The following is a 57,671-nucleotide window of genomic DNA, read 5'->3' on the forward strand; positions in this document are numbered from 1 at the left end:
GGTGCCGGTCTCCACCACGTCGGCGATGATCTGGGCGACGCCCAGCTCGATGGCGGTCTCGACCGCGCCGTCGAGGTGGACGACGGAGGCCTTGACGCCCGCCCCGTCGAGGTGGTTGGCGACGATGCCCTCGTAGGAGGTGGCGATCGTCATGCCGTCGAAGTCCTGCGGGCCCGCCGCGGTGCCGGGCTTGGTGGCGTAGCGGAAGGTGGAGCGGGCGAAGCCGAGCTGGAGGATCTCCTCGGAGTCGGCCCCGGAGTCCAGCAGCAGGTCGCGGCCGGTGATGCCGATGTCGAGCTTGCCGGAGCTGACGTAGATCGCGATGTCGCGGGGGCGGAGGTAGAAGAACTCGACCTCGTTCGCCGGGTCGACCAGGACCAGTTCCTTCGACTCCTTGCGCTGCTGGTAGCCGGCCTCATGGAGCATCGCCATCGCAGGCCCGGAGAGTGAACCCTTGTTGGGAACGGCGATGCGCAGCATGAGGTCGGCTTCCTTCGTGCGGAGGGAGTGTGCGGGCGGTTTCGCGGTGGTGTCGCCCGGGCCGGGCCCGGGCTGCGGCGTCGGGGTCGGCTCAGAGATGGGCGTAGACGTCGTCGAGCGAGATCCCGCGGGCGACCATCATCACCTGGACGTGGTACAGCAGCTGGGAGATCTCCTCGGCGGCGGCTTCCTTGCCCTCGTACTCGGCCGCCATCCAGACCTCGGCGGCCTCCTCGACGACCTTCTTGCCGATGGCGTGCACGCCCTTGCCCACCAGTTCGGCGGTGCGGGAGGTCGCGGGGTCGCCCTCGGCGGCCTTGAGCTGGAGCTCGGTGAAGAGCTCTTCGAAGGTTTTGTCAGCCATGATGGTCCTCAGAATACGGGGTCGCCCCGGGGCACTCAGCGCCAGGGTTCGCTGACGGTGCGCAGCGTGGCCGCGGTGGCCACGGCGGCGGTGACCGCTTCGTGCCCCTTGTCCTCGTTGGACCCTTCGAGGCCGGCCCGCTCCAGCGCCTGCTCCTCGGTGTCGCAGGTCAGCACGCCGAAGCCGATGGGAACACCGGTGTCGACGGTGACCTGGGTGAGGCCGAGGGTGACGCCCTGGGAGACGTATTCGAAGTGGGGGGTGCCGCCCCGGATGACCACGCCGAGGGCGACGATCGCGTCGTAGCCGCGTCCGGCGAGCACCTTGGCGACGACGGGCAGCTCGAAGCTGCCCGGGACGCGCAGGAGGGTCGGCTCGTCGATGCCCAGCTCGCGCAGGGCGCGCAGGGCGCCGTCGACGAGTCCGTCCATGACCTTCTCGTGCCACTGGGCCGCGATCACGGCCACGCGCAGGTCGCCGCAGTTGCGTACGGACAGTTCGGGTGCACCCTTGCCGCTCATGTCTCTCCTGTTGCTGGTTACGTGGTGTTCGGTGGTCCGCGTTACTGGTTGGCGCAGGTCGACGCGGGGGCGCCGTCCAGCCAGGGCAGGTCGTGGCCCATGCGGTCGCGCTTGGTGCGCAGGTAGCGCAGGTTGTGCTCGCCGGCCTGGACGGGCATGGGTTCCCGGCCGGTGACGGCGAGGCCGTGGCGGACGACGGCGGCGGTCTTGTCGGGGTTGTTGGTCATCAGCCGCAGGCTGCGTACGCCGAGGTCCGCGAGGATCTGGGCGCCCGCCGCGTAGTCGCGGGCGTCGGCGGGCAGGCCGAGCTCCAGGTTGGCGTCGAGGGTGTCCACGCCGCGCTCCTGGAGTTCGTACGCGCGCAGCTTGGAGAGCAGGCCGATGCCGCGTCCCTCGTGGCCGCGCAGGTAGACGACGATGCCCCGGCCCCGCTCGGTGATGCGCCGCATGGAGGCGTGCAGCTGGGGGCCGCAGTCGCAGCGCTGGGACTGGAAGATGTCGCCGGTCAGGCACTCGGAGTGGATCCGGACGAGGACGTCCTCGCCGTCGCTGACGTCGCCGTGGACCAGGGCGACGTGTTCGACGCCGTCGACGCTGGAGCGGTAGCCGTACGCGGTGAAGTCGCCGAACGCGGTGGGCAGCCGGGTCTCGGCCTCGCGACGGACGGTCGGCTCGTTGCCGCGGCGGTAGGCGATCAGGTCCTCGATGGAGATGATCGTCAGTCCGTGCTTGCGGGCGAAGGGGATCAGCTCGGGCAGCCGGAGCATGACGCCGTCCTCGCCCGCGATCTCGACGATGGCCCCGGCGGGGCGGAGTCCGGCGAGCCGGGCGAGGTCGACGGCGGCCTCGGTGTGGCCGTTGCGGACGAGGACGCCGCCGGAGCGGGCGCGCAGCGGGAAGATGTGGCCGGGCCGGACGAAGTCGCCGGGGCCGGCGACGCCGCCCGCGAGCATCCGCAGGGTGGTGGCGCGGTCGGCGGCGGAGATGCCGGTGGTGACGCCGTGCGCGGCGGAGGCGTCCACGGAGACGGTGAACGCGGTCCGCATCGACTCGGTGTTGTGCTCGACCATCTGCGGGAGGTCGAGGCGTTCCAGCTCGTCGCTCTCCATGGGCGCGCAGATCAGACCGCGGCACTCGCTCATCATGAAGGCGACGATCGAAGGGGTGGCCTTCTCGGCGGCGATGACGAGGTCGCCCTCGTTCTCGCGGTCCTCGTCGTCCACGACGACGACGGGCCGGCCGGCGGCGATGTCGCGGACGGCCTGCTCGACCGGGTCCAGGGAGAAGTTCTCGGGGAGCGGTTCGTGGTCGGGGTGCAGCCAGGTGGGCTGGGCAGTCATGCCGTGGCTCCTTCCAGAGCGGGTGTCCGCGTACGCAGCCACCAGTCGCGCATCCCCCACAGGACGAGGGCGCCGTAGATGACGTAGACGAAGCCGGAGAAGGCGAATCCGTTGGCGAAGTTCAGCGGGACGCCGACCAGGTCGACGAGCAGCCAGGCGAACCAGAACTCGACCATGCCGCGGGCCTGGGCGTACATCGCGACGACGGTGCCGACGAAGATGTACGCGTCCGGCCAGGGGTCCCAGGACAGCGACGGGAAGGCGGTGAACAGGCCGCCGACGGCGAGCGTGCCGAGGGCTGCGGCGCCGATCAGCACACCGCGCTCGCGCCAGGTGGCGAAGCGGACGGCTATGGAGCCGTCCTGGGCCTGCTGCTTGCCGCGGTTCCAGGACCACCAGCCCCACAGGGCGACGACGATCACGACCAGCTGCTTGCCCGCGCTGCCGGAGAGGTGCGCGGAGGCGAAGGCGACGAGCAGGATCACGCCGGAGAGGAGCTGGGCGGGCCAGGTCCAGATCGAGCGCCGCCAGCCGAGGGCCAGGGCGATCAGGCCGACGAGGTTGCCGATCATGTCCGACCACTTGATGTGCTGGCCGAACACGGTGAAGGCCTCGGAGTTGAGCCAGTCCGCGAGGTTCATCGCGGGTCCTGTCCGGCCCGGTCGCCGAGCAGCCGCTCGACGTACTTGGCCAGCACGTCCACCTCCAGGTTGACCGGGTCGCCGGGCTGCTTGCGGCCGAGCGTGGTCAGGGCGAGGGTGGTGGGGATGAGGCTGATGGTGAAGTGGTCGGCCGCCGCGTCCACGACGGTGAGGCTGACGCCGTCGACGGTGATGGAGCCCTTCTCCACGACGTACCGGGTCAGCTCGGCCGGCAGGGAGACCTTGACGAGCTCCCAGTGCTCGGAGGGGGTGCGCTCGACGATGGTGCCGGTGCCGTCCACATGGCCCTGGACGATGTGTCCGCCGAGCCGGCCGCCGAGCGCCATCGGGCGCTCCAGGTTGACCCGGGAGCCGGTGGTGAGCGCACCGAGGCTGGAGCGCTTCAGCGTCTCCGCCATCACGTCGGCGGTGAACTCGCCGTCGCCCGTGTCCACGACGGTGAGGCAGACGCCGTTCACCGCGATGGAGTCGCCGTGCTTGGCGCCCTCGGTGACGACGGGGCCGCGCAGCCGGAAGCGGGAGGCGTCGGTCAGCTGCTCGACGGCGGTGACCTCACCCAGTTCTTCGACAATTCCGGTGAACACTCAGTTTCCCTTCCGAGCAGGGGCGGGGACGGCGGTGATGCGCAGATCGGGGCCGATCGGCACGGTCTCGGTCACATCGAGGCGCAACGCTTCGGAGATCGTGGAGATTCCGGCCTCGGCGAGCGCGGCGGGGCCCGCGCCGAGCAGGACCGGGGCGAGATAGCCGACGACCTTGTCGACCTTTCCCGCGGCGACGAACGCGCCGGCGAGGGTGGGGCCGCCTTCGAGGAGTACGGAGAGGACACCGCGCTCGTGCAGGGCCCCGAGGAGGGCGTCGAGGTCGAGGCCGGGTCCGGCGGCGGCACGGGGCAGGCGCAGGACGGCGGCCTCGGGAAGGTGGCCGGCCGGGGCGTCGTCGGCGACGGCGATGAGGGTGGGCGCGGTGTCGTCCAGGACCCGGGCGCCGGGCTTCACCGCGGCGGCGTCCGTGTCGAGGACGACCCGCAGCGGCTGGGTGACGCCGTCGATGCCGCGTACCGCCAGCTGGGGGTCGTCGGTGCGGGCGGTGCCGGAGCCGACGAGCACGGCGTCGGCCTCGGCGCGCAGCCGGTGGACGTCGGCGCGGGCCTCGGGCGAGGTGATCCAGCGGCTGGTGGCGTCGGCGGCGGCGATCCGGCCGTCGAGGGTGGCGGCGTACTTCCACAGGACGTACGGCCGCCCGAGGCGCACCGAGGTCAGCCAGGCGGCGTTGCCCGCCTCGGCCTCCTCCGCGAGGAGGCCCTGCTCGGCCCGGACCCCGGCGTGGCGCAGGGTGTCGCCGCCGCCCGCGGCCCCCGGGTTCGGGTCGGCGACCGCGTACACGACGCGGCTGATCCCGGCGGCCAGGAGGGCCTGGGAACAGGGGCCGGTGCGGCCGGTGTGGTCACAGGGTTCGAGGGTGACGTAGGCGGTGCCGCCGCGGGCCCGCCCACCGGCCGCGCGCAGGGCGTGGACCTCGGCGTGCGGCCCTCCGGCGCGCTGGTGGAAGCCTTCGCCGGTGACGGCTCCGGCGGCGTCGGTGATCACACATCCGACGACCGGATTGGGGCTGGTGGAGCCGAGACCGCGCGCCGCGAGCGTGATCGCTCGGCGCATGGCGGTGATGTCGGCTGCGGTGTCCACCGGGTCCTCCTGCCTCTTCGGGCACGGACTCCGGGGCCTGTCGATGACGACAGATAGAGCGGCTCACCAGCGGAAACGCCGAGAACCCGAGAACGGGAACGCCAGGAACGCACGGCGTCACGGGAGACTCCCGGCCATGCGTCCGCCGACGGCGGCGTACCGATGACAACCCGCCGCGCACTGCCTCCCATCCGGACTTTCACCGTCGGTCCAGGAATCTCACCTGGTCAACCGGCCGCTGGCTGCGGACGGGTCGCGGACTATAACCGCCGGTTCGGAATTACACCGACCCCGGAGTGCGCTGCTACTGGTACGGAACCAGTCTGCCACGGACGCCTCACGGCCATGCGGGTGAGCACTGTGGGCTGGGTCACAGAAAACCTGGCGCGATTCCGTCGGCGTGAAGTCGACAACGTAGTCATCGGGGGGCCAGGGGCAACCTATCGGGAAAGTTGACGGTTAAAGGTCCAGACCTATTGACGCACTGGTCTAGTCCTCTTAATCTCTGCGTCACCTCCGAGGTTCGGTCCGGCGGTGTGCGCACACCAGGACCCCGACACGACCCACCCCCCTTTGCCAGTTGTGTTCTGCCGACCTCCCCAGGAGGAACGTCCACATGCTGTCCCCCACCCGAGCGAGAGCCACGCTCCTCGCCGCCGGCGCCGCTGTCGCCGGCCTGCTGATGACCTCCCTCGCCGCCACCCCGTCGGCCGCCGCCACCGACCACGAGTCCTGTCGCCCCGACGGGCTGTACAAGACCCCCGGCGTCGACACCCCGTACTGCACCGTCTACGACGGTGAGGGACGCGAGAAGATGGGCGCCGACCACAAGCGCCGCGTCATCGGCTACTTCACCAACTGGCGCACCGGCAAGGACGGCAAGGACGCCTACCTGGTCCCCAACATCCCCTGGGACAAGGTCACGCACCTCAACTACGCCTTCGCGCACGTCGACAGCTCCAACAAGCTCTCGGTCGGCCCCGACAGCGCCGACAACGCCTCCACCGGCATGACCTGGCCCGGTGTCGCGGGCGCCGAGATGGACCCGACGCTCCCGTACAAGGGGCACTTCAACCTGCTGACCAAGTACAAGAAGCAGCACCCCGACGTGAAGACCCTGGTCTCCGTGGGCGGCTGGGCCGAGACCGGCGGCTACTTCGGCCCGGACGGCAAGCGCGTCAACTCCGGCGGCTTCTACTCGATGGCGACCAACGCCGACGGCTCGGTCAACCAGACCGGCATCAACACCTTCGCCGACTCGGCCGTCACCTTCATCAAGAAGTACGGCTTCAACGGCGTCGACATCGACTACGAGTACGCGACGTCCATGAAGGACGCGGGCAACCCCATGGACCACACGCTGGCCAACGGCCGCCGCGCGGGCCTGGTGAAGGGCTACGACGCCCTGATGAAGACCTTGCGCGAGAAGCTGGACCGCGCGGGCGCCGCCGACGGCAAGCACTACCTCCTGACCGTCGCCGCCCCGTCCTCCGGCTACCTGCTGCGGGGCATGGAGACGTACCAGATGCAGAAGTACCTGGACTACGTCAACATCATGTCCTACGACCTGCACGGCGCCTGGAACGAGTACGTCGGCCCGAACGCCCAGCTGTTCGACGACGGCAAGGACAACGAGCTGGCGCAGGCGGGTGTCTACACCACCTCGCAGTACGGCGGGGTCGGCTACCTCAACACCGACTGGGCCTACCACTACTTCCGCGGCTCGATGCCGGCCGGCCGGATCAACATCGGGCTGCCGTACTACACCCGCGGCTTCAAGAACGTGCAGGGCGGCACCGACGGCCTGTGGGGCAAGGCGGCCACGACCGACTGCCCGGCGGGCGCGGGTCTGACCAAGTGCGGTGACGGCGCCGTCGGCATCGACAACCTGTGGCACGACAAGGACGACAACGGCAAGGAATCGCCTGCCGGTTCCAACCCGATGTGGCACGCGAAGAACCTGGAGAAGGGCATCGTCGGCGACTACGTCACCGACTACGGCTTCCCCGCGAACACCCAGCTGACCGGCACGTACGTCCGCAAGTACGACTCCACGCTGGTCGCGCCGTGGCTGTGGAACGCCCAGAAGAAGGTGTTCCTCTCCACCGAGGACGAGCAGTCGGTGAAGGCCAAGGCCGACTACGTCGTGGACAAGGGCATCGGCGGCACGATGATCTGGGAGCTGGCGGGCGACTACCGGTGGAACGCGGCGAAGGGCCAGTACGAGACCGGCGACACGCTGACCACCGCGATGTACGACGCCTTCAAGTCGGCGGCTCCGTACGGCGCGAAGCGCTCCACGGTCACCCTGCCCACCGAGGCCGTCAACATCGACGTCTCCTTCAACCAGTTCGCGCTCGGTGACTCCAACTACCCGATCAGCCCGAAGCTGAAGATCACCAACCGGACCCAGGCCACGCTGCCCGGCGGCACGGAGTTCCAGTTCGACTACTCCACCTCCGCCCCGGCCAACGCCAAGGACCAGTCCGGCTTCGGTACGTCGATCCTCCGCAGCGACCACACGGCCGCCAACAACATCGGCGGGCTCAAGGGCCCCTACAACCGGGTCTCCCTGAAGCTCCCGGCCTGGCAGACGCTGGCCCCCGGCGCCTCGGTGGAGCTGGACTTCGTCTACTACCTGCCGACCTCCACCCCGTCGAACTGGACCGTGACCTTCGGCGGGAAGTCCTACTCGCTCGCCGGTGACCTGGCCCGGGGCACCACCGCGGTCGAGCCCGGCACCGGGACCAACCCCACGCCGACCCCGACGCCGGACCCGACCGGCCCGACGCCGACGCCGACCCCGACGCAGCCGGGCGGCAGCTGCTCGGCCCCGGCCTGGAACACGGCCACCGAGTACGGCGGCGGCTCCACCGTCAGCCACGGCGGCCACCAGTGGAAGGCCTCGTGGTGGACGAAGGGCGAGACGCCCGGCTCCGCCGGTCAGTGGGGCGCCTGGAAGGACCTCGGCGCCTGCTGATCCCTTCTCCGGTCGCCCGGCGGTGAACGGCTCCACCCCCCGCTCACCGCCGGGCGACCGGCACCGCCGTCCCCGGCCCCGGCGTCCACCGCCGGGGCCGGGGCGTTGCCGGGGCACGGGCGCTTCCCTGCGGGCCCGGCCCCGGGCCCGAGCCGGACCGCATCCCCCGGCCGCGTACGTGGAGCTCCGGCCAGGGGGATGCGTACGTGGAGCTCCGGCCGGCCGGTTCAGCCCTCCGGCGCGAACAGCGCGTCCTGCGCCGCGTCCCGGGCGGTGAGCAGCGCACCGCGCAGCACGGCCCCGTCGCCCAGCGAACCGGCACGGACCTCGGTCCGCAGGGGTGACATCGCGGCCAGCCGCTCCTCGACCCGGGCGGCGAGCGCGGCGCCGCCGGCGTGACCGACGGCCCCCGCGAGCAGGACGCAGCCGGGGTCGAGCACCGAGACGACGGCTGCGGCGCCCAGTGCGAGGCGGTCCGCCAGCTCCTTCAGGAAGGGCTCACCCGCCTCCCCCGCTTCCAGGGCGGCCCGCACCGCGTCCACGGCCGCCGCCTCCTCCCGGCCGTCGGTCACCGCGTCGGGGTCCAGGAGGCCGTGCGCGGCGGCGAGTTCGCACAGGGCGGCGGAGCCGGTCAGGGAGTGGAAGCCGCCCTCGCAGTTGACCGCCGAGGGCAGTCCGCTGACTCCGGGGACGGGGAGGAACCCGATCTCCCCCGCGCCGCCGGACGCCCCCTGACGCAGCGTGCCGTCCAGCATGACGGCGGCCCCGATCCCCTGGCCCAGCCAGAGCAGGACGAAGGTCTCCCGGTCGCGGGCCGCGCCCGCCCGGTGTTCCGCGACGGCCGCGAGGTTGGTCTCGTTCTCCACCAGGACGGTGGCGGGCAGCCGCCGCTGGAGCTCCCGGACCAGGCCCCGGTGCCAGGCGGGCAGGCCGGTGCTGTCGCGCAGTTCGCCGGTGGCGGGATCGATCAGCCCCGGCGCTCCGACCCCGACGCTGTGCAGGGGGACGGGCCCGGCCGCGCGGGCGGTGCGCTCCAGCAGCGCGACGGCCAGCTCGACGGCGGGCTCGGTGCCGGTGTCGCTGCCGATGGGCAGGGAGCCCTCGGCGAGCGTGGCCCCCACCAGGTCGGTGACCACCACGCTGACGCTTCCCAGACGCACGTCGAGCGCCGCGAGATGGGCCCGGTCGGCGACGATCCCGTACAGCCGGGCGTTGGGTCCGCGGCGGACGGCCCCGGACTCGCCCACGACCTGGATCAGTCCGGCACTCTGGAGCCGTTCGACGAGGTCGGCGACGGTCGGGCGGGAGAGTCCGGTCGACGTCTTGAGCTGGGTGGCCGTCAGCGGGCCGTCCTGCTGGAGCAGCCGCAGGGCGAGTCGGTCGTTGATGGCCCGAGCCGTGCTCGGAGATGCGGGCATACCGGGATCCTTCCAGATCGCCGCCCCGCCGTTTCCCGGGGCCGCGAAGTAACGACTATTTATCAGGCAGGGTTCCTGATAGTTTACGGCCCGCATCGTCGCACGGGAGCGCCGGGACCACCGGCACCCGAGAATTCCCAGGGGAGGGACACGACGGCATGAGAGACGACCCGACCGTCACGGTCTACAGCACGGAGCAGGTGAAGCGGGCGCGGATCGCCATCGCCGCCGTCTTCACCGTCCACGGGGCGGTGACCGGCAGCTTCGCGACCCGGGTGCCGTGGATCCAGGACCACGCCGGAGTGAGCGCGGGCCAGCTCGGTCTGGCGCTGGCCTTCCCGGCGATCGGCGCGTCGATCGCGATGCCGCTCGCCGGCCGGATCAGCCACCGGTTCGGCGCGCGGACCGCCCTGCGGACGCTGCTGGCGCTGTGGACGCTGGCGCTGATCCTGCCCGCGCTCGCACCGAGCCTGGTCGCGCTGTGCGCTGCGCTGTTCGTCTACGGGGCGACCGCCGGGATGTCCGACGTGGCGATGAACGCGCTGGGCATCGAGGTGGAGAACCGTCTCGACAAGTCGATCATGTCGGGCCTGCACGGCATGTGGAGCGTGGGCGCGCTGATCGGTTCGGCGGCGGGCACCGTCGCCGCGCACACCGCGACCGACGCCCGTCTGCACCACACCGTCGCCGCCCTGGTGCTCACGACTGCGGGGCTGATCGCCTGCCGGGGCGTCCTCGATCTCCAGAGCCGCCCGGACGAGGAACCGCCGCCGCGCTTCACGCTGCCGCCGAAGTCGGCCCTGATCATCGGCGCGATCGGATTCTGCGCGGTGTTCGCGGAGGGCGCGAGCCTGGACTGGTCGGCGGTCTACCTGCGGGATGTCCTGGACAGCTCGGACGGTCTCGCCGCGGCGTCCACCACGGCGTTCACCCTGACGATGGCCCTGGCCCGGATCGCCGGGGACCGGATCGTCGACCGGTTCGGCGCGGTCCGCACGGTGCGCACCGGCGGCCTGATGGCCACCGCGGGCGGACTGCTGGTCGTGTTCTCGCCGTCCCCCGCGGCCGCGATGTGCGGCTTCGCTCTGCTGGGCCTCGGTGTGGCGGTCGTGGTCCCGCTGGCCTTCGCGGCAGCCGGGCGCAGCGGGTCGAACCCGAGTCAGGCCATCGCGGGCGTCGCCACCATCACGTACACCTCCAGCCTGATCGCCCCCTCCGCGATCGGGTCGCTGGCCGAAGCCACCTCCCTGGTGGTGTCGTTCGGCGTGGTGACGGCGCTGGCCTTCGGCCTGGTGCTGGGCGCCGGGGTGCTGCGGTCGGCCGACCGCAAGGTCACCGGCTCGGCGGCCGGAAGCGGTACGACGACGAAGAGCGCGACCGGGAGCTGACGGGGCAGGGCGGCGGCGCTCGGGGGCCGCGGCGGCGGGACGTGGTGCGGCGCGCGACGGGCCGACCTCCGTGCCGCCGCCGCTCGCCGCACCACTACCATGGCGCTGATCTTTTCCGCAGGTGAACACCGAACACCGGGTCGCAGACCGGCCGGCACACCGAGCAGACCTTCAGGGAGCAACCATGAGTCTCGGCGTGCGCTGGAGACTGCACGGCGACGGGAAGAACCTCGCACCGGGCGAGATCGTGAGGCCGGACGAACGGCTCACCTGGGGGCGCACCGCCGGCCTCGGGGCCCAGCATGTGGTCTCGATGATCGGGGCCTGCTTCGTCGCCCCGATCCTGATGGGTCTGGACGCCAACCTCGCCGTCATGGCATCCGGTGCGGCCACCATCCTCTTCCTGCTCATCACCCGTGGCCGCATCCCCAGCTATCTCGGCAGCAGCCTGTCGTTCATCGGCGTGGCCGCCGTCATCCAGACCCAGGGCGGCGACGCGGCGACCCTCACCGGCGCGCTGCTGGTCGTCGGCGCGGTCCTCTTCCTGTGCGGGGCGGCCATCCGCGCCCTCGGCGCCCGTGTCATCCACACCATCCTGCCGCCGGTGGTCACCGGCGCGGTGGTCATGCTGATCGGGTTCAACCTGGCTCCCGTCACGGCCGGCACCTACTGGCCCCAGGACCAGTGGACCGCGCTGCTCACCATGCTCTTCACGGGCTTCGCCCTCGTCGTGCTGCGAGGCTTCTGGTCCCGTATCGCGATCTTCCTCGGCCTCGCCTTCGGCTACCTGGTCTCCTGGGTCTTCGACCGCGTCTTCGGCAAGATCCACTCCCCCGCCGGAGGTGCCGAATCGGTCGACCACTGGCGCCTCGACCTCTCGGGGGTGGCCGAGGCCGACTGGATCGGCCTTCCCACCCTCCACGCCCCGGGCTTCTCCCTCTCCGCGGTTCTCGTCGCCCTGCCCGTCGTCATCGCGCTCATCGCCGAGAACGCCGGACACGTCAAGGCCGTGGGCGAGATGACCGGCGACCCGCTGGACGACAAGCTCGGCACGGCGATCATGGCCGACGGCGCGGCCACCGTGATGGCGACGTCGGTCGGCGGTCCCGCGACGACGACGTACGCCGAGAACATCGGCGTCATGGCCGCCACCCGCGTCTACTCGACCGCCGCCTACTGGTGCGCCGCCGGGTTCGCGATCCTGTTCGGTCTCTGCCCCAAGTTCGGCGCCGTCGTGGCCGCCATCCCCGGCGGTGTCCTCGGCGGGATCACCGTCATCCTCTACGGCATGATCGGCCTGCTCGGCGCCCAGATCTGGGTCCGCTCGCGCGTCGACCTGTCCAACCCGCTGCACCTCGTGCCCGTGGCCGCGGGGCTCATCGTGGGGATCGGCAACGTGAGCCTGAAGCTCACCGACAACTTCGAGCTGAGCGGCATCGCGCTGGGCACGCTGATCGTCGTCGTCGGCTACCACGCCCTCCGGGCCCTGGCGCCCGCCCACATGAAGACCGAACCGCCGCTCACCGCATCGGACGACCCGGGGTACGACCGGGGCCTGCCGGGCGGATCGTGATCACGGACTCCGCCGGCGGGCCGAGACGCCTGAGGCGGTGCCGGCGGTCGCCTCCCGTCGGACGTGCCGCATTGGCCGGATTCGAGGGTGCGGTCTAGAGATCTCCTGACTCCGCGCCGAGGCGCGGGATCAGTACTGTCGGGAGCCTTGAGGAAGCAGAAGCAAGGAATCTGGAGTCCGCCGTGCGCATCAGCGTCTGTATCCTGCCCGACCGTCCGTTCGGGGAAGCGGCCGCGAGCTGGCGGCACGCCGAGGAGCTGGGCTTCCACGCCGCCTACAGCTACGACCACATCACCTGGGCCGGACTGCCGGACAGCGCCTGGTACGGCGCGATGCCCACGCTGGCGGCCGCCGCCGGGGTCACCTCGCGCATCAGGATCGGCACGCTGGTGACGTCGCCGAACTACCGCCACCCGGTACCCCTCGCCCATGACGTCGTCACGCTGGACGCCATCAGCGAGGGCCGCTTCGTCCTCGGCTTCGGCTCCGGCTCGCCGGACGCCGACGCCTTCGTGCTGGGCCAGGGCGAGCGCGGCAAGGGCTGGTCGGTGCACGAACGCGGCGGCCGGTTCCGCGAGTCCGTGGAACTCCTGGACCGGCTGCTGACCGGAACGCCCGACGGCCGCAAGCGGACGACCTTCATCGGCCGCTACTACGAGGCCGTCGACGCCCGGCTGGAGCCGGGCTGCGTGCAGCGGCCCAGGGTGCCCTTCGTGCTGGCGGCGAACGGTCCGCTGGGGATGCGGACCGTCGCGCGGTACGGCGCCTCATGGGTCGTCACCGACCAGGGGGACGTGCCCAGGCAGGAGCGGACCGCGTCCTGGACCTGGTCGGTGCTCGCGCGACGCATGGAGCAGCTGGACGCGGCGTGCGAACGGGAGGGCCGCGACCCGAAGTCCCTGGACCGTACGCTGCTGACCGGATTCTCCCTGCTGCCGACGACGGAGTCCGCACAGGCGTTCGCGGACGTCGCGGGACGGTGCGCCGAGCTGGGTTTCACCGACATCGTGGTCCACTACCCGCGCGAGTCCGGGTTCTTCGCGAGCCCCCGCCACGTCATCGAGGAGATCGCCCCCGCCAACAGCTGAGCACCCCCTTGCCGCGCCTCGCGGCCCTTCCCTGCCCCGTCCACCGCGATCGTGGACGGGGCAGGGTCCGTACCGGAGGCCGGACCCGGCGGACACCGCTCAGAGCAGACCGTGCAGCCTCAGGTCGGCCACGCACTTGGCGATGTACGGAGGAGAGAGCGACGGCACACGCCCCTCCCCCACCCCGAGGTCACCGACCGCCGTGCTGAACCGGGTGGCCGGCACGGCGGAGCCCGCCCTCGGTACGCCCGGCCGGGCGTACGCCCCCATCAGCGGAAGCAGCGACAGCCGGCGCTGGTGGTCGGGCAGACCGCGCAGAGCCGCCTCGGCGCGCATGTGCCACTGCCGATGGTCGTCGAACCGGGCGATCGGGTGGCCCGCGTCGATCAGCCAGTCCACGAACGCGTCCCAGGAGATGCCGTCGTCGTGGGCGTTGACCGTGTTGTAGGTGACGTACCCGTCCTCGTTCCCGGCGCTGAGCGCGGTGATCGCCGCGGCGGTGAAGTCGACCGGCAGGCCGCTGTAGTGCGCCCGCGAACGGCCTCCGTCCCGGTCGAGCCCGTAGAAGGAGCGCGGCGCCATGCCGGTCGTGAGAACACTCAGAAGCAGCCGGCTGAACCGGTCGGTCAGGTTCAGCCCGCCCGGCAGGCTGCTGTGGGCCAGGATCATGTCCGGCCGGAACACCGTGACCGGCAGGCCCGTCCTCTCGTGCGCCTCGCGCAGCAGGACCTCGCCCGCCCACTTGCTCGTGGCGTAACCGTTCGCGTCGGAGTCGTCCAGTGGCCGTACCGGGGACGCCGTGCGGATGTCGGCCGTCTCGTCGAGGAACGAGCCGTCGGGCAGCATCGCGGCGGCCACCGTCGACACGTAGGCGAACCGCTTCGCCCGGCCGGTGAGCGCCAGCTCGATCAGCTCCGCCGTCGCGGCGACGTTCGGTGCGAACAGGCTCCGGTACGGCAGGACATGGTTGACCAGCGCCGCCGCGTGCACGATCTGGTCGGTCTGTTCGGCCAGCGACTCCCAGGCCGTCTCCGCCAGGCCCAGTCGTGGCGCCGACACATCCGCGGCCAGCACCCTCAGATGCCGTTCCGCGGCCGCGTCGAACCAGTCGGTGGGGTCGGCCACCGCGGCGCGCAGGCATGCGAGCACGCGCTGCCGTGCGGCCCCGTCGTCGGTGGCCCGGGCCAGGCAGGTCAGCCGGCCGCCCGTCTCGCGGACGCGCCGCAGCCGGTCGACCGCCAGGAACCGTCCGAGATACCCGGTCGCCCCGGTGACCAGGACGTTCCGAACGGAGGGCGGGCCGACCCGCGCTCTGCGCCCGGCGGCCAGGACCCGCCCGTCGACGAAGCGGTCGAGCGCCAGATCGGCGGCTCTCACCTCGTGCGCGTCGCCTCCGTGCACGGAGGCGAAGGTGGGGCGCCCCTCCCGGGCGTCCCGCGCCGGGCCGAGCCGCTCCGCTATGCGGGCCAGCGTCGAGGAGGGCTGGAGGATGACCTGGATGGGCACCTCCTCGTCGAGGATCTGTTCGAGGACGGTCGAGAAGGTGTGTGCCGACAGGGAGTCGCCGCCCAGATCCGTGAAGGCGGCCTCCGCCCGGACCAGCGACGAGGGGCAGCCGAGGGTGATCTGCGCGGCGGCGCGGACCGCGTCCAGCGGCGTGACCTTCCCACCCGCGGCCCGCAGTGCCGCGATCTGGCCCGCCCGGCCGGCCGCGATGTCCGCGTACAGCCGGTCCAGTCGCGGTGCGTAGCGCTCCTTCAGGGCGGGCCGCAGAATCTTGCCGACCCCCGACAGCAGCCCGTTCACCACCGTGAACGGCTCCCGCTCGACGACGACGTCGTGCGGGATCTCGTACGCGCGCAGGCCGGCGCCATGGGCGAGTTCCCGCAGGGAATCCAGGACCGCGGTCCGTACGGCGTCGTCGTCGGACCGCCCCAGGCGCTCGGCGTCGGGGACCACCACCGCCAGCGGGAACGCCTGCTCGCTGCTGCCGTACACATAGATCTGCGCGATGTCCGGGCTGGTCGCGTACAGCGCCTCCAGGCCGGACACGGCGATGAACTCGCCCTGGGACAGCTTCACCACGTTGTTCATCCGGTCGACGTAGACCAGACGGCCCGGCGCGGTCTCGGCGAAGACGTCGCCGGTGCGGTAGTAGCCGTCCTCGTCGAAGGCGCGGGCGGTGACCTCGGGCTGCTGGTAGTACCCGGGGAACAGCCCGACCGACTTCACCCTCAACTCCCCGCGGGGGTAGGGCTTGTCGGTGCTGAAGTACCCGAGTTCGGGGACGTCGGCCAGCCGGTGGCCGGTCACCGGCGGGCAGCGGACCACCTGGTCGACGACGATGGCACGGGTCGTCTCCGTCGACCCGTAGCAGTCGATGATCGGCGTGCCGAGGAGCGAGGCCGTGAAGGTGTGCATCGCCTCCGACAGAGGCGCGCTGCCGCACAGGGCGAAGACGATCCGGCCGCCGAGCATGCCGTCGCGGACCCGGGCGGACGCGGCCGCCTCGGCCTGCGGGCGGGGTGTGCCGGTGCGGCCCAGGCGGTCCGCCTCCAACTGGTACCGCTGGTGCACCATGTCGCAGATCCTCGGCACCAGGCTGAGTACGGTGGGACGCGCCAGGCTGACGTCGTCGAACAGCGTCGACATGTCGCCGCGGGCCGCGAAGTAGCCGGTGCCGCCGGCGGCGAGGCCGTTGACCAGCCAGGCGCGGCCGTTGACGTGGCTCATGGGCATGTAGTGCAGCACGAACACCGGGGTCCCGCTGCCGCCTCCGGCGTTCAGCCCGCCGCGGGCGTTCTGCCACATCCTCGTGATCATGGAGGCGGTGTACATCGCGCCCTTGGGCGTGCCCGTGCTTCCGGAGGTGTAGATCAGTCCCACCAGCCGGTCCGGATCCCGGTCCTCGTACGGTTCCGCGGCGGGCAGCCGGGCGCCCCGGTCCACCTCGTCCACCAGCGAGACCACCTCTGCCCGCCCGCTCAGTCTGCCGCGGGCCGACGCGATCGCCTCCCGGTCGTCGTCCACCCGGGGGTCGTGGTCGAAGACCACCAGGCGCTCGATGGACGCGGATGTCAGGACGGCGCCGACCGCGGCGTCGAGCGAGGCGACGTCGGCCGCGAGGATCCTCGGCCCCGTCTCGGCGACCACCGGAGCCAGCCGTGCGGCGGACGAGCCGGTGGGCAGCGGCACCGACACCGCACCCAGGTACATGCAGGCCAGGTCGATGACCGCGTAGTCGACACCGGTGAAACCCAGGGTCGCGACGAAGTCCTTGGCGCGCACGCCGTCGGTGCCGTCGGCCCAGGCGGCCGCCAGCCGGCCGACCTGTTGCCACAGCTCGGCGTAGGTCAACGTGTCGAAGGCGGGCAGGAGTTCACGGGTGTGCCGGCCGGAGGCGGGGTCGCGGACGATACGGCCGGCCCTGCGGGCGAGGGCCGTCCGGTCGGCGTACCCGTGCATGGCAGCCTTGATCACCCCCATGAGGCCGTCCTGGCGGCCCATCGCGTCGGCGACGTCGGGGGACGGTACCGCCGCGGCGAACTCGGGATCATCCGCGTGCAGGGCCGCGATCCTTGATGCGACGTCGTGACCTGCCTGATGCTCGGACATGAGGGCTCCGGTGTGTGTGGAGTGCGAGGGATCAGCTGCGAGCGCGCGTGCGGGGCGGAGTGCGGCCCGGTGGCACAGCCCTCAGCCGGACGTCGCGTCGGCGGGCTTGGCCCGGCCGCCGAGGAGGGCGGCCAGGCCCATCAGGGTGTAGACGGCGACGAGGGCGAACGCCGGCGCGGCGATGCCGCCTCCCGACTGGAGGCCGGCGAGCAGGGCGACCCCGATCAGGGATCCGGTCGAGCGGCCCGCCGACATCAGTCCGGAGGCGATGGCCGACCGGTGCTCGGGGGCGGCGGACAGGGTCAGGGTGATCTGCGGCACGGTCACCAGGCCGAAACCGAACCCGATCAACGCCAGCCCGGCACAGGTGCCGACCGGGGTGGCGCCCACGGCGGCCAGCACCACCGCGCCGAGCAGCGACAGCAGGACGCCGGCGCCCAGCACGGCCCGGGCGCCGTACTTGGCGGCGAAGCGCCCCGCGGCCAGCGGCATGAAGGTGATCGGCAGGGCGGACGACAGGAAGAACAGCCCGACGGTGACCGGGTCGTAGCCCCGCACCTGCTGGAGGAACACGCTGAGCGTGAACATCAGCCCGTTGTAGCCGACGAAGAGCAGCAGGCCGACCGCGACGTAGCCGCGGAACCCGGGCGCCCGGAACAGGTCCGCCGGGATCATGGGGTACGCGGAGCGGCGCTGGCGGACCACGAACGCGGCGAACGCGGCCAGGGCCGCCACCGCCGCCACCACGGGCAGGGGCCGCGTCCATCCCAGCTCCTGGCCCTCGGCGAGCGCCAGCGCGAGGCCGCCGAGGAAGACGACGGACAGCAACTGGCCCGGCACGTCCTGCGGTTCCCTGGACGTGGACCGTTCGACCCGGGGCATGTTCCGTGCCGAGAGCCACAGGACGACCAGGACGATGGGCACGTTGATCCAGAAGATGCTCCGCCAGCCCACCGACGCGACCAGGGCGCCCCCGAGCGTGGGGCCGAAAGCGACCGGACTCCCGGCGACCATCGACCAGATGGAGATGGCCTTGGCGCGTTTGCCGGGCTCCCGGTAGGTGTCGGTGAGCATCACCAGCGTGGCGGGCATGACGAGCACCGCGCCCAGCCCCTGGGCCGCCCGTACGGCGACGAGCACGGGGCCGTTGGGGGCGAGGCCGCACAGCACGGAGGCCACCCCGAACAGCACGACCCCGAGCCGGAACATCCGCACCGCGCCGTAGCGCCCCACCGCCGCGGCTCCGGCCAGCATCAGGCCGGCGATGACGACCACGTAGGAGGTGACGACGGCCTGCATCGTCGGAAGGCTCGCGTCGAGACTGTCGCGGATCGCCGGGATCGCGACGTGGAGGATGCTGGTGTCGACGACGATCATCCCGTGCGCCAGACAGGCCACCGCCAGGACGCGGCCGGGCCGCAGGGCCGCGGGGCCGGTGTCGGACGTGCGGTTGTCGAAACTGGTGGATTCGGCCATGGCCTGCCATTTCGCATGAGTTCGCATGGGTTCGCGTGAGCGCGCATGAGCCGGTGAATTGATGCCGACAATACTGCGAAACCCTAGTGACAAAACGCGCAGCGTCAACCACGCAGTCGGCCGGGCCGGCCGCGATGTCTGAATCGTCCGATTCCAGGGTCAGGTATAGAGAATGGTCCACTTCCCCATGGGGCCTGACCCTCCATAGCCTCAGACCGCTGCGAATCACCAGAGGGCACAGCCTGGAAGTGCAGGGGGGAACACCATTGTCCTTTTCCCGAGAGTTCCGGGGAATTCCACAGCGCCCGTCGCCCATGCCGTTCCACCGCTATGCGCGGGACACCACTTCTCCCACTTCAGGCTGGTCACGGCGGTGGCCGGACGCCGTACTCGACCGGGCTCCCATCTGGGCCTCGGTCGACCTCCGGGACGGAAACCAGGCGCTGGCCGACCCCATGGACATGCGCCGGAAGCAGCGGATGTTCGACCTGCTCGTGGCGACGGGCTTCAAAGACATAGAAGTCGGATATCCGGCCGCCAGCGCGCACGATTTCGATTTCGTCCGGGAACTGGCCACCAAGGACGGAATTCCGGATGACGTCACGGTCTCCGTCTTCACTCCGGCCCGCCCGGAACTCATCGAGCGAACCTTCGACGCGATTCGCGGAGCCGACCGCGCCGTGGTTCATTTGTGCCATGCGACGGCCTGCCTGTGGCGCGAGGTCGTGTTCGGGATGTCGCCGCGCGAGGTCCTGCGCATGGCTGTCGACGGCGCACAGCACCTGGTGCGCCTGGCGGAGCGTGAGCCCCATACCGACATCCGGTTCGAGTACTCGCCCGAGACCTTCAACGTGACCGAGCCGGAGCTCGCTCTGGAGATAGCGAACCGGGTCGCCGAGGTCGTCGAGGCCACGTCGGACCGGCCGCTCGTACTGAACCTCCCGACCACCGTGGAGACCCACTCGCCCCACGTCTTCGCCGACCAGGTCGAGTGGATGCACCGCAACCTCGACCGGCGTGACGCGATCATCCTCTCCGTCCATCCGCACAACGACCGGGGCACCGCCGTCGCTTCGGCGGAACTGGCCGTGCTCGCCGGGGCCGACCGGGTCGAGGGCACCCTGTTCGGCAACGGTGAACGCACCGGGAACGTCTGCCTGGTGACGCTCGCGCTCAACCTGTTCAGCAGCGGGGTCGATCCCCGGCTGGAGCTCTCCGACATCGACGCCGTCCGCGCGATCGTGGAGGACTGCAACCGGCTGCCCGTGCACCCGCGCCACCCCTACGCCGGCGATCTGGTCTACACCGCCTTCTCCGGCACCCACCAGGACGCCATCGCCAAGGGGCTGGCCGCACTGGCCGAACAGGCCGAACGGGAGGGCAGGGACGTCGGCGACCTGCCCTGGCAGGTGCCCTACCTGCCCATCGATCCGAAGGACGTCGGCCGCGACTACCAGGCGATCATCCGGGTCAACGGCCAGTCGGGCAAGGGCGGTATCGCCTACGTGCTCAAGGCGGGCTGGGGTGTCGACCTGCCGACGGAACTGCGGCGGGACTTCGCGGCCGTGGTCCAGTCCGCGGCCGACGCCCTGCGGCGCGAACTGGAGCCGCCGGAGATCTGGCGGCTGCTCCTGGAGACCTACTGCCTCGACGACTCGCCCGCGCTGCCCGCCGCCGACGGTGGTGGGGACGGTGCCGCGATCCTCGCACGGCTCGCCGCCGAGCACGGTGTCGGGTTCACCCCGCCCCGGTTCACCGGCTCGGCGGCGAGCGGCGGACCGATGACCTGCCTCGTCGCGGCGGAAACCGGCGGCCGCACCGTCTGGGGGCTCGGCCGGGCGGCCACCGCCGCCGACGCGGCACACAGATCCGCCCGTTCCGCGCTGCTACGGGCCGGCATGCACGAAGGAGACCAGTGAAGAACAACTCTTTCCACACGGTCGGCCCCGGTATCTACCGGGAGGACAGCGGGATGGTCTACGAGGACTACGTCCCCGGCGAGGTGGTCGAACACCGGCCGGGCCGGACGATCACCATGACCGACAACGTGTGGAGCTCGCTGCTCTGCCTCAACCAGCATCCGCTGCACATCGACGCCGTCTACGCCGAGCAGACCCGGTTCGGCCGGATCGTCGTCTCGAGTCTGGTCACCTTCGGGATCGTGAACGGGATGACCGTCTCCACCATCAGCGCCAAGTGCGTCGCCAACCTCGGTTGGGACAAGGTGCGGCTGACCGCCCCGGTGTTCGTGGGCGACACGCTCTACGCACAGACCCGCATCGTCTCCCGTCGCGAGTCCGGCACACGCCCCGAACAGGGAATCGTGACCGTCCACACCATCGGCCGGAACCAGGACGACCTGACGGTCATCGACTTCGAGCGGACGATTCTCGTCCCCAAGCAGGAGGCACACCCATGATTCCGGTCATCGACCTGGCTCCGGAGCGGCCCGGCCCCGAACACGGGACCGCCGAGGAGATATCCGACGCCTGCCGGCGGACCGGGTTCTTCGTCGTACGCGGACACGGCATCGCCCGCGAAGTCTTCGACGACGCCTACGACGCCTCTCTGCGCTTCTTCCGCCTCCCGCTGGAGAGGAAGCGCGAGTTCCCGATGAGCACCTCCACCGCGCGCGGCGACAACGACTACAGCCCCTACGGGTACAGCGCCCTCCTCTCCGAGAACGCCTACGCCTACACCGGGAAACCGGGAATGCCGGCGGACTACGTCGAGAAGTTCAGCACCGGAAGGCTGATCCTGGACGACGAGGAGAAGCTTCCGTTCCCCGAGGACGAGTCGGGGGCACAGCTACGCGCCTCCCTGAAGCGGTACTTCGCCGCCTGCGAGACCGTGGCGGGCCGGATCGCCGAGCTGCTGGCCCTCGCCCTGGACCTGCCCCGCGACTTCTTCGCCACCCGGACGAACACCTCCAACGACTCGCTCCGCTCGCACCTCTACCCCGGGGTCGCCCCCGAGTTCCTCAACGACCAGGGCATGGGGCAGCACACGGACGGCACGCTGATCACCCTGCTCACCCAGGACGGCCCGGGCCTCCAGCTCCGGGACCGCTCCGGCCGCTGGCTGGACATCGACGTCCCGGAGCGCGACAGCTTCATCGTCAACATCGGTGACCTGATGGCTCGTTGGTCGAACGACGAGTACGTGTCGACGCCGCACCGGGTGCGGCTCGCCGACCGGCGGCGGCAGTCCATCGTGTTCTTCAAGCTGGCCAACGACGACACCGTCATCGAGTGCTTCCCCAAGTTCGCGTCGGACCGGCCCGCGAAGTACGAGCCCATCCGCTACGAGGACTACTCCCTCCAGAAGATGAACCTGCTGTTCGGAAGGGAAGACGCGCGGTGAAGTCGTACGCGAGCCTGCTCTACACCCCTGCGCTGCTGCTGGCGTCGGTCGCCCGGCCCGGCCGGGTCCGCGCCGACATGCTGGTCCTGGACCTGGAGGACTCCATCCATCCGGCCAGGAAGGCCGAGGCCCGCGAGCTGCTGGCGCGGGCGGACCTCAGCGGGTCCGGTCTGCCCGCACTCGGCATGCGGGTGAACACGATCGCGACGCCCGACGGCCTGGCGGACCTGCGGGCGCTGATCGAGATGGACGCCACCATCGGCGGCGTACCTCTCGACGTGGTCTTCATCCCCAAGATCGCCGGCGCGGGCGACGTGGCCATCTACCGGTCGCTGCTGTCGCACACCTCCAAGCCGCCGGAGATCTGCAGCTTCATCGAAAGCGTCGACGCCGTCGACAACGCCGTCGAGATCGCCGCGGTCAGCGACGGCCTCTGCTTCGGACAGGCGGATCTGACGGCAGACCTGTACGCCGAGAACGCCTTCTACCTCGACCACGCGCGGGCCCGGCTCTGCACCGCGGCGGCCAAGTACCGCGTGCCCGCGATCGACACCAACTCGTTCGAACTGCACGACCTCGACGTCGTCGCGGCGCAGTGCCGGGCGGCCCGTGACGCCGGATTCACGGGGAAGGCGGCCATCCATCCCCGGCAGGTCGACACCATCGCCGAGACGTTCACCGTCGGCCCGGACAAGATCGCCGAGTACCGCAGCGTGGTCGAGGACTACCACTCCACGTCCTACGGCTTCGCGGTCGAGGAGGACCGGGTACTCGCCCCACCGTTCGTGCTGCGGGCCCAACGCATGCTCGCACTCCACGCACCCGCCGAAACCGGCCGGACCGCCCGCACCAACTAGCCCAGGGGAACCCCGTGAAGAAGCTTCCGCAGCACGCCGTCATCGACGTCTCCACCCACCCGACCCAGCTGGCCGACGGCCGGCTCCGGGCCGTCGGGGACGAACTCGTCCTGGAACTGGTGCGGCTGGTCGCCGAAGGCGACGGCGTGGCCGTCTGCCTCGGCGTCGCCAGGACGCTGGCGCACCACGGGCTCGACGTCCACAAGGAGCAGGACGCCGCGATCGCCCGCGACTACCTCGAATCGCTGTTCCGCGGCTTCGGGGAGCACGTCGACGTCTCCCGGTTCAGCCCCGTGGCGATGGACTACGACCGCATCGCCGGCATGGACGTCGACGGGTACAACAAGAACACGCACTTCACGCCCAACGGCGACCACACCACCGAGCGCGAGTTCCTGACGACCAAGTGCGTGCACTTCGACGCCGCCACACCGTTCATCGGGAACATCTACGGGCCCAACACCAACATCACCCACGGCACCCCGATGGTCTGCGACACCCGGGCCTACTGCCAGGAGACCGGGGTCGCCCCCGCCGATCTGCTCGAACTGATGCCGCACAGCTACAACGTCGCGGTCAAGGAGGAGCACGCCGGGCCGGTCCTGGCCGGGTACGCCGCCGCCGTGGAGGCCGACCTCTCCGCCGACCTGGTCATGGTCGTCCTGCTGAACGAGGTGGACCGCGGGCTCGCGCACGCCGGCTCCGAGCCCCGCCCCACCGACTCCACCCGGCCCGCCCGCCGCCCGATCCGGCACCTGGAGTACCAGTTCGCCGAGGGTGTCGAGCTGTCGAAGTGGTACCGGCACTATCGCCTGGAGATCCCGCAGCCCAGCCTCCAGGTGCCGGACGCGGCCGCCCGCGAGCGCTTCCACCGCGGTATCGACCCGGTCGGGACGAACCGGTGACGACGTCCGCGGAATACAGCGTGCCGTCCCTGTCCGAGAGCGACCGCGAGGAGCTCGACAAGCTCCTCGCGGCCCTCGCCGCGGGCGACTGGCCGTTGGACATCGACGACGCCCGGGTGTTCTACGACGCCTGGGGCGCGCCGATCGCCGATGACATCGTGGTCGAACAGCGCGACGGCGGCCACCTGTTGACCCCGCCGAACGCGGAGGGCACCCTGACCGGGCTCTACCTGCACGGCGGCGGATATGCGTACGGATCGCTGCGCAGCCACGGTCACATGGTCTCCGAGATCGCCCGCGCGGCCCGCTGCCCGATGTTCTTCGTGGACTACCGGCGAGCCCCCGAGCACCCCTATCCGGCGGCGCTCGACGACGCCGTGGCCGCGTACCGGAGTCTGCTCGCCGACGGGGTCGCCGCCGGTGACGTGGTTCTCGCGGGCGACTCGGCGGGCGGCGGCCTGATGCTCGCGATGCTGCTGAAGCTGCGGGACTCGGGGCTGCCGGTCCCGGCCGCGGCGGCCTGTGTCTCGCCGTGGACCGACCTCACGGGCAGCGGGGAGAGCTATCACACCCTGGAGCACGAGGATCCCATGCTCAGCAAGCCGGTCGTGGACCTAGTGTCCGCGTCGTACCTGGCGGGCGCCCCGCGCACGCATCCGTACGTCTCCCCGCTGTTCGGGGAGCTCGCGGGTCTGCCCCCGGTACTCCTCCAGGTGGGCAGCCGCGAGATCCTGCGCAGCGACGCCGAGCGGTTCGCGGCCGGGCTGCGGCGCGCGGGAGGCACCGGTGTGCTGGAGGTCTGGCCCGGCATGGTGCACGTCTGGCACCTCCACCACTCGCGCCTGGCCAAGGCCCGCGAGGCCGTGAGCCGGCTCGGCGGCTGGCTCCGCGACCGGGCGACGGGGGCGTGATGACCGAGGACATCACCGGGCCCCATCGGTACCGCAACAACCGGAAGATGGTGCCCGCGGGTGAGGCCGCGTGGGGCCTGTCCCGCGAGCACGGAATGCTCGGGCTCGTGGTCGAGGCCGTCGAAGGGCAGAACCGGCTGCGCGACATCCGCACCGGGCACGAGTTCGCCAACCTGTCGTCCTGCTCGTACCTGGGCCTCAACAGCCACCCCGCGGTGGTCGAGGCCGGACGGGCCGCGCTGGAGCAGGAGCGGATCACCGGGCTGTCCATGGGCGAGTTCCGGATCCGGCTCGGCATCATGGAACGGCTGGAGGAAGAGCTCGCCGCGCACTTCGGCGCCCATGTCCTGCCCTCGGTGTCCTGCGGGGTGCTCAGCTCGGCGATCCTGCCGTTGCTCGCCTCCGGGCATCTCACCGACGGCGAGCCCCTCGTCGTGGTCTTCGACCGGTTCGCGCACTTCTCCCTGAACTTCCTCAAGCCCGTTCTCGCCGACGAGACGCTGGTGCTGACCTGTCCGCACAACGACATGCAGTACCTGGAGGACGTCTGCAAGCGGTATCCGCGGGTGGCCTACGTCGCCGAAGGCGCCTACTCCACCGGCGGGCAGGCGGACCTGAAGGGAATCAAGGACCTCCAGGACCGTTACGGGATGTTCGTCTACCTCGACGACTCCCACGCGCTATCGGCCGTGGGCGAGCGCGGCGAGGGATACGCGCGCACCGTGTTCGACACCCTCGGCTCCCGCACGATCGTCGTCGCCTCGATCGCCAAGGCGTTCGGCAGCACCGGCGGCATCGCCATGGTCGGCGACCGCGAGATGTTCGAACTCCTCTACCGGTCCGGGCCGCTGGCCTGGTCCCAGGGGTTGCGGACCGCAGCGGTCGGCACCACCCTCGGGGCCCTGGAGGTCCACCGGAGCCCGGAGCTCGGCCTGCGACAGCGGCGCCTCGCCCAGAACATCGCCCTCTTCGACGAGCGGCTGCGCGACCACGGCCTGCGGGGCGCCGGATCACACATCAAGTTCGTCACCGTCGGCGACAACGACCGGGCGGTACGGCTGTCGACCGAGCTCTACCGGCGCGGCTACTACTGCTCCGCCATGTTCTTCCCGATCGTGGCGCAGGGGCAGGCGGGTGTGCGGATGATGCTGCGCGGCGACATGCCGGCGGAGCTGACCGAACGTTTCGCGGCGGACCTCCTCGACGTACTGGGGGAGCTCGCATGACCCCCGCGGGCACGGAGCACGACGCGTCCGACGTGGCGGCCGTGGCCGCGCTGATGCGCGAGAGCCTGCGCAGCGGCGCGGTGCGGAGGATGGCCGTGCCGCTGCGGCAGGTCGTCGACGACGGCCGCGGCACCAGATTCCTGTCCATGCCCGCTGTCAGCGCCGATCACGGGCTGTGCGTCAACAAGACCGCCACCATCACCGACGGTCCGGGGCCGACCGTGACGTCCGTGGTCCCGGTGTTCTCCACCACGACCGGGGAGCTCCTCGGGGTGCTGGACGGCGCGGCCGTCACCAACCTCAAGTGCGCGGCCGTGACAGCGCTGGTCACCGACGTCTGCGCGGCCCCGGGCAGCGCCGTCCTCGGGATCGTCGGATCGGGGGTGCAGGCCTGGCAGCAGTACCTCGGGGTGACGGCGGTGCGCCGGATCACCGAGGTGCGGGTCCACTCCCGTACCCCCGAGCACGCCGCGATTTTGTGCGAGCGCATCCGGCGCGCGGATCCGGACGTGCGCGCCCTGGTCCACGCGTCGGCCGAGGAGGCCACCGCGGGAGCGGATGTCGTCTCGACGGCGACGACCTCCGTACGTCCGCTGCCGATCGCCGCCGATCTGCCGGAGCACGTGCACATCAACTGCATGGGCGCGCACACCACCGAGTCCCGGGAGCTGCCCCGCTCGCTCCTGGCCGCCGCCACGCTGGTCGTCGAGGACAGGGCGATCGCCGTGGCCGAGGCCGGGGAGATCCACCGTACGGCGATCGACCTGGAGTCCCTGGAGACCGGCGCGCATCCCGGACTCGACGGCCGCCGGACCGTCTTCAGCTCCACCGGGCACGCCTCGCTGGACCTCATCACCTGCGCCCATCTGGTGGCGCGGCCACACCGTTGACCGAGCGGTCAGCACTGACCGGAACGAAAGGACGACCGTACGTGGCACACGTCGGCACGGAAGAGACCACGGGGTCGCACGAGGGCGGAGAACCGTCGGGCGCGGCCGCCGACCGGGAGTTCGACGCGGCTCTCGCCCGCCTCGGCATCGAGATGCCGCCGGACCTGGCGCCCGGAGTCCTGGCCGGACACCGCTCGCTGCGCGCGATGAACCGACTGCTGCGGGACGTGGAGATCACCGATGTCTGACACCGCCCCCGCCCGGCCGGGCCCACGGCCCGGAATACCCGAAGCGCGCGAAGCTCCCGGCCTGTCCGGGCTGTCCGTGGCGGAGGCCGGGGCGCGGCTGCGCGCCGGAACCCTCACATCGGTGGAGCTGGTGGAGCACGCGCTGAGCCTGATCGACGCGTACGACGGCGAGCTGCACGCGTTCGTCCTGGTCACCCGTGACCTCGCGCTGCGGCGCGCGGTACGGGCGGACCGGGAGCTGCGCGACGGCGTCGACCGCGGACCGCTGCACGGCATCCCGTACGCGCTGAAGGACATCCTCGCCGCCGAGGGCCTGCCCACCACCAACCACTCGCGGCTGACCCTCACCGACCTCGCCACCGAGGACAGCACCGTGGAGGCCCGGCTGCGGGCCGGCGGCGCGGTGCTGCTGGGCAAGCTGGCCACCTACGAGTTCGCGTTCGGCGGACCGAGCACGGACCTGCCCTTCCCGCCGGCGGGCAACCCCTGGAACCGCGAGCACATCCCCAGCGGCTCCTCGTCGGGAGCGGGCGCCGCGGTGGCGGCCGGGTTCCTCCGCGTCGCCTTCGGGTCCGACACCGCCGGCTCGCTGCGCGGCCCGGCGTTCCACTGCGGGGCCGTCGGCCTCAAGCCCACCTACGGCAGCGTCTCGGGCCACGGCGCCACCCCGCTGGCGCCCACCATGGACCACTTCGGGCCCCTCGCCTGGACCGTGGCCGACGCGGCCGCCGCCCTCCAGGTGGTCGCGGGCCCCGACCCCAGGGACCCGCGCACCCGCGAGGCGCCGGCGCCCGACTTCCTCGGCTCGCTGAGCGGGGAGGTCCGCGGGCTGCGCGTGGCGTACTCCAAGGCCTGGTACGCGTCGGACCCGGGGACCCTTCCGGAGATCACCGAGAGCATCGACCGGGCCCTGGCCCACCTCGACCGGCTCGGCGCCGTCGTCGAGGAGTGCGAGCTGCCGCCGTACGAGCTGTTCGACGCCTGCGGCCGGGTCATCCTGATGGCGGAGGGGTTCGCCGTGCACCAGGAGAACCTGCGCCGCGCGCCACGGTCCTTCGGCCGCTACACCTACCAGAAACTGATGCCCGGCGCGGGGGTCACCGCCGACGAGCTCCAGCGGGCCCGCCAGGTCCGCGACAGCCTCGCCGCGGCGCTCGACCGGCGGGTCTTCGCCTCCCACGACCTGCTGATCACGGCGTGCGGTCAGACCACCGCGGCCCGGGTCGACGCCTTCGGCGCCGACTGGCCCCCGCCGAAGCTGGCCAACGACATGCAGACCATCCCGTTCGCCGTCACCGGGCACCCCGCGATGTCCCTGCCCCTCGGGTTCGCCGACAACGGTCTGCCCATCGGTGTGCAGCTCGTCGGGCCCGCCTACGGCGAGGCGAGCCTGTTCCGGGCCGGCCTCGCCCTGGAAGCAGAGTTCGGCCGACGGGACACCCGTCCGGTGCCGGGTCGGCAGAAGGGCTGAGGTGAACGACCGCACCCGCCCCCCGCTCCCCGCCGGCTTCTGGTGGCTGTGGACCGCGACGCTGGTGAACCGGTTCGGCCTGTTCGTCATGCCGTTCCTCTCCCTCTACCTCGCCGTGGAGCGTGGCTACTCCGCCACGTACGCGGGCCTGGTGATCTCGTTGTACGGACTCGGCGGGATAGCCGGATCGCTGATCGGCGGATCGCTCAGCGACCGGTGGGGCAGGCGGCCCACGCTGCTCACCGGGCAACTGGGCGCCGCCGCCTTCACCCTCGCCCTGGGACTCGCCGAACAGCCCGTGATGATCGCGGTCTGTGTCACCGTGCTGGGCGTCGCGCTGAAGGTGTCGCAGCCCGCGATCGGCGCGATGCTCGCGGACCTGGTCCCCGAGGAGTCCCGGCCCCGGGCCTACTCGCTCAACTACTGGGCGCTCAACCTCGGATTCTCCGTCTCCGCCCTGTCGGCGGGCACCCTCGCCGCCTTCGGCTACCTGACCCTGTTCGTGGTGGACGCCGCCAGCACCCTGCTGTGCGCGGTGCTGGTCTTCCGGCGGATTCCCGAGACCCTGCCGGCGAAGGTCCGCACGGAACCGTCCGCGGAGGCGGCCCCGCGCACGTCCCTGGCCGCCGTGGTCCGCGACCGCCGGTTCATGTGTCTGGCCGGACTGAACCTCCTGGTGGTCACCGTCTTCACGCAGCGGCACCTGGCACTGCCGCTGTCCATCGCCGAATCCGGCCTGTCCACCGCGGACTACGGCATCGTGGCCGGGGTCAACGGCGTCATGATCGTCACTCTGCAGCTCGCCGTCACCCGCTTCACCCAGCACCGGCCCGCCGGTTGGGTGCTCGCCTCCGGGGCGCTGCTGATCGCGCTCAGTTCGGTGCTCAACGGACACGCCGGCACCGTGCTGCTGTACTGCTGCGCCGCCGTCGTCTACACCCTCGGTGAGATCGCCTACGTGCCCACCGGCGAGGCGCAGGTCCCCGCCATGGCTCCGGAGCACGCACGCGGCCGCTACGAGGGCGTGATGGTCCTGACCTGGGCCATCGGCGGCTTCGTGGCACCGCTGACGAGCGGTCTGATCATCGACGCCCACGGCACGGACACCCTCTGGGCGGGTTGCGCGGTGATCGGCGCGCTCGCGGCCGTCGGTTACGTCGCGTTGCTGCGGCCGCGCCGCGGGAAGGACGACGCTCCCGGGTCCGCACGGGCCCTGCGGTCCACGCAGGTCCATTAGGCCACGCAGGCCCCCAGCCAGCACAGGCCCCCTAGTCCGCACAGCCTTCTAGTCCGCACAGCCTTCTAGCAGGAGTGGAAAGACATGGAAGACACCTCGACGACCCGACGGGCAGCGGCCTCGCGGGGGCCGCGTGTGACGGACCCCCGCAGGCTTCTCAACGCGTTCGACCACCAGTTCCGGGGCTTCAGGACCTTCTGGTTCGACCGGATCGCCCCGGCCGGCCCCGTCGTCCTGCCCGCGGCGCGGGGCGCCGAACTGGAGGACGCGATCGCCTACTTGGCCGACCTGCTGCGGCGGGCGGTGCACCACCTGGGCGACGACTGCGTCTCCCGGCACCGGGCGCTGGGCCTGGACGAACGGCTGACGGAGTTCTACGGGGACGAGGAGTTCGAGAACGCCTACGCGACGGTCATGGGCCGGCCCGACGTGATCCTCACCGACGCCGGCTGGAAGTTCATCGAGTTCAACTTCTGCTCGTCCACCGGCGGTCAGGTCTACGTCCACCTCCTCAACGAGCTGTGGCGGCAGCTCCTGCCCGACGACGTCCTGAGCACCCTCACGCTCGCCGATCCGCTCAAGACACGCGGGGACATGCTGCGCACCGTCCTCGACGACCTCGGTCTGGAGCCGCACGTCGCGCTCGTCGGCCATCTCCCGGACGTCTTCCTCTCCGACTCCGGGGGAAATCGGCGGTACTACGAGATCGAGGCCGACGCCCTGCGGAAGTCGGGCATCAGGGCGGAGTACTTCGAGACGGAGGAGTTCATCGACGCCCTCGGCTCCCGCGCGGGCGAGTTCCCCCTGGTCCTGGAGCGGACCGTGCCGCAGGAGTGGATCGACGCGGGCCGAGAGCTCGGACCGCTGCTGACGGTCAGGAAGTGCGGCGCCGCGGTGCTGACGCCGCAGAGTTCCTACCAGGCGGCGAACAAGCAGCTCTTCGCCCTGCTGTCCCAGGGGCAGGACTGGATGAGCGAACGGGACCGGGAGTTCGTGCGGCGGTACATCCCCTGGTCGCGCTCCGTCCGGGAGGAGACCGTCGAATACCGGGGCGCGTCCTGGAAGCTGGACGAACTGCTGCGCGGACGGCGAGCGGACTTCGTCCTGAAGCGCTCCGACGGCGACCAGAACTTCGACGTCCACGTCGGCGCCCTGACCGACGCGTCCACCTGGGAGGACGTCATCGCCAAGGCCCGCGAGGCCGGCACCTGGATAGCGCAGGAGACCGTCCACAGCACCGAGATCCACGCGGACGTCCTCGACTGCGACCGGGGCGAGTACCTCGGCATCTCGACGCGCGCGGTGTTCGGCCCCCTGTTCATGGGCGGGCGCATGACCGGATGCGGGGTGCGCTACGACGTACCGGCGCCGGGCGGCTCCGCACCGCGGGCAGCGGGATCGAGCATCCTGGGGTCCGTCGGCTGGCACGCGGGCTGACCCGGGCGTCCGCACCGTGTCCGGGCCGGAACCGCCGGCGGATTCCGCCGGGGGGCCGGTCCCGGCCGGACCTCCTGCCGGACGACCCGGTCACCGCCGCTCGGGGTGGGCGCTCTTCTGGACGAGCGCCGTCAGCTGGACCCGCGACCGCACCTCCAGCTTGCGGTAGATCCGGGTGAGGGCCGCCTCCACGGTCTTGACGCTGACGTACAGGGCGGCCGCGATGTCGCGGTTGCCGCGCCCTTCGGTGACCAGCTCGGCGATCCGCCGCTCCGCGTCCGTCAGACCGGCCGGCCAGGACCGCACCCGGTTCGGCTCCGGCTCCCACAGCGGCGCGCCGGCCCTGCGGAACACCGCGTCGGCCGCCGCCCGGAGCTCCCTGGCCCGGGCCGGGCGCCGGTGCCGCTGCTCGACGGACGAGTACGCCAGCAGCACCCGGCCGCACTGCAACGGGTATCCGAGCCGTTCGAAGGTGCGCAGGGCGCGGCCGACCAGCTTCTCGGCCGACGCGTGGTCGCCCGCTGCCGCGTGGCACAGCGCCTCGGCCCTGTCCAGCGAGGCCAGGACTCCGCGCCGTCCCAGCTCCTCGGCCCGGCACCGGGCGTCGGCGACCGTCCGCAGGGCGGCCGGCAGGTCTCCGGCGGCGACCAGCGCCTCGGCCAGATCGGCGTCGTAGCGGATCTCCGCGGGGTCCGCGATACCCAGGTCCTGCACCAGGTCCCGGACCCTGAGCAGATCGGCCAGGGCGCCGCCCGCGTCCCGCAGCAGCAGCCGGGTCATACCGGACAGGTGCAGACAGTGCGTGGCGAAGACGGTGTCCTCGTCCTCCTGCGAGGCCGTCAGACCGAGGTCCGCGTAAGCGAGCGCCTGCTCCAGGGTCCCACCGGCGAGCTCGGCGACCGCCGCCGCGTACCACGGCGGGCCGGGCGAGGTGCCCAGGTCACGAGTGAGCGCCAGCAGCCGGTGCGCCTCCTCGCGGGCGAGCTGGCCCTCGCCGCGGTGGGCGTGGATCCGGACGGCGCGGCTGAGCACCCAGAGCCGGTCGGCGGGGCAGTCCGGCGGGCGCATCTCGTCCAACAGCCGCCCTGCCTCGTCCAACCGGTCGTCGAGCAGGGCGAACGCGACGCCGACACGGCGTGGCTCCCCGGGGGTCCGGCCGGCGCCGGCCGGCGTGCCCGTCGCCAGGGCACGCCGGAGCAGCTCGGCCTGGCCCGGCGAACCGCGGGCCTGCTCGATCCGGGCGGTCAGGGCCAGGGCCGCGGAGTGGATCGCCGCGTCGCCGGCCCGCTCGGCCAGTTCGGCGGCCGAGCGGGCGTGCGTCAGCGCCTCGGCGTGGTAGCCCCGGTTGGCGCCCAGGCTCCGGGCGAGACGCAGGTGCGCCGCCGAGGCCAGCGCGTGATCGTCGGCGGCCAGTGCCTCGGACAGGGCCCGCGCCGCCATCCGCTCCACCAGCGCGGCGCCCCGGCCGGCGGCGTCGGCGACGGCGAGCCGCGCCTGGGCGCGGGCAGCGGGCACGGCCCGCCTGCGGTCCAGCTGCTCCAACGCCGTGCAGGCCAGGTCGAACCGCCCGGCCGCCTCGGCGTCCCGGGCGGCGGCGATCAGCAGGTCGTGCCGGGCGCCGCTGGCCCGGCCGCCCGCCAGCAGGCCGAACTCGGCTGCCCGGGTGTGGTCACCGCTCTCCCGTGCGGCGGTGGCGGCGTCGGCCAGGGTGGGAACCAGCCGCGCGGGAAGCTCGGCCGAGGTCAGGGCGGATGCCTCGTGCCAGACGCGGTCGTCGTCCTCGGACGCGGCGGCGGCCAGGGCGAGATGTGCCTGGCGCACCGCCTCGCCGCTGGCCTCGGCGAGGAGGCACTCGCGTACGACCGGGGCCGGGAAGCACACGGTGCCGGCCACCCGGATCAGCCCGGCGGCCTCGGCGTCCGCGAGGGCCGCGTCGGCGGACGGTCCCGCGGCCCGGCGGACGGTGTCGAGCGAGGGGTCGGCCGCCAGCGCCGCGAGGAGCAGCACCCAGTGCACGGGGGCCGCGAGCCCCGCCAGCCAGGCCCGCAGGGCCTTGCGCGCGTGCGGGGCCAACGGCTGTACGTCCAGGGCCGCCGGTGCCCCGGCCCGGGCCAGTCCGGCGGCGATGTCCGACACCAGACGGGGGTTGCCGCCCGTCGCCGTGTGGATACGCGCGGCGGTCCGCAGGGGAATCCCGAAGGACCGCACGACGGCTGCCGACTCGTGCGGGCTGAGCGCGGGGACCGCGATCTCCACCGCGTCACCGCCGAGGACGTCGTGCGGCAGCGGGCCGTCGGGCCGCAGCGCCGCCAGCAGCGACACACTGCCGCGGCTGCGGCGTGCCGCGAAGCCGAAGACGTCCAGGCTGTCCGGGCCCCACCAGTGCATGTCGTCGGCGGCCAACAGCAGCCGGGCCCTGCGCCCCCACGTCTGGAGGCACGACAGGACCGTGACCCGGAGGATCGCGGGGTCGGGCGGGGGCCCGGTGACCCGGCGCAGCACCCAGTCGATCGTCGATCGCTGGACGTCCGGCAGGTCGCCGCTCACGTCCGCCGGGCACACGGTGAACAGATCCACCAGGGGTACGTACGGCAGGTGCGCGTCGGCGGGTGCCGAGCTGAGCCTGACCACCGGGTCCCCGGAGGACTGCCACCCCGCGCACACCGCGTCCAGCACCGCGGACTTGCCGAAACCGGTGGGTCCGACCACCGCCACCGCACCTGCCTGCCGCAGCTCACCGGAGACCTGGTCGACCAGCGGGCGGCGCGCCCTCACCGCAACGCGTCCATCCACGCCTCGACCGCGTCCGCGTCGCGGGGCAGACCCGACGACAGACACAGCGCGCCGTCGGCGGTGATGACGAAGTCGTCCTCGATCCGCACGCCGATGCCGCGCAGTTCCTCGGGGATCGTCAGGTCGTCGGGCTGGAAGTACAGCCCCGGCTCGACGGTGAGGACATGCCCCTCCTCCAGCACACCGCCCAGATACGTCTCGCTGCGGGCGGCGGCGCAGTCGTGGCAGTCGAGGCCGAGCATGTGGCCCGTACCGCACACGGTGTACCGACGGTAGAGGTCGGACTCGTGCGGGATCGCGGCGCCGCCGGGCCGCAGACCCCAGGCGTCGAGCCCCTCGGCGATGACCCGCGTCGCGGCGTCGTGGAAGGCGCCGTACGGTGCTCCGGGCCGCAGGGCGGCGATGCCCGCCGACTGGGCGGCGAACACCAGGTCGTAGACGCGGCGCTGCACATCCGAGAAGCGCCCGCCGACCGGCAGGGTCCGGGTGACGTCCCCGGTGTAGAACGAGTCGGCCTCGACGCCCGCGTCCAGCAGGAGCAGCTCCCCCTCCCGCACCGGGCCGTCGTTGTGCATCCAGTGGAGCACGCACGCGTGCGCGCCGGCCGCCGCGATGGTCTCGAACCCCAGTCCGTAACCCTCCAGCCGGGCCCGCCGGTTGAAGGTGCCCTCCACCCACCGCTCCCCGCGTGCGAGGCGTGTGGCGTGGGGCAGTTCACCGGCGACGTCGTGGAAACCGGCGACCGTGTGCCCCACGGCGGCGCGCAGCTGCTCGATCTCCCACGCGTCCTTGACCAGCCGTGACTCGGAGAGGAAGGCGAGCAGCTCGGCGTCGGCCGGTGCGGACGGCGGGACGGTCGCGTCGACGAGCGCGTCCTCGCCGCGCACCACCCGGGTCGGGACGTCACCGGCGAGTGCCCGCTCCAGCCCCTCCCGGGCGACCGCCTCGACGCCGAGGGCCTCGGCCGTCTCCCGGAGCGTCCGGCGCCGCCCGACCCAGAACTCGCCGTGCTGCCGGTCGCTGTAGAACTCCGCCCCGGAGGGACCGGCATCGCGCGGGGAGCGGGGCCGGGTGAACAGGGTGACCTCGTGCCCGCTGCCGGTGGGCTCGAAGACGAGCACACTGTCCGGCACCGCGCCCGTCCCCTGCTCGGCCGTGAGGTGGATGTACGCGGAATGCGGCCGGAAGGCGTAGTCGAAGTCGTTGCTGCGGGCCTTGAGCCCGCCCGACGGGACGACGATCCGCTCTCCGGGGAACCGCGTCGACAGCGCCGCACGACGCTTGGCCGCGTATGCGGCTCCGGAGACGGGCGGAAGCCTCCTGTCCGTGTCCGCCCACCCCTGCCGAAAGACCTCCGCCACCGCCGCCGGTGCTCGACGATCGTGACTCCGCGCTCCGCGCGAGCCGTCCTGACGTTCCATCGCACGCCTCCCCGTCATACCGTTCCGTGGTACCGCGCCCTCGCTCCACCGGGAGAACGCACCTGTTCGAGCCGCGGCCCCGAGGGGCCGCGGCGGCCGATGTCAGCCGCGAAGCCGGGCCATCCACGCCTCCACTTCGTCGGCCGTCCGAGGAAGGTCTGCCGAGAGGTTCTCGTTGCCCTCGTCGGTGACCAGCACATCGTCCTCGATCCGCACGCCGATGCCGCGGAGCTCCTCGGGCACGGTCAGGTCGTCCGACTGGAAGTACAGGCCCGGCTCGACGGTGAGCACCATGCCCGCCTCCAGCGTCCCGTCCACGTACAGCTCGGTACGGGCCTTCGCGCAGTCGTGGACGTCCAGGCCGATCATGTGGCCCGTGCCGGCCAGCGTCCAGCGGCGGTACAGCCCGAGTTCGTACGCCTCGTCCACCGACCGCTCACCGAACAGGCCCCAGGAGGCGAGGTGCTCGGTCAGCACCCGCTGAGCGGCGTGGTGGAAGTCCCGGTACTTCGCGCCGGGCCGGACCGCGGCGATACCGGCCGACTGCGCCGCGTACACCGCGTCGTACACCTTGCGCTGGACCGGTGTGAAACGGCCGTCGACCGGCAGCGTGCGGGTGACATCGGCGGTGTAGAGATTGCGGCTCTCCACTCCGGCGTCGATCAGCAGCAGTTCGCCCGGCCGGGTCTCGCCGTCGTTGCGGACCCAGTGCAGCGTCGTGGCGTGCGCTCCCGCGGCGCAGACCGACGCGTAACCCACGTCGTTGCCCTCGGTCCGCGCACGCATCCAGAAGGTGCCCTCGATGGCCCGCTCCGCGGTCGGCGTGTCCGTACCGAGAACGCGCACCACGTCCTCGAAGCCACGCGCCGTCGCCTGACAGGCGTGGCGCAGGTCGGCGATCTCGAACTCGTCCTTGAGCAGGCGCATCTCGGACAGGGCGACGCGGAACTCGGTGTCGCGCTCGGCGGTCACCTTGTCGTCCAGGGCGGCGTCGACCCCGGCGTCGTAGGCGCGGAGCAGACGGACCGGGCCGGTGGCCGCGGCGAGCCGCTCGGTCAGCGTGCGGACATCACGGCAGGGCAGGCCCAGGAGCCGCTCGTTCTCGGTGAGGCTGTTGCGGCGGCCGTCCCAGAGCTCACCGTGGTAGTCGCGCCAGAACTCCCCGTTCTCGCGGTCCGACCGGGGAAGCAGATAGGCGACCGCCCGGTGCCCGCCGTCCGGACCGGGCTCCAGGACCAGTACGGAGTCCTGGGACTGGTCACCCGTCAGGTAGACGTAGTCGGAGGACGGGCGGAACGGATAGTCCGTGTCGTTGGCACGGACCTTCGGGTTGCCGGCCGGGACCACCAGCAGTTCACCGGGGAACAGCGCGGAGAGCGCCGCCCGACGGCGCGCGGTGTACGCCGCCTGGGCGATGGGTTCGAGGTCGCGGCGCTCGGTGTCGGCCCAACCCTGCTTCATGTTCTCGGCCAGCTCGGCACTCACGTCCACGTACAGACCGTTCTTCCGCGTCTTGTTCTCATCCGTCTCACCAGCCACGACATCCTCCTGATGCGAATCCGTCACGCGTGTTCCTCTCGATCGCAGAAGTCGATGCCCGCCGGGGACCGACCGGAAAATCCTCCAGGAAGCGCGCCCGTACCGGCAACGGCCTTTCCGGGCACACGCCTTGAGTCGGGGCGTGGGCGGAGGCGTGCGGTGAGCCCGGTCATCCGCGCTGCTTCGGCACAGCCCCCGCACGGTCCGGGCGGTGCCGGCCCGGCCACCTCAACTCCCCTGGCGGTAAGGCTCCTTGCCGTGAACCGCACTCTTGCAGCCGCCCTGCGTCCCCACGTCATACACATGTATGAAATCTCGCGGATGCTCTTGCGTCATTTGTCGCTGGGCGGGCCCGGCCGCCCTCGTGGAGTCTGGGCCGGTCGGCCACCGTCGGCGGCGAGGATCCGGCGGGCGCGTTCGAGCAGGGGCTTGTCGACCATCTGTCCGTCCACCACGGTGACGGAGTCGCCCGCGGCGACCACGGCCCGGGCCCACTCGCGTTCGCTCGCGGTCGGCCCGAACCGCTCGGCCACGACGGGCACTTGGGCGGGATGGACGCACAGCTTCCCGGTGAAGCCGAGCCGGCGCCCGTGGGCGATGTCCGCGGCGAGCGCGTCGACATCCCGCACACCGGTCGTGACACCGTCGACCGGAGCACACCGCCCCGTCGCGGCCGAGGCCGAGACCAGTCGGGAGCGGGCGTACGCGAGTGCCACGTGGTCGTCGTGAGCGACTCCGAGCTGCCCGGCCAGGTCCACGTTGCCGAGGGCGACACGGACCGCGCCCGGGGTGGCGCACACCTCCACGGCCCGCTCGATCCCGGCCGCCGTCTCGATCAGCGGGATCAGGAACGGCACCCCTCCCGCCCGGGAGGCCAGGCCCGCGAGCACGAGCGGGTCCTCGGCCTTGGGCACCATCACGGGCATGCCGCACTCGGCGGCCATCGCGAGGTCGTCGTCGCACCAGGGCGTGCCGGGCGCGTTGATCCGGACCAGGGCGCTGTTGCCCGCGCCGAGCCAGACGGCGGCGTGATCACGCGCGCGACGCTTGTCCGGCGCCGCGACCGCGTCCTCCAGGTCGAGGATGACCACGTCCGCTCCGGTGGCGACGGCCTTGTCGAACCGGTCCGGCCGGTCCCCGGGCACGAACAACAGGCTGCGGGCCGTTTCCAGCCGGCTCACGGGCATGCTCATACGGATGGCCTCTCCTCTACGGCTGGTTCAGGAGCGCCATCATGCTCGGTGAGGGTCGGATCCGCCCCCCTCGGGGCTCGCCCGTCGGCGCGGCGCGGTGCGCCCACCGCCGCGAGGAGCCCCGGGGCGGTGCCCCGCCCCGGGGCTCGCGCCAGTCCTCCGGTCAGTCCTCCGGGAGCTCCACCGGGGCGATCTCGTCGAAGACGTCGCCGGGTCCGGGGTTGGTCGCGTCGGTCGCCCCGCCGAACTGGTGCATGACGCCCCACACGGCGTTCAGCGCGGTCTGCACGGCGCCCTCGGCCCAGCCGGCCGTCCAGGAGATGTCGTCGCCGGCCAGGAACAGGCCCCGCTTGTCGGCGGGCAGCGCGTCCTGCATGAAGTGGGTGAACAGCCGCCGCTGGTAGCGGTAGTGGCCGGGCAGGTTCGCCTTGAACGCTCCCATGAACCAGGGCTCGTTCTCCCAGGAGACGGTGACCGGGTTGCCGATGATGTGGCTCCGGACGTCGACGTTCGGGTAGATCTCGCCGAGCGACTTGAGCATGACCTCCATGCGCTCCTTCGGGGAGAGCGGCAGCCACTTCAGGCTGTCGTCGCACCACGTGTAGGAGAGGCAGATGACGGCGGGCCTGTCGGGCCCGTCGTCCAGGAGGTACGTGCCCCGGGTCATCCGGTCGGTGAGCGTCATCGACATGGCGTCGCGGCCGGTGGTCTCGTCCTTGTCCAGCCAGAACGGCCGGTCGACCGGGACGAACAGCTTGGACGACTCCATGTAGTGGGTGCGCTCCATCGCCGTCCAGTGGTCGATCGGGAAGAGCGCGTCGTCGCAGTCGATCTTGGAGAGCAGCAGCCAGGACTGGCCGGTGAAGACCGCGGCCCGGAAGGTGCGGATGTCGCCGGTGGCGTCGGTGACCGTGATGCGGTTGCCCGCGGTACGGGTCAGCCGGGTCACGGCGCCGCGCGGCTCGCCGCCGTGCAGGGAGGACAGCGAGGTGCCGAGCGGCCAGTGGACGATCTTCCGCGGCTCGCGGTTCCACAGGCGCAGCGGGAGCTGCTGGCTGCCGCCCACGATGCCGCGGTGGTGGTCGTCGGCCTCGGTGTAGACGACGCGCAGGATCTCCAGGATGGAGTTGGGGAAGTCGGTGTCCCAGCCGCCGGTGCCGAAGCCGACCTGGCCGAAGATCTCGCGGTGCCGGAAGGACTTGAAGGCGTCGGAGTCGCAGAGGAAGCCGTAGAAGGTCTGGTTGTCGAACCGCTCGACGAGCCGCGACCAGATCTCCCGGATGCGCGGCACGTCGCGCGTCCGCAGCGCCCGGTTCATGTCGGAGAAGTCGGCGCCCTCCTCCAGGCAGGCGTTCCAGGCCGCGGCCACGTCGCGGTAGACCTGCGGCAGGTCGTCGATGGTCTCGGCGTAGTGCGACTCGCCCTTGAGGTCCACGACGGTCGAGGGCGTGGCCGGGGAGAGCGGGTTGGGGAAGGGCCGCGTTTCGAGACCCACCAGGTCGATGTAGTGCTGGAGCGCCGTGGAGGAGGGCGGGAAGCGCATGGCGCCCATCTCGGCGGTGAGCGAGGGGTCGCAGCCGTCGAAGCCGACGGTGCGCAGCCGGCCGCCGATCTGGTCGGCCTCGTAGACGACGGGCTTGAGGCCCATCTTCATCAGCTCGTGGGCGGCGATGATCCCGGAGAGTCCGCCGCCGATGACGGCGACCTCCTGGCCGTGCTCGGTCGCCGGTATCTGCCCGAGGCCCGCCGGGTGGGCGAGGAAGTCGTCGTACGCGTACGGGAAGTCCGGCCCGAACATGGTGATCGGCGGGGCGGCCGTGTCGGTGTGCTGGACGGCGTTGGGCACCGTGGACGTCATGGGGTACGGACTCCTTGCGCGATGACTCTGAAGACTCTGGGGCGGGGCGGGCTCAGGCGAGGGAGCCGTACAGGCCGGGGCGGCGGTCGTGCAGATAGGGGTTGGCGGCGCGCGAGGCGGCCAGCAACTCCGGGTCCACCTCGCCGACGACGAGTTCCTCGCCGCGTCCGGCGCGGGTGCGCACGGTGCCGTCGGGTCCGGCCAGGCAGCTGAGCCCGACGAACTCGAACTCGCCTTCCGGACCGGTGCGGTTGACGTACGCCACGTACATCTGGCTCTCGAAGGCCCGTACGGGAATCACGGATTCGGCGACGAACTGGAAGGGGTGCATCTGCGCGGTGGGCACCAGCAGCAGATCGGTGCCGGCCAGGGCGTGCGCCCTGACGTTCTCGGGGAACTCGACGTCGTAGCAGATCAGCAGGCCGATGCGGATGCCGTCGAGGTCGGCCTGGACGACCGGCCGGTCGCCGGGGGTGAACCACTCCTGCTCGAAGCAGCCGAACAGGTGGGTCTTGCGGTAGTTCGCGAGGCGCCCGCCGTCGGGGCCGATGAGCTGGGAGGCGTTGAAGATCCGCTCCCCGTCGCGCTCCGGGTAGCCGTAGAGGACGGCGAGGCCGTGGCGTACGGCGATCTCGGCGACGGCCCCGGCGCCGGGCCCGTCGGCGGGCTCGGCCAGTTCGGGGACGGCGTCGCCGATGGCGTATCCGGTGAGGAAGAGCTCGGGCGAGACCAGCAGCCGGGCCCCCGCCTCGGCGGCCCGTGCGGCGGCCTCGTCCAGCGCCTTCAGGTTCTCGGCGACGGCGCCCGGGCGTCCGGAGCTCTGGAGCAGGGCGGTGCGCAACGACGGCATGGCTGACCTCGGGCGGTGCGGGCGGGGTGGGGAGACGTATCGAAGGTACGCGGCCCGGATCGGCACGGACAAGGCGCGAGTGTTGCGCACCGACCGTCGATTCGTTGCGTGGGCAGGGCCTGCCACGACGAATCGTTGCGTGCGGCGTCATCGCAGGTCAGCGGGGTGATGTGGGCCACTGCCGGGGAAGGCCGAGGACAGCCCTCAGGCGGGCGGGCCCCCCGCCGAATACCGCCGCAGCAGCGGCGAGAGCACCAGGACGGACTTGGTGCGCTCGACGTACGGCTCCCCCGCGATCCGCTCCAGGACCTGTTCGAAGTGGCGCATGTCGGCGGCGAAGACCTGCACCACCGCGTCCGCCTCCCCGGTCACCGTCGAGGCCGAGACGATCTCCGGGTAGCGGGCGAGGCCCTGCTTGATGGCGTCCGGGGAGGTGTTGCGGCTGCAGTAGATCTCGATGAAGCCCTCGGTCTCCCAGCCGAGCGCCGCCGGGTCGACCCGCACGGTGAAGCCGGTGATCGCCCCCTCGGCCCGCAGCCGGTCGACGCGGCGTTTCACGGCGGGGGCGGAGAGGCCGACGATCGCGCCGATGTCGGCGTAGGAGCGCCGGGCGTCTTCGGCGAGGGTGTGGACGATGCGTTCGTCGAGGTCGTTCAGGCGCACGTCGGGCGGTTCACTTCTCTGCGGTGGGTCGGCTTGCGGGAGGCGGAGCGTGCCGCCTCCCGCAGTAGACCATGAGCCGCCGTCGCGGGCGTGCCCGGCGCGGTGCGGCCCCGCCCGGCCGGAACCGGGCGGGAGGGTTCTCAGAAGGGGAACCGCGAGCGGCCGTGCTGGATGGAGATCCACTTCTGGGTGGTGAAGGCCTCGACCATGGAGTCGCCGTTCAGCCGGCCGAGGCCGGAGCTCTTCTCGCCGCCGAAGGGGACGATCGGCTCGTCGTGGACGGTGCCGTCGTTGATGTGGATCATGCCGGTGTGGATGCGCTGGCCGACCCGCACCCCGCGCTCGATGTTGCCGGTATGGACGGCGCCGCTGAGGCCGTACGGGGTGTCGTTGGCGATGCGGACGGCCTCGTCCTCGCCGTCGAAGGGCACCAGCAGGGCGACGGGCCCGAAGATCTCCTGGTGCAGGACGGGCGAGTCGGCGGCGAGGCCGGTCAGCACGGAGGGGCTGACCAGGTTGCCGTCGGCGCGGCCGTGCAGCAGGGCCGTGGCCCCGGCCGCCACGGTCTGGTCGACGAGCTTGGAGATGGACTCGGCCTGCGAGGAATTGATCAGCGGGCCGATCTGGGTGGCCGGGTCGGCGGGGTCGCCGACGGTGAGCGAGGCGACCTTGGCGACGAACTTCTCGGTGAACTCCGCCTCCACGGCGCGGTCGACCAGGATGCGGTTGGCGGCCATGCAGACCTGGCCCTGGTGGACGTACCGGCTGAAGACCGCCGCGTCGACGGCGTAGTCCACGTCCGCGTCGTCGAGCACGATCAGGGCGCTGTTGCCGCCGAGTTCGAGGACGGCGCGCTTGAGGTTCCGGGCGCAGACGGTGGCGACGTGGCGGCCGACCTTGTCCGAGCCGGTGAAGGAGATGACCTGCGGCACGGGGTGCTCCAGCAGGGTGTCGCCGATCTCCGCGATGTCGGTGATCACGACGTTCAGGAGCCCGGCGGGCAGCCCCGCGTCCTCGAAGATCCTGGCCAGCAGGGTGCCGCCGCAGATCGGGGTGTTCTGGTGCGGCTTGAGGACGACGGCGTTGCCGAGGGCCAGCGCGGGGGCGACGGACTTGAGGGAGAGCAGGAAGGGGAAGTTGAACGGGCTGATCACGCCGACGACCCCGACGGGCACGCGGTAGACCCGGTTCTCCTTGCCCTCGGTCGGCGAGGGGAGGATCTGTCCGGCGGGGCGCAGCGCCAGCTGGATCGCCTCGCGGAGGAACTCCTTGGCCAGGTGCAGTTCGAAGGCGGCCTTCAGCCGGGTGCCGCCGAGCTCGGCGACGATCGCGTCGCTGATCTCCGGCTCGCGCTCCTCGACGAGGTGCAGGGCCTTCTCCAGGACCGCCCGCCTGCTGTACGGGTTGGTGTCCGCCCATGCCTGCTGGGCGCGCTCGGCGGCGCGGTAGGCCTGGTCGACCTCGTCGGCGGTGGCGACCGGGATGGAGGCGAGCTTCTCCCCGTCGAACGGGTTGAAGTCGATGATGTCCCAGGACCCCTTCCCCGGCCTCCACTCGCCGTCGATGTACTGATGGGCCAGGTCAGTGAAGAAGGACATGAGATCCCTTACCGCTAAGAGGCGGGTAGCTGAGTGGGCTTCATATTACTTACCAAATAACGAAGTTGAAGCGCACCCCCGGACCACCTCCGCACGGCCGGAAACGACCCTGCCCCCTCCGTCGCGAAGTGTCGGAGGGGGCAGGGTCGTTGCGGTGATACGGGGATCAACTCCAGCTGGCGTGGAGCGGCTTGCCCTCGGCGTAACCGGCGGCGCTCTGGACGCCGACGACCGCCTTCTCGGCGAATTCCGCGAGGGAGCCGGCGCCGGCGTAGGTGCAGGAGGAGCGGACACCCGCGATGATCGAGTCGACGAGGTCCTCGACTCCCGGGCGTGTCGGGTCGAGGAACATCCGCGAGGTGGAGATGCCCTCCTCGAAGAGCGCCTTGCGGGCGCGGTCGTACGCGGACTCGTCCGAGGTGCGGTTCTTCACGGCGCGGGCCGAGGCCATCCCGAAGGACTCCTTGTAGAAGCGGCCGTCGGCGGACTGCTGGAGGTCGCCGGGCGACTCGTACGTCCCCGCGAACCAGGAGCCGATCATCACGTTGGACGCGCCGGCGGCGAGCGCCATCGCGACGTCGCGCGGGTGGCGGACGCCGCCGTCCGCCCAGACGTGCTTGCCGTGCTTCCTCGCCTCGGCGGCGCACTCCAGAACGGCGGAGAACTGCGGGCGGCCGACGCCGGTCATCATCCGGGTGGTGCACATGGCGCCGGGGCCGACGCCGACCTTGATGATGTCCGCGCCCGCCTCGATCAGGTCGCGCACGCCCTCGGCGGCGACGATGTTGCCCGCGACGATCGGCACCCGGGGGTCGAGGGCCCGGACGGCCTTCACCGCGCTGATCATGGATTCCTGGTGGCCGTGGGCCGTGTCCACGACGAGGACGTCGGCGCCCGCGTCCAGGAGCTGCCTGGCCTTGCCCGCCACGTCGCCGTTGATGCCGACGGCGGCCGCGATGCGCAGCTTGCCCTCGGCGTCGGTGGCGGGGGTGTAGAGCGTGGCGCGCAGGGCGGCCTTGCGGGTGAGGATGCCGACGAGGCGTCCCTGCGCGTCGACCGCCGGGGCGAGCTTGCGGTTGGCGCCGTCGAGCTTGTTGAAGGCGTCGCGCGGGTCGATGTCCGCGTCGAGCAGCACCAGGTCCTTGGACATGACCTCGGAGAGCTGGGTGAAGCGGTCGACGCCCGTGAGGTCGTGGTCGGTGACGACGCCCACCGGACGGCGGTCGGCGTCGACCACGACGCCCGCGCCGTGGGCCCGCTTGGGCAGCAGGGACAGCGCGTCGGCGACGGTCTGGCCGGGGGCCAGCTCGATCGGGGTGTCGAGGACGAGGTGGCGGGTCTTGACCCAGGAGATGACGTCGGTGACGACCTCGATCGGGATGTCCTGGGGGATGACCACGAGGCCGCCCCGGCGGGCGATGGTTTCGGCCATCCGGCGGCCCGCGATGGCGGTCATGTTGGCGACCACGAGCGGAATGGTGGTGCCGGTTCCGTCGGGCGACGAGAGGTCCACACCCTGCCGGGAGCCGACCGCGGAACGGCCCGGGACCATGAAGACGTCGTCGTACGTGAGGTCGTACGGGACCGCGGGGGACTCTGTGTAGCGACCGGTGCCCGGCTCAAGAAAACGCATAACACTCATTTTTTCATACGAAACGGTGCAGGTCGTTTCCACGAAGACACAACAAAAGACCCCCGCGTTCGTCTCTTCCTCCGAAGAGGCGCGATGAGGCGGTCGGGGGCTCCGGGCAAGTGGAACCTGCCTTACCCACGGACTCTACCCGAACAGGATTCGAATCATTCGTGATCACCATCCCTGGACCGGGTGACAAGGGGTCAGGTAGCTTCAAACCCGCAGGTCCCGTGGATGTCCGAAACGTCGATCCGGCTCGTCGGCACCCCTGGGCACACCGTTTGACCGGAGAGGATCCCGATCCGCCTGTGGACAGCGAACTGCCGGACATCTACTGCCCGTTCCCGCAGCGGACCAACCCGCACGTGGCGCACACCCGTGGGCATCTGGACAGCTGGACCAGACGGACGGGTCTGGTCCACCGCAAGTCCGCGAGGAACCGATTCGAGCAGGCCGATTTCGGCGCGTTCGTCGGCATGGTCTATCCGACGGCCGACGAGGAGAACCTCGATCTGGTGGCCGACTGGTTCGTCTGGCTCTTCCTGGTCGACGACCAGCTCGACGACGGCCACCTCGGGCGCTCACCCGACCGGGTGAGGGACGTCGTCGACCGGATGCGCGCGGTGGTCGACGGCTCCGCCCCCGAGCCGCTGCCGGGAGAGAACGCCCCGGCCGCCGTGACGGCCCTCGCCGACCTGTGGAAACGTACGGTGCCGAACGCCGCCCCGCACTGGCGGACCCGGTTCGCCTGGCACCTGGTCACCTACCTCACGACCGCCACGACCTGGGAGGCGGGGAACCGCGCCGAGGACGTGGTGCCCTCGGAGGACACGTACATCGCCAAGCGGCGGCACACCGGGGCCATCCACGTCTGCATGGACCTCATAGAGATCGTGGCGGGCATCGACGCCCCCGAGTCGATCCACAACGACCCCCGCTTCATCACCGCCCTGGAAGCCGCGTGCAACCACGTGTGCTGGGCGAATGACGTGTACTCCTTCGAGAAGGAGCAGGTGCTCGGCGAGATCCACAACCTCGTCCACCTGGTACGCCACCACCGGGGCTTCGGGGAGCAGCAGGCGCTGGACCACGTCGCGGAGCGCCTCGCGAGCGAGACCGAGCGGTTCCTGACCGCCGAGGACGAGCTGCTGGAGCTGTATCCGGAGCTGTCCGGGATGCTGGTGCCCTACCTCGACGGGATGCGCAGCTGGATGCGCGGCAACCTGGACTGGTCCCGCCGGACGCCGCGCTACAACCCCGCCGACGTGGGTCAGTACGAGGAGCCCGAGGAGTATCTGGAGGAGACCGTGCTGGGCGTTCCGTCCGCGCGCACCGAGGCCGCGGTTCCCGCCCCGTGCGTGGCCAAGGCCCCGCCGGCCGGCTGAACGCGGGTAGGACGCACCGAGGGCCGTGCACCGGATGCGGTGCACGGCCCTCGGTGTGTTCCGCTCGATGTCACTCCCCGTCGGGGTCGGCCCGCTCCAGTGCCGGGCGGGTGCCCGCGGGGGACTCGGTGAGCAGGAAGTCGGCCGCGGCGGTGTCCGTCACCAGGCTGGTGACGAGGCCGGAGCGCAGCACCGCGCCGATCGCCGCCGCCTTGCGCTGACCGCCCGCGATCGCGACCACCTCGGGGATCCGGCGCAGCCGGTCCGCCTCCACGGTGATGCAGCGCTCCCCCAGGTCACGGCCGACCCGGCGGCCCTCGGAGTCGAAGAGGTGCGCGGACATCTCGGCGGCGACGCCGAGCGAGGCGTAGTGGGCGCGCTCGGCGTCCGAGAGCATGTCGTGGACCGTGGAGATGCCCGGCTCCCACGAGCCGATGGAGACGGCGGCGACGGTCACCTTGTCGAAGTACTCGAAGGCGCGGGCGATGCCGGTCTGCTCGCGCAGCGCGGCGGCCGTCGCGGGGTCGGGCAGCAGCATCGGGGCGTAGATGGGGTGCGCCTCGCCGCCGGAGACCTGGGCCGCGCGGCGGACCGCCTCGACCGAGCCGCGCTCGGCGGTGCCCGCGTCGTACACGCCGGTCAGCTGGACGACCGTGCACGGCGGGAGCCGGTCGAGGGCGGCCGCCATGTGGATGGTGGAGCGGCCCCAGGCCAGGCCGAGCACATCGCCCTCGGCTACCAGCTCGCCGAGGAGGTCGGCCGCGACCTCGCCGAGGTTCTCCGGGTCGGGGGCGTCCTCCTGCTCCTCGGCCGGGGACTCGACGACCACCGCGTGCCGCAGCCCGTAGCGGGCCCGCAGGGCGTCGGAGCGTTCGGCGTCCAGCTCGGCCGGTACCCGGATCTCGATGCGTACGAGATCGCGTTCGAGGGCTGTCTCCAGGACCCGGGCCACCTTGAAGCGGCTCACGCCGAACTCCTCGGCGATCTGGATCTTGGACTTGCCCTCCAGGTAGAACCGGCGGGCCATGGCCGCCGCCTGCACCAGCTCCGCGGGGCCCATCCGCATGGCTGACCGACCCGCCGAGATGCCAGACACCGCGATCTCCTCACTGCTGTTCACACGACCGATACGCCGTTCATCCTGTCAGATCCGGCGATCCTTGATCGGCCCTGTCGGACCGCGTTCATCTGCCCTTGGTTCAGTGTCCGCATGCCCAGGGGGCGACGGCCGTGGCCGCGTCCGCCTGTGCCCGCAGCTCCCGCACCGCCGCGGCCGGGTCCTGCGCACCGTAGACCGCGGAGCCCGCCACGAAGACGTCGGCGCCGGCCTCGGCGCAGCGCTCGATGGTGGTGGCCGAGACCCCGCCGTCGACCTGGAGCCACAGTTCGAGACCGTGCTTGCCGATCAGCTCCCGGGTGCGGCGGATCTTCGGCAGCATGATGTCCAGGAAGGACTGGCCGCCGAAGCCCGGCTCGACCGTCATGATCAGCAGCATGTCCAGCTCGGGCAGCAGGTCCTCGTACGGTTCGATGGGCGTCGCGGGCTTGAGCGCCATCGAGGCGCGCGCCCCCTTCGCCCGGATCTCCCGCGCCAGGCGCACCGGAGCCGCCGCGGCCTCCGCGTGGAAGGTGACGGACCCGGCCCCCGCCTCCACGTACTGGGGGGCCCAGCGGTCCGCGTCCTCGATCATGAGGTGGCAGTCCAGCGGGATGTCCGTGGCCTTGCTGAGCGCCTCGACGATCGGCACGCCGAGGGTCAGGTTGGGCACGAAGTGGTTGTCCATGACATCGACGTGGAGCCAGTCCGCGCCTTCGACGGCCTTCGCCTCCTCGGCGAGACGTGCGAAATCGGCGGACAGGATGCTGGGGTTGATCTGCGCCATGCCCCCAAGCCTGCCACGTCTCCCGCCGGTTCCCCGCCTCGATGCGCTCCGAAGCCTCACAGGGTCATCACACTTCGCACATTCTGCGCATTTTGCCAGCGCTTTACCGTTCCTTTGCCGTTCTCGGGGCGAGACCGGCAGATGCGCGGCCGACGACCGCGCACGGCAGCCCGTCCGCGTACGGGAGGCTCAGCCGGTCCGGCGCAGCAACGCCAGGTACATCGCGTCCGTGCCGTGCAGATGCGGCCACAGCTGGACGTCGGGGCCGTCCCCCAGCCCGGGCACCCCGGGCATCAGCGGGCGGGCGTCGATCCACTCCGCCTCCACCGGCTCCCCGCCCCGGCCCTTGAGGACGTCCTCGACCACCACGCGGGTCTCCGCGAGATGCGGCGAGCAGGTCGCGTAGCCGACCACGCCGCCGACCCGTACGGCCTTCAACGCCTCGCGCAGCAGGCCGCGTTGGAGCGGGGCGAAGGCTTCCAGATCCGCGGCCCGACGCCGCCAGCGGGACTCCGGACGACGCCGCAGAGCGCCCAGGCCGGAGCAGGGCACGTCCATCAGGATCCGGTCGAACGTGCCGGGCAGCCACGGCGGACGGGTGCCGTCCGCGGTGATCACCTGATACGGACCGGGGTTGCCGGCGAGCGCCCGCTCGACCAGCCGGGCACGATGCGGCTGCTTCTCGGCGGCGAGGAGGGCAGCTCCCCGCCCGGCGGCGAGGGCGGCGAGCAGGGCGGCCTTGCCACCGGGGCCTGCGCAGCCGTCCAGCCAGCGGGTGTCGCGGCCCTCGACGGGTGCGGCGGCCAGAGCGGCGGCGACGAGCTGGCTGCCCTCGTCCTGGACGCCCGCCCGGCCCTCCTGGACGGCCTCCAGCGCTCCGGGCTCGCCGCCCTCGGCCATCCGGACCGCGTACGGCGACCAGCGGCCGGGCAGCGAGTTGTCCTCGCCCAGCGCCTTCGCCAACTCGTCGGTGGTGGAGCGGCCGGGGCGGGCCGCCAGCGTCACCTCGGGCCGCTCGTTGTCGGCTTCCAGCAGGTCCTCGATGCCCGCCCGGCCGCCGCCCAGCGCGTCCCAGAGGGCGGAGACGATCCAGCGGGGGTGCGAGTGCACGACGGACAGATGGTCCTCGGCGTCCTCGTCGTACGGCGGGGCGACCTTCTCCACCCAGCCGTCGAGGTCGTGCGCGGTGACCTTGCGCAGCACCGCGTTGACGAACTTCGCGCGCCCCTCCCCCAGCACCACCCGGGCCAGCTCCACACTGGCGGAGACGGCCGCGTGGGTGGGGATGCGGGTGCCGAGCAGCTGGTGGACGCCCATGTTCAGGACGTCGAGGACGGGCGGGTCGACCTCGCGCAGCGGCCGGTCGATGCAGGCCGCCACGATCGCGTCGTACGTGCCCTGGCGGCGCAGCGTCCCGTAGACCAGCTCGGTCGCCAGCGCCGCGTCCCGGCCGTCGAAGTCGCCCTTGGCGCGGGCCTTCTTCAGCAGCGGGGGCAGCACGAGGTTGGCGTACGCGTCGCGCTCGTCGACGGCCCGGAGCGCCTCGAAGGCGAGGAACCGCACCGGGTCCTTCTGCGGACGGCGGTGGGGCTTGGCGGGACGGCGACGCGGCTGGTCGTTCACGTGAAAGGTGCTCCGCTGATGGTGAGAGGTGCGAACCCTCCCAGCGTACGTCGCCGTCCCCGGGCGCCCGAACGGCAGCCCGGGGCCCAGTCCGGCGGATCATGTGACTGGTTCAGCGACGGACCGTTGGCATGGCCATGGGGCGGCGAGATCCGACGAACGAGGAGCAGGCACGGCCGAAGCCGCATCGACCGGTCGACGGTGAGCGCGGACTCGACGTCCTGCCGTGCCCATCAGCACGCGGCCGGCGCACGCAAGAGTCCGCCGATGGTGCCGGAAGCGGCGCACGCCCGGCGACACCGTCCCGACGGGGGACTCGGGCGCTCGCGGGGCGGACTGACATGCGAAATCCATCTCGCCGGTGAGGGCGGGCGCTGTCCGCTGACCCTGGATACGCCTTTGGATCCGTCCCTGAGCCACTACAGGCCGCTCCAGTGATGAGCGCCGTCCCGACGTCACGGACCCTTGACCTCAACCAAGCCTGAGGTCGGACGATCCTCTGGAGGAGCCCGCAAGAAGCGGAGCTCGGGATGAAGGGCAGGCCAATGGAGACAGCGACCGAATGGATCAAGAAGAACTCCCATGCGCTCGTGAACAGTAAGCCGGACGAGCCACTGGACGATCTGCGGCCGCTCGCCCCGCTGGTGCGGGACGCCAAGATCGTGGCGCTTGGAGCAGCTGCCCGACAGACACGCGAATTGTCGGACGCGGCGCATCGCATCGTGCGGCTGCTGGTGGAAGAAGAGGGGTTCCGCTCCCTTGCCCTGGAGGGCGACGACCCTGTTCGCCTCGGCCTGGACGTCCATGTCGCCACCGGCGATGGAGACCCCCGTGCATTGCTGGGAAAGGCACGGTCGTTCTGGCAGACCGCCGAGATCCTCGATCTCGTCCACTGGATGCGGTCCCACAACAAGCGCCACCCGGGCGACCCGGTACGCTTCGCGCGGTTCCCTGCTGAACCGGTGCGGCACACCACACGGCTCGATGGTCTGGCCGAACTGGAACGCACGCTGGCCGACGGGGTGAGCTGGTGGCAGCAGCTCACCGGCGACAAGGTCGTCTACTGGGGTGGTATGGCACACACCGCCATCGGCGCCCCTCGTAGCGTGTTCCCCTCCGAGCCCCTGGAGTCGCACCGGAACATGGGCGGATACTTGCGTGAACGACTGGGACGGGACTACCGGTCCGTGGGCCTGACCATGGGGCATGGTTCGATCGGCCGGCCACTGCCCGCTCCACGCCCGGACTTCGTCGACAGCCTGCTGCATACGGCCGCCGAGGACAGGGCGGGATACATCCTGGATCTGGGCACATCGCAGCCGGAGCCGATCCACCGCCTCCTGGACGCCCCGACGCGCACGCGGTTGATCGGCCCGTCCTACGACCCCCGGGATGATGGGGCCCACCACATGTCGGGCGGGTCGCTCGCGAGCTGGTTCGACGTCGTCGTCCACACGCGAGAGGTGACACCGTCCCGGCCCTTGCCCTGAAGGCTGCCCGGCGGAGCACTCCGCAGACGTCGGCTCCGCCACGCAGACAGGCGCTGATCCGCCGGACAGGACCCCGGACCCGGACCGTCCCCGCCGCTCGGGGCGCCTTGCTACGGGCCGAGCAGCTCGCCGTGGACGATGCGGACGCCGCGCGCCCAGTCGGCGGCCTTCATCGGCTTCTTGCCCTGCGGCTGAACCCAGAGCAGCTCGACCGCGTGCGATCCGGTGCCCACGTACACATTGTTCTTGGCGGCCGACAGCTCGCCGGGGGCCAGGTCGGTGCGGTCCAGCACCGGCGTGGCCTGGATCAGCTTGAGCCGCTCGCCGCGGAAGAGGGTCCAGGCACCGGGGGCCGGGGTGCAGCCGCGCACCACCCGGTCGACCCGCAGGGCGGGCGCGGACCACTGGACCTGGGCGTCCTCGACGGTGATCTTCGGGGCCAGGGTGACGCCGTCGTGCGGCTGGGGCACGGCGTGCAGCGTGCCGTCCTCGATGCCGTCCATGGTGGCGGCGAGCAGTCCGGCGCCCGCGAAGGCGAGCCGGGTGAGCAGGTCGCCGCTGGTGTCGGTGGGCCGGACCTCCTCGGTGAGGACGCCGTAGACCGGGCCGGAGTCCAGGCCCTCCTCGATCAGGAAGGTCGACGCGCCGGTCACCTCGTCCCCGGCCATCACCGCGTGCTGGACCGGCGCGGCGCCCCGCCAGGCGGGCAGCAGCGAGAAGTGCAGGTTGACCCAGCCCCGGACGGGCACGTCGAGGGCGACCTTGGGCAGCAGGGCTCCGTAGGCGACGACCGGGCAGCAGTCCGGGGCGATCTCGCGCAGCCGGGCGAGGAACTCCTCGTCCCGGGGCTTCGCGGGCTTGAGCACCTCGATCCCGGCCTCCTGGGCCCGCTCGGCCACCGGACTCGCGACGAGCCTGCGGCCCCGCCCGGCGGGGGCGTCCGGACGGGTCACGACGGCGGCCACCTCGTGGCGGCCGGAGGCGATCAGGGCGTCCAGTGCGGGGACGGCGACTTCGGGGGTGCCGGCGAAGACGAGCTTCATGGGTGGCTGACTGCCTCTCGGGCCAAGACGTACGGTGACGAGCAGCACACCAGTCTAAGGGCTGTCCCGTCATCCCGGGCGGGCGTGCGTCCGGGCGGGGCCCGGCCCGGTGGCAGTGAGGCGAGCGCCCCGCAGGGGGCGTACGCGCGCCGCGCACGCCCCGTACCTATGCACATACGCCCCGATAGCGTGACCACATACCCGGCTCGGGCGTTGGTCAAAGGAGATTGACCGAAGCGGGCCGCCCCGATGCGGCCCGATCCCTTTCAACGCCGGTTCGAGAGGCTTCTTCATGGCCGACCACGCAACGCACGACGCCCAAGCGCGGGCCAGTCTGCATCTTCTGGTGCGGGACATCGAGCGGGTCCGGCGGCAGGTGGACGCGCTGCGCACCCTCACCGCCCAGCTGGGCAACGTCTACCGTCCGCGCCGCTCCGGCCCGTCCGCGGGCTTCGTCGTCTACGGCAGGGCCCCGGCCCCCACCGTCCGCCTCGCGCAGGAACTGCGGGACAGCGTCGAGACGCTGGTCACGGCCGCGGTGGACTTCGACCGCTCACTGGGCTTCTCCTGGGACGCGGTGGGCTCCGCCCTCGGCGTCACCAAGCAGGCCGTGCACCGCCGTTACGGAACGCGCCGGGCCACGCCGCAGCCCACAACCGAGACGGGCGGCGAGGCCTCGGCCGTGTCGCGCCCGGTCTCCGTCGGGCCCGGACTGTCCGGTTCCTCCGCCGGGGGGCCCGGCTCCCCGGTGCCCTCCGTCCCGGCGGCCCGCTCGATGCCGCCGCAGCATCTCGCGGACCGGCCGGTCCGCGAGGAGCTGCGTCCCGGCGCCTTCCCGGGTCCCCGCAACGGCTGATCGCAGGCCGCCCCTCTGCCCCACCGTGCCGGTCGCACGGCGGGGCAGCCGCCTGGTCCGGGGCCCACAGCGTGTCCGGGGCCCACAGCGAGCCGCTGAGGCCTCCCCCGCGGCCTCAGCCGATGTCGGGCGGGTCGATCCTGATGCGCACCGGGTCGGTCGATCCCTTGGCCATGCGGGCGGCGAGCGCCGTCTTCAGGGCGCGGGCGAGCGCCGCCCCCCGTCCCGGGACCACCCGGATCAGGGCCCGCTCCCAGGTCTCGCCCGGCGGGGCGTCCCCCGGTCGGCGGGGCCTGCCCGGCTCGGCGGACGGGACCGGCACCGGACCCAGGATCTCGGCCTCCGGCGGCAGCCCGGCGGCCTGGAGGAACGCGGCCAGTGCCTCGGCGGGGCCGGTCGCCGAGGCCATCCGGGAGACCGGCGGGAAGCCCAGCTCGGCCCGTTCCGCCAGCTCCCGCCGGGCGAATCCCGCCGGGTCCCAGCGGACCAGCGCCTGCACCGCGCGCTCCGTCGGCTCGGCCACGATCACCACCGTGCCCCCCTCGTCCTGGCCGCGCACCAGCGCCCCCGCAGCGGTCCACCGGCGCAGCGCCTCCTCGCCCGCCCGTAGATCGGGCCGGCCGAGCATGGCCCAGCCGTCCAGGAGCAGGGCCGCCGCGTAGCCGCCCTCGGCGACGGGTTCCGCGCCCGGCGTGCTGACGACGAGCGCCGGGGTGTCGGGCACCGCGTCCAGGACGTGGTCGCGCCCCGAGGTGCGCACGGGCACGGCGGGAAAGGCCCGGCCCAGCTCCTCCGCCGTGCGGCGGGCGCCGACGATCTGGGCGCGCAGCCGGGTCGAGCCGCACTCCGCGCAGTGCCAGGCCCGCTCGGCCCGCCCGCACCAGGCGCAGTTCAGATCCTGCTGGTCCGGGGCCTGGAGGGGGCCCGCGCAGTGGCCGCAGCGGGCGGGGGTGCGGCAGCGTTCGCAGGCGAGGCGGGGGGCGTAACCCCGGCGGGGCACCTGGACCAGCACCGGACCGCTGCGCAGACCGTCGCGCACGGCCCCCCAGGCGAGGCTGGGCAGCCGGGCGGAGCGGGCCGCGCCGTCCCGGGCCAGCTCGCCGTCCCCGACCGTACGGATGAGGGGCGCGGCCCGGCGCAACCGCTCGCGGTCCGCGAGGAGCGGCAGCGCCCAGCCGCTCTCCACGAGCTGGGCGGCCTCGACGGTGCAGCTGGTCCCGCCGAGGAGGAAGCCGCAGCGGCCCTGTGCCGCCCGTAGCTCCAGGACCTCGCGGACATGCGGGAAGGGGGCGTTGTCGTCGCTGTGGCTGGAGTCCCCGTCGTCCCAGATGACGACCAGGCCGAGGCCCTGGACGGGGGCGAACATGGCGGCCCTGGTCCCCACGACCGCCCGCACCGAGCCCCGGCGCACCGCGAGCCACTGCCGGTAACGCTTCTCGGGGCCGGAGTCGGCGGTCAGCAGGGCGTGCCGGCCCGCGCCGAGCACCTCGGTCAGGGCCGCGTCGACCCGTGCGGCGGCCCGTCCGTCCGGGACGACGACGAGCGCGCCGCGCCCGGAGGAGAGCGTCGCGGCGACGGCCCCGGCGATCTCGGCGGGCCAGTGCGGGCCGGGCAGGGCGGTCCACACCGCGCGCGGCGCACCGCCCTCGGCCAGCGCGCGCAGGAAGGCCGGGCCCTGGCCGTACCGCTCCCAGGTGCCCGGCGCCGGGGCGGGGGGCGGGGGCAGCGGGTCCGGGGAGGGCTTGGACTCGGCGCGGCCGTTGCGGGGCGGGACGGCGAGCTGGAGGACATCGGCGAGGCTGCCCGCGTACCGGTCGGCGACGGCGCGGCACAGGGCGAGCAGTTCGGGCCCGAGGACCGGCTCCGGGGAGACCACGGAGGCGAGAGCGGCCAGCGCCCCCTGGTAGTCGGAGTCGGCACGGCGCTCGACGATGAAGCCGTCGATCAGCCCGCCGCCCTCGCGCCGCCCGCCCTGGACGTTGCGCCCTCCGGCCCCGAACCGGACCCGCACCCGGACGCCCGGCCGGGCGTCGGCGTCCAGCTCCTCGGGGACCGCGTAGTCGAAGTACTGGTCGAGGTGGAGGACGCCCTTGTTGACCAGGACGCGGGCGACGGGCAACTCCTCGGCGAGGGCCGCGCCGCGCCAGGTCCGCGGCTTGGCGCGCGGCACCTTCGCCCGGCGCACGGTCTCCCGGATCAGCGCAAGCTGCTCCGGCGCCCCGGCACCGGGTTCGGCGGACTGCTCGTTCTCGCTGCTCACAGCTGAATTCCTACCAGAGAGCACTGACAGCGGCGGGGGCACGGCAGCGGGGCCCGGCCACCGTGGTCGGTGTCCGGGCCCCGCTGTCGTACTCGATGACGCCCGCCGCGCTGTCGTACGCGGGCGGGTCTCGCTACAGACCGGCGGCGGCGCGCAGGGCGTCCACGCGGTCGGTGCGCTCCCAGGTGAAGTCGGGCAGCTCACGGCCGAAGTGGCCGTAGGCGGCGGTCTGCGCGTAGATCGGGCGGAGCAGGTCCAGGTCCCGGATGATCGCGGCCGGGCGGAGGTCGAAGACCTCGCCGATCGCGTTCTCGATCTTCTCGGTGTCGACCGCGGCGGTGCCGAAGGTCTCCACGAACAGTCCGACGGGCTCGGCCTTGCCGATCGCGTACGCGACCTGGACCTCGCAGCGCGCGGCGAGACCGGCGGCCACCACGTTCTTGGCGACCCAGCGCATCGCGTACGCGGCGGAGCGGTCGACCTTGGACGGGTCCTTGCCGGAGAAGGCGCCGCCGCCGTGCCGGGCCATGCCGCCGTAGGTGTCGATGATGATCTTGCGGCCGGTGAGGCCGGCGTCGCCCATCGGGCCGCCGATCTCGAAGCGGCCGGTCGGGTTCACCAGGAGGCGGTAGCCCTCGGTGTCCAGCTTGATGCCGTCCTCGACGAGCTGCGTGAGCACGTGCTCGACGACGAACTCGCGGATGTCGGGCGCGAGCAGCGAGTCCAGGTCGATGTCGGAGGCGTGCTGCGAGGAGACGACCACCGTGTCCAGCCGGACCGCCTTGTCACCGTCGTACTCGATGGTGACCTGGGTCTTGCCGTCGGGGCGCAGGTAGGGGATGGTCCCGTTCTTGCGCACCTCGGACAGTCGCCGGGAGAGGCGGTGCGCGATGTGGATCGGGAGCGGCATCAGCTCCGGGGTCTCGTCGCAGGCGTAGCCGAACATCAGGCCCTGGTCGCCCGCGCCCTGCTTGTCGAGCTCGTCCTCATCGCCCTCGACCCGCTTCTCGTACGCGGTGTCGACGCCCTGGGCGATGTCCGGCGACTGCGCGCCGATCGACACCGAGACGCCACAGGAAGCACCGTCGAAGCCCTTTTTGGAGGAGTCGTATCCGATCTCCAGAACCTTGTTGCGCACGAGGTTGGGGATGTCGGCGTAGGCCTTGGTGGTGACCTCGCCCGCGACATGCACCAGACCTGTGGTGATCAAGGTCTCGACAGCGACGCGCGAGGTGGGGTCCTCACGCAGGAGCGCGTCGAGAATCGTGTCGCTGATCTGGTCAGCGATCTTGTCGGGGTGACCCTCGGTGACAGATTCCGAGGTGAAGAGACGGCGGGACACATCGCTCCCTGGGGTTGCAGCGGCTGCTGGCTGATCATGGGTGGTACGTCCGAGAGCTGCGCTCGGCGCGTACCGTCGGCCAGTTTATCGGTCGCATCCGGCGAGCGGGGCAGGTGTCTCGCCCTTTGGGAGGTTCGTGACGTGCGCCACGGGGGCCGCCAGTAGGACAATCCACCCGTCCCGCCCTTCCTTTCGCGCGTTATGGGGGGATTTCGCTCGCCCGGAGGATTGATTATGAAATCGGCTGGAACCTTCCCGAGACCAGGTCCCACACCGTGTCGGCGAGCGCTTCCTTGGGGCCGTACGGCACCGGCGTCTCCTGGCCGTCGGCGGCGAGGACGACCGCTTCGTTCTCCTCCGAACCGAAGGTCTTGCGCTCCCCCACCTCGTTGACCACGAGGAGGTCGCAGCCCTTGCGGCGGAGCTTCGCGCGGCCGTTGACCAGCACGTCGTCGGTCTCTGCGGCGAATCCGACGACGATCTGGCCCGGACGGGCCCGCTCGCCGGAGACCTCGGCGAGGATGTCGGGGTTACGGACCAGGGTGACGGCGGGCGCCTCCTCGCCGTCCTTCTTCTTGATCTTGCCGGAGGCGTACGTGGCGGGGCGGAAGTCGGCCACCGCGGCGGCCATCACGACGACGTCCGCGTCGGGGGCGGCCTTCAGCACGGCCTCGCGCAGCTGGACGGCCGTGCCGACGCGGAGGACATCGGCCCCGGCCGGGTCGGGCAGCCCGGTGTTGGCCTCGATCAGGGTGACCCGCGCCCCCCGCGCCACGGCGGTGCGCGCCAGCGCGTATCCCTGCTTGCCGGAGGAGCGGTTGCCCAGGAAGCGCACCGGGTCGAGCGGCTCTCGCGTGCCGCCGGCGCTGATCACCACGTGGCGGCCGGCGAGGTCGGGCTCGGTGACCCCGCGCGCCAGCACCCGGCGGCAGACCTCGTAGATCTCGCCGGGGTCGGGGAGCCGGCCCTTGCCGGTGTCGACGCCGGTGAGCCGCCCGACGGCGGGCTCGATGACGACGGCTCCCCGGCGGCGCAGGGTGGCGACGTTCTCCTGGGTGGCCGGGTGCTCCCACATCTCGGTGTGCATGGCGGGGGCGAGGACCACC

45 protein-coding genes, 1 pseudogene and 1 riboswitch (2 of these 47 running past the window's edge) are annotated in these 57,671 nt (G+C 72.0%); of the genes and pseudogenes, 20 read left to right on the forward strand and 26 right to left on the reverse strand.

All coding sequences use genetic code 11. The annotated features are described in order from the left end of the window. The 7 genes from hisG to ribD all read right to left on the reverse strand — a co-directional run. Positions 1–480: the 5' portion of an ATP phosphoribosyltransferase gene (gene hisG / locus ACIRJT_RS09480; RefSeq protein WP_403906690.1), read on the reverse strand. It extends 369 nt beyond the left edge of the window; 480 of the gene's 849 nt are visible here — the first part of the coding sequence; its start codon is at positions 478–480; the stop codon falls past the left edge of the window. A 91-nt stretch (positions 481–571) separates the two neighbouring features. After that, positions 572–844 (reverse strand): phosphoribosyl-ATP diphosphatase, encoded by a 273-nt coding sequence (locus tag ACIRJT_RS09485; RefSeq protein WP_403906693.1) that lies wholly within the window; start codon positions 842–844, stop codon positions 572–574. 35 nt (positions 845–879) lie between these two features. Next, entirely contained in the window at positions 880–1,365 is a 486-nt protein-coding gene (ribH, locus tag ACIRJT_RS09490; RefSeq protein ID WP_403906695.1) for a 6,7-dimethyl-8-ribityllumazine synthase, read from the reverse strand. A 41-nt stretch (positions 1,366–1,406) separates the two neighbouring features. Further along, positions 1,407–2,705 carry a bifunctional 3,4-dihydroxy-2-butanone-4-phosphate synthase/GTP cyclohydrolase II gene (locus ACIRJT_RS09495; protein ID WP_403906697.1) on the reverse strand — a complete coding sequence of 433 codons (1,299 nt, stop codon included), beginning with the start codon at positions 2,703–2,705 and terminating at the stop codon, positions 1,407–1,409. After that, a complete protein-coding gene (locus tag ACIRJT_RS09500) occupies positions 2,702–3,346 on the reverse strand; it encodes a nicotinamide riboside transporter PnuC (protein ID WP_403906700.1) in 645 nt (214 codons plus the stop codon). Before ACIRJT_RS09500 ends, ACIRJT_RS09495 begins: the two co-directional genes overlap by 4 nt. Beyond that, positions 3,343–3,951 carry a riboflavin synthase gene (locus ACIRJT_RS09505; RefSeq protein WP_403906702.1) on the reverse strand — a complete coding sequence of 203 codons (609 nt, stop codon included), beginning with the start codon at positions 3,949–3,951 and terminating at the stop codon, positions 3,343–3,345. The genes ACIRJT_RS09500 and ACIRJT_RS09505 overlap by 4 nt, the downstream gene beginning before the upstream one ends. After that, a complete protein-coding gene (gene ribD / locus ACIRJT_RS09510) occupies positions 3,952–5,052 on the reverse strand; it encodes a bifunctional diaminohydroxyphosphoribosylaminopyrimidine deaminase/5-amino-6-(5-phosphoribosylamino)uracil reductase RibD (RefSeq protein WP_403906705.1) in 1,101 nt (366 codons plus the stop codon). Between the two features lie 173 nt (positions 5,053–5,225). After that, positions 5,226–5,356, reverse strand: a riboswitch (FMN riboswitch). Between the two features lie 312 nt (positions 5,357–5,668). On the opposite strand from ribD, the gene ACIRJT_RS09515 reads away from it, so the two are divergent. Continuing rightward, positions 5,669–8,032, forward strand: coding sequence for a chitinase C-terminal domain-containing protein (locus ACIRJT_RS09515; protein ID WP_403906708.1), 2,364 nt, complete (start codon positions 5,669–5,671; stop codon positions 8,030–8,032). Positions 8,033–8,259: 227 nt separating this feature from the next. On the opposite strand, the gene ACIRJT_RS09520 is transcribed toward ACIRJT_RS09515, so the two are convergent. Further along, entirely contained in the window at positions 8,260–9,450 is a 1,191-nt protein-coding gene (locus ACIRJT_RS09520) for an ROK family transcriptional regulator (protein WP_403906710.1), read from the reverse strand. A 158-nt stretch (positions 9,451–9,608) separates the two neighbouring features. On the opposite strand from ACIRJT_RS09520, the gene ACIRJT_RS09525 reads away from it, so the two are divergent. From ACIRJT_RS09525 to ACIRJT_RS09535, 3 genes are all read left to right on the forward strand, one after another. After that, on the forward strand, positions 9,609–10,838 hold the full coding sequence (locus ACIRJT_RS09525) for an MFS transporter (protein ID WP_403906713.1): 1,230 nt from the start codon (positions 9,609–9,611) through the stop codon (positions 10,836–10,838). A gap of 184 nt (positions 10,839–11,022) precedes the next feature. Next, on the forward strand, positions 11,023–12,411 hold the full coding sequence (locus ACIRJT_RS09530; protein WP_403906715.1) for a uracil-xanthine permease family protein: 1,389 nt from the start codon (positions 11,023–11,025) through the stop codon (positions 12,409–12,411). Positions 12,412–12,593: 182 nt separating this feature from the next. Continuing rightward, positions 12,594–13,499, forward strand: coding sequence for an LLM class flavin-dependent oxidoreductase (locus ACIRJT_RS09535; RefSeq protein WP_403906717.1), 906 nt, complete (start codon positions 12,594–12,596; stop codon positions 13,497–13,499). Positions 13,500–13,598: 99 nt separating this feature from the next. On the opposite strand, the gene car is transcribed toward ACIRJT_RS09535, so the two are convergent. Together car and ACIRJT_RS09545 are read right to left on the reverse strand one after the other, a co-directional pair. After that, a complete protein-coding gene (car, locus tag ACIRJT_RS09540; protein WP_403906719.1) occupies positions 13,599–17,114 on the reverse strand; it encodes a carboxylic acid reductase in 3,516 nt (1,171 codons plus the stop codon). A gap of 81 nt (positions 17,115–17,195) precedes the next feature. Then, positions 17,196–18,590 carry an MFS transporter gene (locus ACIRJT_RS09545; protein ID WP_403906721.1) on the reverse strand — a complete coding sequence of 465 codons (1,395 nt, stop codon included), beginning with the start codon at positions 18,588–18,590 and terminating at the stop codon, positions 17,196–17,198. A gap of 314 nt (positions 18,591–18,904) precedes the next feature. On the opposite strand from ACIRJT_RS09545, the gene ACIRJT_RS09550 reads away from it, so the two are divergent. From ACIRJT_RS09550 to ACIRJT_RS09605, 12 genes are all read left to right on the forward strand, one after another. Continuing rightward, positions 18,905–20,509, forward strand: a complete 1,605-nt coding sequence (locus ACIRJT_RS09550) for a 2-isopropylmalate synthase (protein WP_403906723.1) — start codon at positions 18,905–18,907, stop codon at positions 20,507–20,509. Next, entirely contained in the window at positions 20,506–21,009 is a 504-nt protein-coding gene (locus tag ACIRJT_RS09555; RefSeq protein ID WP_403906725.1) for a MaoC family dehydratase, read from the forward strand. Before ACIRJT_RS09550 ends, ACIRJT_RS09555 begins: the two co-directional genes overlap by 4 nt. Next, entirely contained in the window at positions 21,006–21,953 is a 948-nt protein-coding gene (locus ACIRJT_RS09560) for an isopenicillin N synthase family dioxygenase (RefSeq protein WP_403906728.1), read from the forward strand. The genes ACIRJT_RS09555 and ACIRJT_RS09560 overlap by 4 nt, the downstream gene beginning before the upstream one ends. Further along, positions 21,950–22,810, forward strand: coding sequence for an HpcH/HpaI aldolase/citrate lyase family protein (locus tag ACIRJT_RS09565; protein ID WP_403906731.1), 861 nt, complete (start codon positions 21,950–21,952; stop codon positions 22,808–22,810). The genes ACIRJT_RS09560 and ACIRJT_RS09565 overlap by 4 nt, the downstream gene beginning before the upstream one ends. Before the next feature lie 14 nt (positions 22,811–22,824). After that, on the forward strand, positions 22,825–23,715 hold the full coding sequence (locus ACIRJT_RS09570) for a hypothetical protein (RefSeq protein ID WP_403906733.1): 891 nt from the start codon (positions 22,825–22,827) through the stop codon (positions 23,713–23,715). Then, positions 23,712–24,626, forward strand: coding sequence for an alpha/beta hydrolase (locus ACIRJT_RS09575; protein ID WP_403906735.1), 915 nt, complete (start codon positions 23,712–23,714; stop codon positions 24,624–24,626). The genes ACIRJT_RS09570 and ACIRJT_RS09575 overlap by 4 nt, the downstream gene beginning before the upstream one ends. Further along, entirely contained in the window at positions 24,626–25,852 is a 1,227-nt protein-coding gene (locus ACIRJT_RS09580; RefSeq protein ID WP_403906738.1) for an aminotransferase class I/II-fold pyridoxal phosphate-dependent enzyme, read from the forward strand. The genes ACIRJT_RS09575 and ACIRJT_RS09580 overlap by 1 nt, the downstream gene beginning before the upstream one ends. Next, positions 25,849–26,742 (forward strand): ornithine cyclodeaminase family protein, encoded by an 894-nt coding sequence (locus tag ACIRJT_RS09585; protein ID WP_403906741.1) that lies wholly within the window; start codon positions 25,849–25,851, stop codon positions 26,740–26,742. Before ACIRJT_RS09580 ends, ACIRJT_RS09585 begins: the two co-directional genes overlap by 4 nt. Before the next feature lie 41 nt (positions 26,743–26,783). Beyond that, positions 26,784–26,990: a hypothetical protein gene (locus ACIRJT_RS09590; protein WP_403906743.1), complete on the forward strand. Its 207-nt coding sequence runs from the start codon at positions 26,784–26,786 to the stop codon at positions 26,988–26,990. Then, a complete protein-coding gene (locus tag ACIRJT_RS09595; protein WP_403906746.1) occupies positions 26,983–28,461 on the forward strand; it encodes an amidase in 1,479 nt (492 codons plus the stop codon). The genes ACIRJT_RS09590 and ACIRJT_RS09595 overlap by 8 nt, the downstream gene beginning before the upstream one ends. 1 nt (position 28,462) lies before the next feature. Further along, positions 28,463–29,698 carry an MDR family MFS transporter gene (locus ACIRJT_RS09600; protein WP_403906748.1) on the forward strand — a complete coding sequence of 412 codons (1,236 nt, stop codon included), beginning with the start codon at positions 28,463–28,465 and terminating at the stop codon, positions 29,696–29,698. Positions 29,699–29,782: 84 nt separating this feature from the next. After that, on the forward strand, positions 29,783–31,135 hold the full coding sequence (locus tag ACIRJT_RS09605; RefSeq protein ID WP_403906751.1) for a hypothetical protein: 1,353 nt from the start codon (positions 29,783–29,785) through the stop codon (positions 31,133–31,135). A 90-nt stretch (positions 31,136–31,225) separates the two neighbouring features. Here the strand turns inward: ACIRJT_RS09605 and ACIRJT_RS09610 are convergent, their stop codons facing one another. From ACIRJT_RS09610 to ACIRJT_RS09650, 9 genes are all read right to left on the reverse strand, one after another. Next, the gene (locus ACIRJT_RS09610) at positions 31,226–33,910 is read right to left on the reverse strand and encodes a LuxR C-terminal-related transcriptional regulator (RefSeq protein ID WP_403906754.1); all 2,685 of its coding nucleotides are present in this window, start codon (positions 33,908–33,910) and stop codon (positions 31,226–31,228) included. Beyond that, on the reverse strand, positions 33,907–35,349 hold the full coding sequence (locus ACIRJT_RS09615) for an aminopeptidase P family protein (protein WP_403906757.1): 1,443 nt from the start codon (positions 35,347–35,349) through the stop codon (positions 33,907–33,909). The genes ACIRJT_RS09610 and ACIRJT_RS09615 overlap by 4 nt, the downstream gene beginning before the upstream one ends. Positions 35,350–35,451: 102 nt before the next feature. Next, positions 35,452–36,888, reverse strand: coding sequence for an aminopeptidase P family protein (locus ACIRJT_RS09620; RefSeq protein WP_403906759.1), 1,437 nt, complete (start codon positions 36,886–36,888; stop codon positions 35,452–35,454). 332 nt (positions 36,889–37,220) lie between these two features. Next, positions 37,221–38,081 carry an HpcH/HpaI aldolase/citrate lyase family protein gene (locus tag ACIRJT_RS09625; RefSeq protein WP_403906762.1) on the reverse strand — a complete coding sequence of 287 codons (861 nt, stop codon included), beginning with the start codon at positions 38,079–38,081 and terminating at the stop codon, positions 37,221–37,223. Between the two features lie 163 nt (positions 38,082–38,244). Further along, a complete protein-coding gene (locus ACIRJT_RS09630) occupies positions 38,245–39,939 on the reverse strand; it encodes a flavin monoamine oxidase family protein (protein WP_403906765.1) in 1,695 nt (564 codons plus the stop codon). Between the two features lie 52 nt (positions 39,940–39,991). Next, positions 39,992–40,789, reverse strand: coding sequence for a carbon-nitrogen hydrolase family protein (locus tag ACIRJT_RS09635; protein ID WP_403906768.1), 798 nt, complete (start codon positions 40,787–40,789; stop codon positions 39,992–39,994). Between the two features lie 204 nt (positions 40,790–40,993). Beyond that, the gene (locus ACIRJT_RS09640; protein WP_403906770.1) at positions 40,994–41,452 is read right to left on the reverse strand and encodes an Lrp/AsnC family transcriptional regulator; all 459 of its coding nucleotides are present in this window, start codon (positions 41,450–41,452) and stop codon (positions 40,994–40,996) included. Positions 41,453–41,592: 140 nt separating this feature from the next. Continuing rightward, positions 41,593–43,050, reverse strand: coding sequence for an aldehyde dehydrogenase family protein (locus tag ACIRJT_RS09645; protein ID WP_403906773.1), 1,458 nt, complete (start codon positions 43,048–43,050; stop codon positions 41,593–41,595). Between the two features lie 166 nt (positions 43,051–43,216). Beyond that, positions 43,217–44,683, reverse strand: a complete 1,467-nt coding sequence (locus ACIRJT_RS09650) for a GuaB1 family IMP dehydrogenase-related protein (protein WP_403906776.1) — start codon at positions 44,681–44,683, stop codon at positions 43,217–43,219. A 308-nt stretch (positions 44,684–44,991) separates the two neighbouring features. On the opposite strand from ACIRJT_RS09650, the gene ACIRJT_RS09655 reads away from it, so the two are divergent. After that, entirely contained in the window at positions 44,992–46,068 is a 1,077-nt protein-coding gene (locus tag ACIRJT_RS09655; RefSeq protein ID WP_403906778.1) for a terpene cyclase, read from the forward strand. Positions 46,069–46,138: 70 nt separating this feature from the next. Here ACIRJT_RS09655 and ACIRJT_RS09660 read toward each other — a convergent pair whose 3' ends face one another. The 3 genes from ACIRJT_RS09660 to ACIRJT_RS09670 form a co-directional block, all read right to left on the reverse strand. Then, positions 46,139–47,134 (reverse strand): sugar-binding transcriptional regulator, encoded by a 996-nt coding sequence (locus ACIRJT_RS09660; protein WP_371627812.1) that lies wholly within the window; start codon positions 47,132–47,134, stop codon positions 46,139–46,141. Positions 47,135–47,267: 133 nt separating this feature from the next. Further along, on the reverse strand, positions 47,268–47,951 hold the full coding sequence (rpe, locus tag ACIRJT_RS09665) for a ribulose-phosphate 3-epimerase (protein ID WP_403906781.1): 684 nt from the start codon (positions 47,949–47,951) through the stop codon (positions 47,268–47,270). Positions 47,952–48,140: 189 nt separating this feature from the next. Continuing rightward, entirely contained in the window at positions 48,141–49,574 is a 1,434-nt protein-coding gene (locus ACIRJT_RS09670) for an RsmB/NOP family class I SAM-dependent RNA methyltransferase (RefSeq protein ID WP_403906784.1), read from the reverse strand. Between the two features lie 210 nt (positions 49,575–49,784). Between ACIRJT_RS09670 and ACIRJT_RS09675 the strand changes: the two are divergent. Together ACIRJT_RS09675 and ACIRJT_RS09680 are read left to right on the forward strand one after the other, a co-directional pair. Beyond that, a pseudogene (locus tag ACIRJT_RS09675) lies at positions 49,785–49,958 on the forward strand (IS5/IS1182 family transposase); the annotation flags it as partial. Between the two features lie 161 nt (positions 49,959–50,119). After that, positions 50,120–51,064, forward strand: a complete 945-nt coding sequence (locus tag ACIRJT_RS09680) for an erythromycin esterase family protein (RefSeq protein ID WP_403906786.1) — start codon at positions 50,120–50,122, stop codon at positions 51,062–51,064. Between the two features lie 110 nt (positions 51,065–51,174). Here the strand turns inward: ACIRJT_RS09680 and fmt are convergent, their stop codons facing one another. Beyond that, positions 51,175–52,107: a methionyl-tRNA formyltransferase gene (gene fmt / locus ACIRJT_RS09685; RefSeq protein WP_403906789.1), complete on the reverse strand. Its 933-nt coding sequence runs from the start codon at positions 52,105–52,107 to the stop codon at positions 51,175–51,177. Between the two features lie 292 nt (positions 52,108–52,399). On the opposite strand from fmt, the gene ACIRJT_RS09690 reads away from it, so the two are divergent. After that, a complete protein-coding gene (locus ACIRJT_RS09690) occupies positions 52,400–52,963 on the forward strand; it encodes a hypothetical protein (RefSeq protein WP_403906792.1) in 564 nt (187 codons plus the stop codon). Between the two features lie 115 nt (positions 52,964–53,078). Here the strand turns inward: ACIRJT_RS09690 and ACIRJT_RS09695 are convergent, their stop codons facing one another. The 3 genes from ACIRJT_RS09695 to coaBC all read right to left on the reverse strand — a co-directional run. Next, positions 53,079–55,223: a primosomal protein N' gene (locus ACIRJT_RS09695; protein ID WP_403906794.1), complete on the reverse strand. Its 2,145-nt coding sequence runs from the start codon at positions 55,221–55,223 to the stop codon at positions 53,079–53,081. Between the two features lie 133 nt (positions 55,224–55,356). Next, positions 55,357–56,565, reverse strand: coding sequence for a methionine adenosyltransferase (gene metK, locus ACIRJT_RS09700; protein ID WP_403906797.1), 1,209 nt, complete (start codon positions 56,563–56,565; stop codon positions 55,357–55,359). Positions 56,566–56,797: 232 nt separating this feature from the next. Further along, positions 56,798–57,671, reverse strand: the 3' portion of a protein-coding gene (gene coaBC / locus ACIRJT_RS09705; RefSeq protein ID WP_403906799.1) for a bifunctional phosphopantothenoylcysteine decarboxylase/phosphopantothenate--cysteine ligase CoaBC. It continues 338 nt past the right edge of the window; the window shows 874 of its 1,212 coding nt (coding positions 339–1,212); its start codon lies off the right edge, out of view; it ends in the stop codon at positions 56,798–56,800.

It is taken from the genome of Streptomyces sp. NPDC102283, assembly GCF_044766265.1.
Taxonomy (GTDB): Bacteria; Actinomycetota; Actinomycetes; order Streptomycetales; family Streptomycetaceae; genus Streptomyces.

Bases quoted from the DNA above. Each gene is read 5' to 3' on its own strand.
- ACIRJT_RS09485 (WP_403906693.1), bottom strand. From the start codon at position 844: ATGGCTGACAAAACCTTCGAAGAGCTCTTCACCGAGCTCCAGCTCAAG.
- ribH (WP_403906695.1), bottom strand. From the start codon at position 1,365: ATGAGCGGCAAGGGTGCACCCGAACTGTCCGTACGCAACTGCGGCGAC.
- ACIRJT_RS09495 (WP_403906697.1), bottom strand. From the start codon at position 2,705: ATGACTGCCCAGCCCACCTGGCTGCACCCCGACCACGAACCGCTCCCC.
- ACIRJT_RS09500 (WP_403906700.1), bottom strand. From the start codon at position 3,346: ATGAACCTCGCGGACTGGCTCAACTCCGAGGCCTTCACCGTGTTCGGC.
- ACIRJT_RS09515 (WP_403906708.1), top strand. From the start codon at position 5,669: ATGCTGTCCCCCACCCGAGCGAGAGCCACGCTCCTCGCCGCCGGCGCC.
- ACIRJT_RS09520 (WP_403906710.1), bottom strand. From the start codon at position 9,450: ATGCCCGCATCTCCGAGCACGGCTCGGGCCATCAACGACCGACTCGCC.
- ACIRJT_RS09525 (WP_403906713.1), top strand. From the start codon at position 9,609: ATGAGAGACGACCCGACCGTCACGGTCTACAGCACGGAGCAGGTGAAG.
- ACIRJT_RS09530 (WP_403906715.1), top strand. From the start codon at position 11,023: ATGAGTCTCGGCGTGCGCTGGAGACTGCACGGCGACGGGAAGAACCTC.
- car (WP_403906719.1), bottom strand. From the start codon at position 17,114: ATGTCCGAGCATCAGGCAGGTCACGACGTCGCATCAAGGATCGCGGCC.
- ACIRJT_RS09545 (WP_403906721.1), bottom strand. From the start codon at position 18,590: ATGGCCGAATCCACCAGTTTCGACAACCGCACGTCCGACACCGGCCCC.
- ACIRJT_RS09550 (WP_403906723.1), top strand. From the start codon at position 18,905: ATGCCGTTCCACCGCTATGCGCGGGACACCACTTCTCCCACTTCAGGC.
- ACIRJT_RS09560 (WP_403906728.1), top strand. From the start codon at position 21,006: ATGATTCCGGTCATCGACCTGGCTCCGGAGCGGCCCGGCCCCGAACAC.
- ACIRJT_RS09580 (WP_403906738.1), top strand. From the start codon at position 24,626: ATGACCGAGGACATCACCGGGCCCCATCGGTACCGCAACAACCGGAAG.
- ACIRJT_RS09585 (WP_403906741.1), top strand. From the start codon at position 25,849: ATGACCCCCGCGGGCACGGAGCACGACGCGTCCGACGTGGCGGCCGTG.
- ACIRJT_RS09595 (WP_403906746.1), top strand. From the start codon at position 26,983: ATGTCTGACACCGCCCCCGCCCGGCCGGGCCCACGGCCCGGAATACCC.
- ACIRJT_RS09605 (WP_403906751.1), top strand. From the start codon at position 29,783: ATGGAAGACACCTCGACGACCCGACGGGCAGCGGCCTCGCGGGGGCCG.
- ACIRJT_RS09615 (WP_403906757.1), bottom strand. From the start codon at position 35,349: ATGGAACGTCAGGACGGCTCGCGCGGAGCGCGGAGTCACGATCGTCGA.
- ACIRJT_RS09625 (WP_403906762.1), bottom strand. From the start codon at position 38,081: ATGAGCATGCCCGTGAGCCGGCTGGAAACGGCCCGCAGCCTGTTGTTC.
- ACIRJT_RS09630 (WP_403906765.1), bottom strand. From the start codon at position 39,939: ATGACGTCCACGGTGCCCAACGCCGTCCAGCACACCGACACGGCCGCC.
- ACIRJT_RS09635 (WP_403906768.1), bottom strand. From the start codon at position 40,789: ATGCCGTCGTTGCGCACCGCCCTGCTCCAGAGCTCCGGACGCCCGGGC.
- ACIRJT_RS09645 (WP_403906773.1), bottom strand. From the start codon at position 43,050: ATGTCCTTCTTCACTGACCTGGCCCATCAGTACATCGACGGCGAGTGG.
- ACIRJT_RS09650 (WP_403906776.1), bottom strand. From the start codon at position 44,683: ATGCGTTTTCTTGAGCCGGGCACCGGTCGCTACACAGAGTCCCCCGCG.
- ACIRJT_RS09660 (WP_371627812.1), bottom strand. From the start codon at position 47,134: ATGCGGATGGGCCCCGCGGAGCTGGTGCAGGCGGCGGCCATGGCCCGC.
- rpe (WP_403906781.1), bottom strand. From the start codon at position 47,951: ATGGCGCAGATCAACCCCAGCATCCTGTCCGCCGATTTCGCACGTCTC.
- ACIRJT_RS09680 (WP_403906786.1), top strand. From the start codon at position 50,120: ATGGAGACAGCGACCGAATGGATCAAGAAGAACTCCCATGCGCTCGTG.
- fmt (WP_403906789.1), bottom strand. From the start codon at position 52,107: ATGAAGCTCGTCTTCGCCGGCACCCCCGAAGTCGCCGTCCCCGCACTG.
- ACIRJT_RS09690 (WP_403906792.1), top strand. From the start codon at position 52,400: ATGGCCGACCACGCAACGCACGACGCCCAAGCGCGGGCCAGTCTGCAT.